The sequence below is a fragment of the Empedobacter sp. UBA7611 genome (assembly GCF_002484365.1).
GTDB classification, from domain to species: Bacteria; Bacteroidota; Bacteroidia; order Flavobacteriales; family Weeksellaceae; genus Empedobacter; species Empedobacter falsenii_B.
On the sequence record NZ_DLJR01000059.1, the window covers coordinates 1 to 40,887 of the forward strand.

The 40,887-nt window shown below is 32.5% G+C and carries 33 protein-coding genes, 1 other RNA gene and 2 riboswitches; of the genes, 20 read left to right on the plus strand and 14 right to left on the minus strand.

Annotated features, from left to right (window positions below; translation table 11 throughout):
- Nucleotides 1-360 precede the first annotated feature (360 nt).
- The 6 genes from B3R94_RS10025 to B3R94_RS10050 all read left to right on the plus strand — a co-directional run bounded on the left by B3R94_RS10025 (nucleotide 361) and on the right by B3R94_RS10050 (nucleotide 7,949).
- Complete coding sequence (locus B3R94_RS10025; RefSeq protein WP_286474506.1) at nucleotides 361-804, plus strand: cytochrome c oxidase assembly factor Coa1 family protein; 444 nt, start codon at nucleotides 361-363, stop codon at nucleotides 802-804.
- 74 nt (nucleotides 805-878) lie between these two features.
- A riboswitch (cobalamin riboswitch) is annotated at nucleotides 879-1,065 on the plus strand.
- A 99-nt stretch (nucleotides 1,066-1,164) separates the two neighbouring features.
- Nucleotides 1,165-3,162 (plus strand): TonB-dependent receptor, encoded by a 1,998-nt coding sequence (locus B3R94_RS10030; RefSeq protein WP_291100552.1) that lies wholly within the window; start codon nucleotides 1,165-1,167, stop codon nucleotides 3,160-3,162.
- A complete protein-coding gene (locus B3R94_RS10035) occupies nucleotides 3,159-4,295 on the plus strand; it encodes a YncE family protein (RefSeq protein WP_291100554.1) in 1,137 nt (378 codons plus the stop codon). Before B3R94_RS10030 ends, B3R94_RS10035 begins: the two co-directional genes overlap by 4 nt.
- Nucleotides 4,296-4,304: 9 nt before the next feature.
- A complete protein-coding gene (locus tag B3R94_RS10040; protein WP_291100557.1) occupies nucleotides 4,305-5,444 on the plus strand; it encodes a PKD-like domain-containing protein in 1,140 nt (379 codons plus the stop codon).
- Nucleotides 5,445-5,463: 19 nt separating this feature from the next.
- Nucleotides 5,464-6,321 (plus strand): DUF4465 domain-containing protein, encoded by an 858-nt coding sequence (locus B3R94_RS10045; protein WP_052217978.1) that lies wholly within the window; start codon nucleotides 5,464-5,466, stop codon nucleotides 6,319-6,321.
- Between the two features lie 38 nt (nucleotides 6,322-6,359).
- On the plus strand, nucleotides 6,360-7,949 hold the full coding sequence (locus B3R94_RS10050) for a DUF5074 domain-containing protein (protein WP_291100561.1): 1,590 nt from the start codon (nucleotides 6,360-6,362) through the stop codon (nucleotides 7,947-7,949).
- Nucleotides 7,950-8,004: 55 nt separating this feature from the next.
- Here the strand turns inward: B3R94_RS10050 and B3R94_RS10055 are convergent, their stop codons facing one another.
- Nucleotides 8,005-8,466 carry an Lrp/AsnC family transcriptional regulator gene (locus B3R94_RS10055; RefSeq protein ID WP_038336827.1) on the minus strand — a complete coding sequence of 154 codons (462 nt, stop codon included), beginning with the start codon at nucleotides 8,464-8,466 and terminating at the stop codon, nucleotides 8,005-8,007.
- 109 nt (nucleotides 8,467-8,575) lie between these two features.
- Nucleotides 8,576-8,711, plus strand: a riboswitch (cobalamin riboswitch).
- Nucleotides 8,712-8,797: 86 nt separating this feature from the next.
- Between B3R94_RS10055 and metE the strand changes: the two genes are divergently transcribed.
- The gene (gene metE / locus B3R94_RS10060) at nucleotides 8,798-11,119 is read left to right on the plus strand and encodes a 5-methyltetrahydropteroyltriglutamate--homocysteine S-methyltransferase (protein ID WP_291100563.1); all 2,322 of its coding nucleotides are present in this window, start codon (nucleotides 8,798-8,800) and stop codon (nucleotides 11,117-11,119) included.
- A gap of 85 nt (nucleotides 11,120-11,204) precedes the next feature.
- On the opposite strand, the gene B3R94_RS10065 is transcribed toward metE, so the two are convergent.
- Nucleotides 11,205-12,146: a hypothetical protein gene (locus B3R94_RS10065; protein WP_291100566.1), complete on the minus strand. Its 942-nt coding sequence runs from the start codon at nucleotides 12,144-12,146 to the stop codon at nucleotides 11,205-11,207.
- A gap of 6 nt (nucleotides 12,147-12,152) precedes the next feature.
- Nucleotides 12,153-12,689 carry a GNAT family N-acetyltransferase gene (locus tag B3R94_RS10070; RefSeq protein ID WP_291100569.1) on the minus strand — a complete coding sequence of 179 codons (537 nt, stop codon included), beginning with the start codon at nucleotides 12,687-12,689 and terminating at the stop codon, nucleotides 12,153-12,155.
- Between the two features lie 86 nt (nucleotides 12,690-12,775).
- Between B3R94_RS10070 and yiaA the strand changes: the two genes are divergently transcribed.
- The gene (gene yiaA / locus B3R94_RS10075; protein WP_038336823.1) at nucleotides 12,776-13,165 is read left to right on the plus strand and encodes an inner membrane protein YiaA; all 390 of its coding nucleotides are present in this window, start codon (nucleotides 12,776-12,778) and stop codon (nucleotides 13,163-13,165) included.
- Between the two features lie 168 nt (nucleotides 13,166-13,333).
- On the opposite strand, the gene leuS is transcribed toward yiaA, so the two are convergent.
- Nucleotides 13,334-16,189 carry a leucine--tRNA ligase gene (leuS, locus tag B3R94_RS10080; protein ID WP_291100572.1) on the minus strand — a complete coding sequence of 952 codons (2,856 nt, stop codon included), beginning with the start codon at nucleotides 16,187-16,189 and terminating at the stop codon, nucleotides 13,334-13,336.
- Nucleotides 16,190-16,299: 110 nt separating this feature from the next.
- Here leuS and B3R94_RS10085 point away from each other — a divergent pair, with 110 nt between their 5' ends.
- Nucleotides 16,300-16,701 carry a hypothetical protein gene (locus B3R94_RS10085; protein WP_038336819.1) on the plus strand — a complete coding sequence of 134 codons (402 nt, stop codon included), beginning with the start codon at nucleotides 16,300-16,302 and terminating at the stop codon, nucleotides 16,699-16,701.
- A 2-nt stretch (nucleotides 16,702-16,703) separates the two neighbouring features.
- On the opposite strand, the gene B3R94_RS10090 is transcribed toward B3R94_RS10085, so the two are convergent.
- Nucleotides 16,704-17,732, minus strand: a complete 1,029-nt coding sequence (locus B3R94_RS10090; RefSeq protein WP_038336818.1) for a sensor histidine kinase — start codon at nucleotides 17,730-17,732, stop codon at nucleotides 16,704-16,706.
- A gap of 9 nt (nucleotides 17,733-17,741) precedes the next feature.
- Nucleotides 17,742-18,422: a response regulator transcription factor gene (locus B3R94_RS10095; RefSeq protein ID WP_125348867.1), complete on the minus strand. Its 681-nt coding sequence runs from the start codon at nucleotides 18,420-18,422 to the stop codon at nucleotides 17,742-17,744.
- A 148-nt stretch (nucleotides 18,423-18,570) separates the two neighbouring features.
- Here B3R94_RS10095 and B3R94_RS10100 point away from each other — a divergent pair, with 148 nt between their 5' ends.
- The 4 genes from B3R94_RS10100 (at nucleotide 18,571) to B3R94_RS10115 (ending at nucleotide 24,143) form a co-directional block, all read left to right on the plus strand.
- Nucleotides 18,571-21,390, plus strand: coding sequence for a TonB-dependent receptor domain-containing protein (locus B3R94_RS10100; RefSeq protein WP_291100575.1), 2,820 nt, complete (start codon nucleotides 18,571-18,573; stop codon nucleotides 21,388-21,390).
- A 36-nt stretch (nucleotides 21,391-21,426) separates the two neighbouring features.
- Entirely contained in the window at nucleotides 21,427-22,593 is a 1,167-nt protein-coding gene (locus B3R94_RS10105; protein WP_180905500.1) for a hypothetical protein, read from the plus strand.
- Nucleotides 22,594-22,786: 193 nt separating this feature from the next.
- Nucleotides 22,787-23,113 (plus strand): iron-sulfur cluster assembly protein, encoded by a 327-nt coding sequence (locus tag B3R94_RS10110; RefSeq protein WP_135834618.1) that lies wholly within the window; start codon nucleotides 22,787-22,789, stop codon nucleotides 23,111-23,113.
- A 58-nt stretch (nucleotides 23,114-23,171) separates the two neighbouring features.
- Nucleotides 23,172-24,143 carry an SPFH domain-containing protein gene (locus B3R94_RS10115; protein ID WP_038336808.1) on the plus strand — a complete coding sequence of 324 codons (972 nt, stop codon included), beginning with the start codon at nucleotides 23,172-23,174 and terminating at the stop codon, nucleotides 24,141-24,143.
- A 91-nt stretch (nucleotides 24,144-24,234) separates the two neighbouring features.
- Here the strand turns inward: B3R94_RS10115 and metG are convergent, their stop codons facing one another.
- Nucleotides 24,235-26,271 carry a methionine--tRNA ligase gene (gene metG, locus B3R94_RS10120; protein WP_291100579.1) on the minus strand — a complete coding sequence of 679 codons (2,037 nt, stop codon included), beginning with the start codon at nucleotides 26,269-26,271 and terminating at the stop codon, nucleotides 24,235-24,237.
- A gap of 93 nt (nucleotides 26,272-26,364) precedes the next feature.
- On the opposite strand from metG, the gene B3R94_RS10125 reads away from it, so the two are divergent.
- Both B3R94_RS10125 and B3R94_RS10130 read left to right on the plus strand, forming a co-directional pair.
- Nucleotides 26,365-26,889, plus strand: a complete 525-nt coding sequence (locus B3R94_RS10125) for a GNAT family N-acetyltransferase (RefSeq protein WP_291100582.1) — start codon at nucleotides 26,365-26,367, stop codon at nucleotides 26,887-26,889.
- A 14-nt stretch (nucleotides 26,890-26,903) separates the two neighbouring features.
- Nucleotides 26,904-27,125 (plus strand): hypothetical protein, encoded by a 222-nt coding sequence (locus B3R94_RS10130; protein ID WP_038336800.1) that lies wholly within the window; start codon nucleotides 26,904-26,906, stop codon nucleotides 27,123-27,125.
- A gap of 55 nt (nucleotides 27,126-27,180) precedes the next feature.
- On the opposite strand, the gene B3R94_RS10135 is transcribed toward B3R94_RS10130, so the two are convergent.
- The 4 genes from B3R94_RS10135 to B3R94_RS10150 form a co-directional block, all read right to left on the minus strand.
- Nucleotides 27,181-29,517 carry a transglycosylase domain-containing protein gene (locus B3R94_RS10135; RefSeq protein ID WP_291100585.1) on the minus strand — a complete coding sequence of 779 codons (2,337 nt, stop codon included), beginning with the start codon at nucleotides 29,515-29,517 and terminating at the stop codon, nucleotides 27,181-27,183.
- Nucleotides 29,518-29,523: 6 nt separating this feature from the next.
- Entirely contained in the window at nucleotides 29,524-29,985 is a 462-nt protein-coding gene (locus tag B3R94_RS10140) for a gliding motility lipoprotein GldH (RefSeq protein WP_084106949.1), read from the minus strand.
- Entirely contained in the window at nucleotides 29,969-31,642 is a 1,674-nt protein-coding gene (gene ricT / locus B3R94_RS10145) for a regulatory iron-sulfur-containing complex subunit RicT (RefSeq protein ID WP_291100588.1), read from the minus strand. The genes B3R94_RS10140 and ricT overlap by 17 nt, the downstream gene beginning before the upstream one ends.
- Before the next feature lie 86 nt (nucleotides 31,643-31,728).
- Entirely contained in the window at nucleotides 31,729-32,598 is an 870-nt protein-coding gene (locus B3R94_RS10150; RefSeq protein ID WP_115002237.1) for an MBL fold metallo-hydrolase, read from the minus strand.
- A 118-nt stretch (nucleotides 32,599-32,716) separates the two neighbouring features.
- Here B3R94_RS10150 and gltX point away from each other — a divergent pair, with 118 nt between their 5' ends.
- Nucleotides 32,717-34,225, plus strand: a complete 1,509-nt coding sequence (gene gltX, locus B3R94_RS10155; RefSeq protein WP_291100591.1) for a glutamate--tRNA ligase — start codon at nucleotides 32,717-32,719, stop codon at nucleotides 34,223-34,225.
- Nucleotides 34,226-34,278: 53 nt separating this feature from the next.
- Here gltX and B3R94_RS10160 read toward each other — a convergent pair whose 3' ends face one another.
- The 3 genes from B3R94_RS10160 to B3R94_RS10170 all read right to left on the minus strand — a co-directional run bounded on the left by B3R94_RS10160 (nucleotide 34,279) and on the right by B3R94_RS10170 (nucleotide 37,279).
- Nucleotides 34,279-34,659: a DUF779 domain-containing protein gene (locus B3R94_RS10160; RefSeq protein ID WP_038336795.1), complete on the minus strand. Its 381-nt coding sequence runs from the start codon at nucleotides 34,657-34,659 to the stop codon at nucleotides 34,279-34,281.
- Between the two features lie 16 nt (nucleotides 34,660-34,675).
- A complete protein-coding gene (gene adhP, locus B3R94_RS10165; RefSeq protein ID WP_038336794.1) occupies nucleotides 34,676-35,710 on the minus strand; it encodes an alcohol dehydrogenase AdhP in 1,035 nt (344 codons plus the stop codon).
- A 63-nt stretch (nucleotides 35,711-35,773) separates the two neighbouring features.
- Nucleotides 35,774-37,279, minus strand: coding sequence for an aldehyde dehydrogenase family protein (locus tag B3R94_RS10170; protein ID WP_291100596.1), 1,506 nt, complete (start codon nucleotides 37,277-37,279; stop codon nucleotides 35,774-35,776).
- Between the two features lie 142 nt (nucleotides 37,280-37,421).
- On the opposite strand from B3R94_RS10170, the gene ssrA reads away from it, so the two are divergent.
- The 4 genes from ssrA to B3R94_RS10190 form a co-directional block, all read left to right on the plus strand.
- Nucleotides 37,422-37,819, plus strand: a transfer-messenger RNA (tmRNA) gene (ssrA, locus tag B3R94_RS10175).
- Between the two features lie 178 nt (nucleotides 37,820-37,997).
- Complete coding sequence (locus tag B3R94_RS10180) at nucleotides 37,998-39,221, plus strand: site-specific integrase (RefSeq protein ID WP_291100599.1); 1,224 nt, start codon at nucleotides 37,998-38,000, stop codon at nucleotides 39,219-39,221.
- Entirely contained in the window at nucleotides 39,202-39,969 is a 768-nt protein-coding gene (locus B3R94_RS10185) for a Fic family protein (RefSeq protein ID WP_291100602.1), read from the plus strand. The genes B3R94_RS10180 and B3R94_RS10185 overlap by 20 nt, the downstream gene beginning before the upstream one ends.
- Before the next feature lie 153 nt (nucleotides 39,970-40,122).
- Nucleotides 40,123-40,887: hypothetical protein (locus B3R94_RS10190; RefSeq protein WP_291100605.1), on the plus strand; the 765-nt coding region annotated here is incomplete at its 3' end.

Genomic DNA, 40,887 nt, shown 5'->3' on the forward strand with positions numbered 1-40,887 from the left:
GTTTTTATTAAAAGCCTCAAGTGAATAACTTGAGGCTTTTTTTGTGGTTATGGATTTCGCTTTAAGCTGAACTGTAAGCTTTACGCTAACTCAAAACTATGTTCTATAAAACGAGAAGCTTCTAGTCAGTTAATAAGAGGCTTCCTTTTTACAACTAACTTAGAACTCGAAAACACCTCTATAATCCTCTCAAGGGGATATTTTGCTTAGATTTTTATTCTCTAAGCCTTAAATCTTGCGTCTTATAACTTAAGATTCTTCATTTCGCTAAGTTCCAAGTAACAGTATTATTTTTGTTTATAATTTAAATTTAACAAGCGAACGCCCAAATTTATTATCTTTACTCAAAACCTAAACATTATGGAAGAAAATCAATTTGATAATCAATTGTTACCAAAGGAAAGTTGGTTTAAACGCAATTGGAAATGGGTAGTGCCTGTTGGCTGTTTATCGTTTGTCATTTTATTTTTTGGATTGTTAATTGGAGGCGCTTTTTGGGGTTTTAGTAAGTTAACATCTGATAGTGATGTGACGAAACATGCAATCAATATTATCAATCAAAATCCTGAAGTTCAGCAAAAATTGGGTACGGATGTTAAAACGAATGGAATATTTAGTGGAAATATTTCTGTATCGAATAATACTGGAGAAGCTAATATTTCTGTTCCAATAAAAGGGACAAAAGGTTCTGGAACTGCAATTATTGTTGGAGAGAAAGAATTTGATAAATGGAATTATGAAAAGATCGCTGTTCAGGTTGATGAAACTGGAGAAGTTATTGAAATAAATAAAGTAAAAGAGTAAGCTAACGAATGAGTTAGCTTTTTTTGTTTTACATTATTGATAAAGATTTAATTGTTTATTCAAAATAATAATTTTACTTTTGATTAACATTTGGTGCGAACTTAATCGTTCGGTAACAGGGAATCAGGTGAAAATCCTGAACAGACCCGCTGCTGTAAGCTCCATATTTTTTTTAGATACATAGATCCACTGTTCATAAAATGGGAAGGATTTCTAAAAAAGGAGTAAGTCAGAAGACCTACCAAAATGATAAATGTTGAATGCTTTCGGGGACTAAAGCGTGAAGTTCAAATTTTGGATAGGTTCGTCCTTTCAATACTTCTTCATACACTCTCGTTAGCAACAATTGATTATTGCTAAATGAGAAATCTAAAAACTATAATTATTTGTTGCAGCTTGATTTTGCTTTCATGTCGCATTGCCTCTGCGCAAATTATTCATGATAGTATTTTAGAGCTTCAGCAAGTTAATATCTTAAAGAATAATGCAAAAGCCGTTGTTCCTGTTCAGGAATTGAAGGGAGAGCAACTAGAGGCTTTAAATAGCCATTCTGTGGCTGATGCTGTTCGTTTTTTTGCAGGTGTGCAAATCAAAGATTACGGTGGAGTTGGAGGTTTAAAAACTATTGATGTTCGTGGGATGGGATCTCAACATGTTGCAGTTTTTTATGATGGAATTCAATTGGGAAATGCACAGAATGGAATTGTCGATTTAGGGAAATTTTCTTTAGACGATATGGAAGTGATTTCTTTATATAATGGTCAAAAAAGTAATATTTTTCAATCGGCGAAAGATTATGCTTCTGCTTCTGCAATTTACCTTCAAACCAAAAAACCTGTTTTCATTGGAGATAAAAAAACTAATGCCACGCTTCGTTATAAGTTAGGTTCGATACAATTAATTAATCCTTCAACAAGAATAGAACAAAAAATTACAGATAGGTTATCTGCTGTTTTGAGTGCAGAATATATTAAGTCTAATGGAGAATATAAATTTCGATATCGACGAAATAAATTAGATGGGACAAAGGCTTATGATACAGTTTTGAAACGTAGAGATGGACAAGTTGATGCGAAACGTTTGGAATTAGGATTGATCGGAAAAGGAAATCAATCGAATTGGAATGTAAAAGGATATTTGTATGATTCGGATCGAGGAATTCCTGCGGCAATTGTTCGTGGTCGATTTGATGGACGTGGACAAACTTTGGTTGATAGAAATTATTTTGTTCAAGGTAAATATGAGAAACGATTCAGAAATTTTCAATCGAAGATAAACGCAAAATTTGCTTACGATTTCACTCATTATACAGATACAGTTTCAACAGTAAAAACAGAAAATAAGTACACACAACGCGAGTTTTATGTTTCTTGGACAAATCTTTATTCGATTACAGATAATTGGGATGTGAATGTTGCAACAGATTATCAGTTTAATAATATGGGAGCAGATTTAAAGAATTTTTCTTTTCCTACTCGTCATACAAATCTTGTTGCATTTGCGTCAACTTATCGTCTTGGAGGTTTGAGTTTACAAGGAAGTTTATTGGGAACTTTTGTAAAAGAATCAGTAGAAATGAACACAAGTGCGCCTGATAAAAATATATGGACGCCAACAATTATTGCCAATTATCAACCATTCAAATCTCACGATTTTAATATCAGAGCGTTTTATAAACGTATTTTTAGAATGCCAACATTCAACGATTTATACTACACAGACATTGGTTATGCGAATCTTCGACCAGAATATTCTACACAATATAATGTTGGTTTTACTTATTCTAAATCATCTCAAAATTTCTTCAAAAATATTACGATTCAAGCCGATGCTTTTTACAATGAAGTAACTGATAAAATTGTGGCTGCGCCTTCTGGAAGTTTGTTTCGTTTCACGATGCTCAATTTGGATGAAGTCAGAATAAAAGGGTTGGATGTTAAAATTCGATCAACATTTCAATTAGGAGAAATAGAGGTTTCGCCAATGCTTAACTATGGTTTTTTGCAAGCGTTAGATTATTCGAATCCTAAAAAAAGTTACTACAAAAATCAAATTCCATATACACCAAAACATAGTGGTTCTTTTGTTTTAGCGGCTTCTTATAAAACATGGAATTTTAATTACAGTTTTATTTATGTGGGCGAACGTTACAATGTTCATCAAGATAATATTAAAATAAATCGTCTTAATCCTTGGTTTACAAATGATTTAGGAATACATAAAGAATTTAGGTTGAATCAAAATTTGTTCAAAGTTTCTTTTGAATTAAATAATATTTTGAATCAGCAATATGATGTGGTTTTAAATTATCCAATGCCAGGAAGACAATTCAAACTAATACTAAGCGCAAACTTATGAGAAATTTCAAACAATTATTCGTCTGTTTTTTAACAGCAATCACTTTTTATGCTTGTCAACAAGATACTTATTTGATTGAGAAAGAAGAAGAAGGTGTAACTGATCCCGAAAAAACAGATGTCGTTGGTTTTTATTTGCTAAACGAAGGAAATATGGGAAGCAATATGGCTACGGTAGATTATATGGACTTTACAACAGGAACTTATAATCGAAACATATATGCAACCGTAAATCCTACTATGGTAAAGGAATTGGGAGATGTTGGGAATGATATCAAAATTTATGGAAATAAGTTATATGCGGTTATCAACGTATCAAATTTTATCGAAGTAATGGATGTAAGAACAGCCAAACATCTGGGAACAATTCCTTTAGAAAATGGTCGTTACATCACGTTTGCAAATGGGAAAGCTTATGCATCTTCGTATGCTGGTCCTGTTACAATCGATCCGAAAGCGCCTTTGGGAAAAGTGGTCGAAATAGATACGATTAATTTATCGGTTACGCGACAAGTGACCGTAGGTTATCAGCCAGAAGAATTAGAAGTTGTTGGGAATAATTTGTATGTAGCAAACTCAGGAGGATATCGAGTTCCTGAATATGATAAAACGATTTCTGTGATTGATTTATCAACGTTTAAAGAAACTAATAAAATTGATGTTGAAGTAAACCTTCATCGTTTAAAAAAAGATGCAGATGGCGATTTATATGTGACTTCTCGTGGTGATTATTACAACGTTCCATCAAATTTATATGTGTTGGATAGTAAAACGCATCAAATCAAAAAGAAATTTGATATTCCTGTTTCTAACTTTACAATTGTTGATAACAAACTCTATTATTATTCAAACGAATTTAGTTACACAACTTTCGAATACACAAAAACTTATGGTGTAATTGATACCAAAACAGAACAAGTTATCAACAAAACATTGGTCAATGATCCTGTTATTAATGAAATCGAAACGCCTTACGGAATTGCTGTAAATCCTCAAACCAAAGATCTTTTTCTAACCGATGTCGGAAATTATGTTTCGATGGGTTACATCTATTGTTTTGATAAAAATGGTGCTTTTAAATGGAAAACTGCTGCTGGAAATATTCCTGCTCACTTTGCTTTTGTCTATAAATAAAATTTACATATGAAATATTCTAAAATCTTACTAACCGCACTAAGTTTTGCTTTAATACAAAGCTGTAGTGATGATGAAAACATTATCGAGACTAATCCTGATAATGCTACTTTACAAGTATCTTATGATGCAGCACGTTTAAAAATTGTTTCAATTGAACCAACTGTTTCTGGTTTCGAAAATGCAACATATACATGGAAACTTGGCAATGAAATTATTGGTAATGAGAAAACCTTAGGTTTTGTTTCTGATAAAGTTGGTGCTTACGATTTAACATTAGAAATTACTTCAGGAGTAACTTCTAAAACGATAAAAACAAAGGTTAATGTTACACAAGAATTATCTACTTACAGTAAATATATTTCTCAAGTCTTTGATTATTTGCCAGCAGTTGGACAATTCACAAATGCTTTACCATCTTATGTAACAGGAGAAACTCAAGCTGATATGACAGCCAAAGCTGCTAAGGCTTTAGTAGGAGAAAAATCTACAATGATTACACTTGGAGGTTACGGAGGATATGTGGTATTTGGTTTTGACCATACGATTATGAACCAACCAAACAAACGCGATTTTAAAGTTTTAGGAAATGGTTTTGCTGGATCTTCTGAACCTGGAATTGTGATGGTTGCATATGATAAAAATAAAAACGGAAAACCAGATGACGACGAATGGTACGAAATTGCAGGAAGTGAGTACACGAATCCAAATACAATAAAAAATTATAGTATTTCTTATCAAAAACCAACCGAAGAAGATAAAATACCTAATCCTGAATATGTAAAATGGACAGATAATCAAGGAAATTCAGGTTATAAAACTAAAAATTCTTATCATAAACAATCATATTATCCATTGTGGTTTGGTTCGGATCAGTTAAAATTCTCAGGTACACTTTTGGAAAGCAATTATACAGAGAAAAATGGTATTTGGACTGGTAAACAATTGGCTTATGGTTATGTAGATAATGCACCAAATAATAGCGAAGATTCAAACATTGATATCGATTGGGCTGTTGATAAAAATGGTAATCCAGTTAAGTTAATGGGAATCGATTTTATCAAAGTTTACACAGCAACAAATCAAGAAGCAGGTTGGTTAGGCGAAATCTCAACAGAAGTTGCAGGAGCTTATGATTTGCATTTATAATATAACAAAACTAAATAAAATGAATTTTAATTTTACAAAGAAACTATTCTTTAATTTCTTATTTGCTACATCATCAATCTTTTTATTGACTTCTTGTAATAATGATGACGACAATACTGAATTAGTAGATCAACAAAAATATGAAACCTTAGATTTATCAAAGTTTGATTTAACAAAAGGAACTACTACAGCCGGAGGAAAAATTTGGGAAGGTACTTATACAGAAGACGCTGAATTAACTTCAGGTATTTTCAAGTTTAAACATACAGCTTGGCCAGAGTATTTAACATGGATGGGATTCACGGTTTCTAATAGTAATGACAATTCTGATCAAATAGATAAAGAAGGCGGTTGGTTAGATAATCAATGGGGTACAATGGCAAAAGGTGGTGCAGATGGACAAGGAACACCATTTTTAGTCTCTTTCGCTGATCACAAACCATCTGAGAAAGTTTTGAAATATGGAGAAGAAGTTAAGATTGACAGATTTTCGAGTGTAGTAGAAATTACTGATACAGCTAATAAATACAAAGCAAAAAATGTAAAATTAGCAATAAGCCCTTGGTCTTATTATGGGATTCTGAATGGTGATGCATATGCAAGAAAGTTTGTAAAAGGAGATTATTTCGCGATTCATATTTATGGTGTTTCAGCAAATAAACAATTGACTACAGAAAAACCTGTAACTCATTATTTTGTTGATTTTAGAAATGGAATAAATAATATTTCAACAAATTGGCAAGATGTGGATCTTTCTGCTTTAGGAGAAGTTAAATATTTAATGTTCTTTTTAGAAACTACAGATGTAGGAGATTGGGGAGCAAACACAGCATTATACTTTACAATGGATAAACTAAAAGTAGAAAAAATTCAATAATCTAACATTCTAAATATTTTTATCCGAGGCTGTCATTTTTGGATGATGGTTTCGGATTTCTAAAAAAACAATACATTAAGAAATTTTTACTTTCGATTTTTACAATAGCTGCAATTCAAACAAGTTTTGCACAAACAAAAGAATACACAAACGGCGTTTTTATTGTGAATGAAGATTGGTTTGGTAAAGCAAATGGATCAATTAATTTTATGAATCTAGATTATTCTATCGATTATAATATTTACAAAACTGTGAATACCAATGAAGAATTAGGAGTTACGCCTCCTTTTGCAACAATTTATGGTGATAATTTTTACATTGTTTCGAAACAAGGAAATCGTTTAGTTGTTGCAGATTCGAAAACATTACAGAAAAAAGCAAGTTTCGAAACAATTGGTGCTGATGGTAGAAGTTTTCTTGGGATTAATAGTAAAAAAGGTTATATAGGATCTGCAAAAGGAATTTATCTTTTTGATATTGAGAATTTAAAAATTGGTTCTCTGATTGATGGAACTTCTAAAGTTGGTCAAGTAGGAAATATGATTCGTACATCTAAATTTGTTTTTGCTGTTTCAAGTACTGGAGGAATTTTAGTTATCGACCCAAAAACACATCAAATAAAACAAACGATTGCTGGAAGTTTTATTTCAGTTGTGCAATCTAAAGATGGAAATGTATGGGGAGCTTTATCTAAAAAATTAGTCAAAATAAATCCTACGACTTTAGAAACTACAGAAATTGCTATTCCTACGAAAACAGTTCCAACTCCTTCTGCTTGGAATGCTGGTACTTTTTGTTCTTCAACACAAGATAATAGTATTTATTTTCTATCAGGAATCAATGTTGTGAAATACGATGTAACAAATAATAAATTTGAAGAAACTTTTATAGAAATTCCTGGTCAAGATACGACACCAAAGGAAACATATTATGGAGCAGGTTTAAGGATTGATCCATTGACAAACGAACTAGTATTAACTACTATTGGTTCAGGTTGGGGAACTAATTCGCAAATTAATTTTGTTCATAGATTTTCTGATAACGGAAGTCTTAAAAAATCTGTGAAATTAAGTGAGTATTATTGGTTTCCTTCAATGCCTGTTTTTCCAGATAATGCAGCACCAATTATCAATGATTTAGAGACGACTTATCATATCAATACAGCAACAACAATTGATTTGAAAGATAAAGTTTCTGATTTAGATAATTTATCAGCAGCGATTGTAAAAGATTTAGAAATCATTGAAAATGATGATGTAGCTGAAATTTCGATTAATGAAAAAGATGAATTAGTAATTAATCCATTAAAAAATGGTACAGCTAAAATCAAAATTTCTTTCAATTCGAATGGAAAAGTTGTTTCACAAAACATCACGATTTCATCAGCTGTTTTAGGAACAAGTGATCTGAATAAATCATCAATTAATGTTTATCCAAATCCTGTTAACAATGTATTGTTTATCGAAACAAATGAAGCTTCAAAAGTTGAAATTTTCGCTATTACAGGAACTAAAATGACAGAGAAAACACTTCAAAAAGGGAAAAATCAATTAGATGTTTCTTCTTTACCAAAAGGTGTTTACATCATAAAAGTTAACAATTCTACTTTCAAAGTAATCAAAAAGTAGTGTGTTATTTATTTGTGGAAAAAAGGTTGAGCATTGCTCAACCTTTTGTTTTTTATTAAATATTGATTCCGTACGTATTTTTTATTTCAGCCATCACAAAAGAGCTGTGCGTACTCCCGATGCTTTCTAAAGCGCCCAATTTATTGAAAACAAAATCTTGATATTGCTTCATATCCAAAACTTGTACTTTTAAGATAAAATCATATTCGCCCGAAATATTATAACATTCCACCACTTCATCAATCAACAAAATATCTTCTACAAGTTTATTCCCAATCGTGCGATCATGTTGTTTTAGCTTGATGCTGCAAAAAACCATAAAGCCTTTGTTCAGCTTTTCTGCATCCAAAACCGCTCTATAATTTTTGATATAACCTTGTTGTTCCAACCTTTTTATACGTTCAAAAACGGGTGAAGGAGATAAATTAACTAAAGCAGCAATTGCTTTTACTGTCAATTTCGAATCTTTTTGTAGAATTCTTAATAATTCTAAATCGGTTTGATCTAATGTTTCCATCCAAATAATATTCTTTTCAACACGATATTTTATCGTTGTTTAAGTGTTTTGTTTTGTAAAATTAATCATAATAAGTGGTATAATCTTATTTTTTCGAGTTTTACAATCGTTTATTTTGTCTTGTTACATTTGTAAAGAAATAAACAACAAATTATTGGGGAATCGTGTGAGAATCACGAGCTGTCGCGCAACTGTAAGTAATGCAAATTACAAGTCAGATTACCAATAGAAACAAAAGATGATACTTTCGCGATTTGAAGTCTGTCTGTCAAAATAGGTTTACTATTTATCAACTCGCGTTTGTGTTTTTGAACATTAAAAAACAATCAAAATGCAAACACAAATTTTAGGTTATCCAAGAATTGGCGCTAACCGTGAACTAAAAAAAGCCTGCGAAAATTATTGGGCAGGTAAAATTGAACTACAAGCTTTATTGCAAACAAGCCGTATAATTACCAAACAAAATTGGGCTTTGCAACAAGCTGCTGGAATTGATTTAATTCCGTGTAATGACTTTTCTTTTTACGATCAAGTTTTAGGTTTTACGTTATCAGTTGGTGCAATTCCAGCACGTTTCAATATGGTTGCGTTAAATAAAAAGAATTCAGAATTAGACTTGTATTTTGCGATGGCAAGAGGCTATCAAAAAGATAATTTAGATATTACAGCGATGGAAATGACAAAATGGTTTGATACCAATTACCATTATATCGTTCCAGAATTTGTAAAAAATCAAGAATTTAAATATTTCTCAAACTCAATTGTAAACGAATTTATCGCTGCTAAAAAAGAAGGTTTTAATCCAAAAACTGTTTTAATTGGACCGATTACGTATTTATTATTAGGAAAAGAAAAAGAAGAAGGATTTGATCGAATTGACTTAATTCAGAATTTATTGCCAGTTTACTTTGAAATTATTCATGATTTAATCAATCATGGAGCAAATACAATTCAGTTCGACGAACCTTTTTTAGCTTTAGATTTAGAAGAAAAATCGAAAACGGCTTATCAAGAAGTTTACAAAAAAATAAGAAAAGAATTTTCTCAACTTACAATTCAGGTTGCAACTTATTTTGATGGATTGAAAGATAATACAGCTTTAGCAATCAATTTACCAATTGATATTTTGCATCTTGATTTGGTTCGAGACGAAAATCAAATCGATGAAATATTGAATCAAATTCCTTCTCAATTAAAACTTTCTTTAGGTTTAGTTGATGGTAGAAATATTTGGAAAAATGATTTTCAAAAATCACTTTCAACGATAGAAAAAGTTGTGAACAAAATTGGAGAAAAACGAGTTATTATTTCAACATCTTGTTCATTATTACATTCGCCTTGTGATTTAGATTTAGAAACAAACGAAAAAAATCTTCCGACAACAATCAAAGATTGGTTTGCATTTGCTAAGCAAAAATTGGAAGAAGTTGCTTTCTTAAAAAATTATTTCTCAAATCCGAATGATGAAAAATTGATTCAACAATATGAAGCGAATCAATTCTCTATTAATAATAGAAAAAATTCTTTATTAATTCATCAAACTCAAGTAAAAGAACGAGTAAATGCAATAAAAGATGAAGATTATAATCGTGCAAATAGTTTTGGACAGCGAAAAATTGTGCAACAAAATGTGCTGAATCTTCCACCTTTTCCTACGACAACAATCGGCTCTTTTCCACAAACACAAGAGGTGAGAAGTTGGCGTGCGAAGTATAAAAAAGGAGAATTATCTGCCGAAGAATATGATGTTTTATTGAAACAAGAAACCAAGCGTACAATAGAATGGCAAGAGGAAATTGGCATTGATGTTTTGGTGCATGGTGAATATGAACGCAATGATATGGTGGAATATTTTGGTGAAAAAATAGCAGGATTTGTCTTCTCTAAAAATGGTTGGGTTCAGAGTTATGGAACGCGTTGTGTAAAACCGCCGATTATTTTTGGTGATGTTTATCGCCCTGTTCCAATGACGGTTTATTGGTCGAAATATGCACAATCTATCACAGAACAAAAAGTAAAAGGAATGTTGACAGGACCGGTTACGATTTTGCAATGGTCTTTTGTTCGAGATGATCAACCAAGATCTACGACGTGTAAACAAATTGCATTGGCGATTCGTGATGAAGTTTCGGATTTAGAAAAAGCTGGAATTAAAATTATTCAGATTGATGAACCTGCAATTCGAGAAGGTTTACCATTGAGAAAAGATGAATGGCAAAATTATTTGAAATGGGCGGTTGATTCATTCAAATTAGCTTCAAGTAATGTTGATGATTCTACTCAAATTCATACGCATATGTGTTATTCAGAATTCAACGATATTATTCAAAATATTGCTGATTTAGATGCGGATGTTATTACAATTGAATGTTCACGTAGTCAAATGGAATTGTTAAATGCTTTTTCAGATTTTAATTATCCAAATGATATCGGACCTGGAGTTTATGATATTCACTCGCCTCGCGTTCCGTCGAAAGAAGAAATGGTTGATTTGATAGAGAAAGCGGCAAAAGTTATACCGGCAGATCAATTATGGGTGAATCCTGATTGTGGACTAAAAACGCGTCATTGGGAAGAAACCGAAAAAGCTTTAATTGAAATGGTTGCGGCGACAAAAGAATTAAGAAAAATATATACGCCAAAAGCGATTTAAGCTTAACATCCTACTTTTATGATTTAAGTAGTGTAGTGTTATTTATTTGTGAAGAAAGGTTGAGTAACGCTCAACCTTTTGTGTTTTAATAATAATTTATCGTTCGTTTTACAACATATTTCAATTCTCCATTAGTTGAAATAGAGGCTTTTATCCAATTGTTTTTCGAATCATATTCATACGAAACTTGATAAGAAGTTAAAACAGTTTGTCCATTTCGGAACGATTGTTTTTTAAAGTTGACAATTTCATTTTTCGAATCAAAATCAGCTTGATAGGCTAACGTTTTATTGGCATCAAATGATTGTAATTTAGAAATATTTCCATTCTCAAAAAACATTATTTTGCTCGAATTTCCAGCAATTTCTTCCTGAAAAATAGGCGTTTCTTTATCATAAATATAATACGATTTTCGTCCTTTTTTTCCATCAAAAGAAGTCATTTCATCCAAAACCAATAAACCATTTTTGTTATACGTCAAATTATTTTCACTAATTGTAGAACCTTCCACTTTTGTCGTGATTTTATTCAATTTATTCGAATAATTAAAAATCGTTTCATAATTAGATTTTGACGATTTCCCTTCAATCTTTTCGGTCAAGTTTATCAACCGATTTTTATTGTCATAAACAAAGGTTTTGTCTGAAGCAATTCGTTTTGGATCTTCACCATTGTTAATAACTATATTCGTCTGTTTGTCAATAAAATTTGAGTTATTGTAGTCATAATTAACATAGTTATAAACAGCTAATTTTCCTTGATAATCCAAATAATTTGTTCGCTTTATTAACAATCCTTTTTGATTAAATTCTAACGAAATTTGATTGTAAAACTCATTCTCCAAAAAAGGTAAAGTTGTGGTATTTCCTTTTGCATCTGTTGCAGTTGAAGTCACTTTTTCAACCTTTCCTTTCAGATTAAAATCAGCTAAAGTTGTTTTAACTTCATAATCATTTGTCGAAATTTTTTGTGCAAAACTACATGTCGAAACAAGAATTGTACATAAAAGTATAATAGGATGTTTCATGATTAATTATTTCTTCAATTCATACCAAAAGCAATCCAAATCCCACATGTCCAGATGAAAAGTTTCAGTGACTTCGAAACCGATTTTTTCCAACACATTTCTTGATGCTGCATTCTCTGTATGTGTTATGGCATTTAGTTTAAAATCAGTCATATTTTCACGATAAAAATCCATGCAAGCTTTCGCAGCTTCTGTCGCATAACCTTTTCCCCAAGTTTCTTTTCGGTAACGGTAGCCAAAATCTAAGAAATCAAATCGATTGTTCATTGTTTCTTTTTCGGTCATGTATTTAAAACCAGTCCAACCAATCATTTTTCCCGATTCTTTCTCTATAACAGCCACTCGTCCATGTCCAAGTTCGTTGTATTGAATCAATAAGTTTTCGATGATTTCTCTTGTTCCATCAATCGTTTTAATTGGTTGATTTTTCAGAAATGTATGCACTTCTGGTTGAGAATCCATCTCATAAAAATCCTGCAAATCATCTATCGTAATTGGACGAATTATTAAACGCTCCGTTTCTAAAGTTGGTAAATATTTCATATTTATTGAGTTAAGAATAATCTTTATTGTAAATCAGATTAAATTATTTTTATATTTACAGCTAATCTATTACTAAAATACATAAAATGAAACAACAAAAAGTATCTAATGCTTTTATAGCAGCTTCTTGGATTGCTTTAGGCTCGGGAATGATTGGATATATTATTGGATTGACGCGCGCCGAAATGGAATTAAACGAGAAAGGTTATTACTTTACCGTTCTTTTATTTGGACTTTTCGCTGTAGTATCTTTACAAAAAGCGGTTCGAGACCGATTGGAACAAATCCCTGTAACCGATATTTATTACGGAATTTGTTGGTTCGGAACCATAGCTTCAATCACACTTTTAATTATAGGTCTTTGGAATGCAACAATCTTACCTTCGGAGAAAGGTTTCTATGCATTTGCTTTTTTATTGGCAATTTTTGGAGCTATTGCTGTACAAAAAAATACAAGGGACAATATGGCTAATTAATATTTTTTGGGCGTTCCCTACGGGCGGGCTTTTCGTTACAATCTTTGCTATTCAGCAAAGGATTTTCACTACAATCCCTAACGCAAAATAAAAGTAAAAGCCTCGCAATCTAATTGCGAGGCTTTTATCTATATTCTCAATACTAAAATCTAGTATCTAAAATCTTTTTTATCCAACGATATTAATGATTTTTCCAGGAACAATAATGATGTTCTTTGGCGTACGATCACCCAATTGTTTGATGGTACGTTCGTCATTCATTACAATTTCTTGAATTTCATCTTTTGACAACGATAAAGGTAATTCTAACAAGAATTTCATTTTACCATTGAATGAAACTGGATATTCTTTTGCATCTGCAACTAACCATTTTTCTTCGAAAATAGGGAAATCTGCATGCGCAATTGACGTTTCATGTCCTAATTTTGACCATAATTCTTCTGCAATATGCGGTGCATAAGGCGAAATAATAATTGCCAAAGGCTCTAAAATTGCACGTTTAGTTGTTTTTAATTTTCCTAATTCGTTTGCCGCAATCATAAAAGTAGAAACCGATGTATTAAAAGAGAAATTGTTTACATCTTCGTCCACTTTTTTGATGGTTTGATGCAACACTTTCATTTCTTCTTTTGTTGGTTCATCTTCTGAAACGAAGAAAGTTTCTTCTGCTCCTGAATGATATAATCTCCAGAATTTTTTCAAGAATGAATAAACGCCAGATAAACCTTGTGTATTCCATGGTTTAGATTGCTCAACTGGACCTAAAAACATCTCGTATAAACGTAATGAATCTGCTCCATATTGATTACAAATATCATCAGGATTTAAGACGTTGTAATATGATTTTGACATCTTTTCAACTTCGCGTCCTGTGATATATTTACCATCTTCTAAGATAAATTCAGCATTAGCAAAATCTTCGCGCCACGCTTTGAATTTTTCTGTATCTAATTCGTCTCCTCCGTCTTTTAACAACTTAACATCAATACGGATTGGAGTTGTTTCATGCTGATTTTTCAAAGATTTGGAAACAAAAGTATTTGTTCCATTAATTCTATATGCATAAGCGGTCATTCCCAAAATCATTCCTTGGTTGATAAGTTTTTTTGCATACTCATCCGTTGGAACTAAACCTTTATCGAATAAGAATTTTTGCCAAAAACGAGAATATAATAAGTGACCAGTAGCATGCTCAGATCCACCCATGTATAAATCTACATTTTGCCAATAATCAACAGCCTCTTTAGATACAAAATCGTTGTCGTTTTTTGCATCCATATAACGTAACCAATACCAAGAAGAACCTGCCCAACCTGGCATTGTATTTAGTTCTATTGGGAAAATAGTTTCGTTATTGATTAAAGTATTATCTACAACTTGATTAGTTGTTGTATCAAAAGCCCATTTTGTTGCACGCCCTAATGGTGGCTCACCTTCAGATGTTGGTAAATATTCGTCCACTTCAGGTAAAATAATTGGTAAAGCTTCTGTAGGAATTGTGTAAGGCATCCCGTCCTTGAAGTAAACAGGAACCGGTTCTCCCCAATATCTTTGACGAGAGAAAACAGCTTCGCGTAAACGGAAGTTTGTTTTTCCTTGTCCAAAACTTTTTTCTTCTAAAGCTTCAATCGCTTTTGCAACCGCTTGTTTATAATCTAATCCGTTTAAGAAATCAGAATCTTGTAATTCGAATCTACCTTTTTCTGTAAAAGCAGCTTCAGAAATATCTTGATTTTTGAAAATATTAATAATTGGTAAATTGAAATGATTTGCAAAAGCAAAATCACGTTCATCACCAGCAGGAACAGCCATTACAGCTCCAGTTCCATAAGAAGCCAATACGTAATCACCAATCCAAATCGGAATTTGTTTTCCTGTAAATGGATGAATGGCGTAAGCCCCGGTAAATTCTCCTGTAATATTTTTAGCATCCGCTAAACGATCACGTTCAGAACGTTTTGAAGTATAATCGACATAAGCATCAACTTTTGCTTTGTTTTCTGCTGTTGTAATTTGAGAAACTAAAGGATGCTCTGGCGCTAATGTTACATAAGAAACACCAAAAACAGTATCAGGACGAGTAGTAAAAACTTCAATTTTGTCATCGTTTCCTACAACATCAAAAAAGATTGATGCACCTTGCGATTTACCAATCCAATTTTTTTGAGATTCTTTGATCGGATCTGGCCAATCTAATTTATCTAAACCAGTTAATAAACGATCAGCGTAAGCCGTGATACGCATCATCCATTGTGTCATTTTTTTGCGCACAACAGGGAATCCTCCACGTTCAGATAATCCGTTAATTACTTCGTCATTCGCTAAAACAGTTCCTAAATCTGGACACCAGTTTACTTCTGCTTCTGCTAAGAAAGTTAAACGATATTTTAATAAAATTGCTTGTTGTTCTTTTTCAGAATAGGCATTCCATTGCTCTGCCGTAAAGATTTCAATATCATCATCTGCCACAGCATTTACATTTGCATTACCTTCAGTTTTGAATGTTTCAACTAATTTTGAAATGGATTCAGCTTTATCGGTTGAATTATCATAATATGAATCAAATAATTGATTGAAAATCCATTGTGTCCATTTATAATATTCAGGTTCCGAAGTCCTAATTTCACGGTCCCAATCGTATCCCAAACCAATTTTTTTCATTTGGTTCTCGTAACCAGCAATTACATTTCCTTGTTTATCAACACCACCTTCGATATTCGTTGTTGTTGTAATCGCAGGATGTTGACCAGTTTGAATCGCATATTGTTCCGCAGGCAAACCAAAAGAATCGTAACCCATTGGGTGTAAAACGTTGAAACCCTTTAATTTTTTGTATCGAGAATAAATATCAGACGCAATGTATCCAAGTGGATGACCTACGTGTAATCCTGCTCCAGAAGGGTAAGGAAACATGTCTAATACGTAAAATTTAGGTTTTTCTGATTGATTTTCAGCTTTGAACGTCTTGTCTTCAATCCAAAATTTTTGCCATTTTGGTTCGATTTCATTCGGATTATATTGCATTATTGGAAGTTATATTAAAATTAAATTTATGCAAATTTACATTTTTTATGTATCTTTTAGGATAGAATGGCGATATTTGTACATTAACAATCAACAACTAAACCAAATCCATGAAAAAAGAATTGATATTATATTATATCGGTATCCTTATTTTTTTTACTGTCCTTATTTTTTCTGTTCGTCATATTGTAAATACAACACGTATTTTTGTGGGGTACGAAGATGGTTTTAATCCTATTAATATCAAATGGAATTTTGATAAAAAGGATTCAACACTTCGTGTCAAAGATCCTATTTATGTCAGAAGTGATTATTATTTGATTGATTATAAAGACAAAGCATTCTTAAAAAAAGATACAGTTCTTTATGCTGAACTTTTTGAGGATTCATTGGCTGTAAAAGGAAATGTATTGAATTTGAAACCTCCTTATTTTTTGTGGAAAGAGGCAAAAAACGACACGTTGAAAGTTTTTAAACACAACATTACCTTGAAGTTTACGAAGCGAGAATAGTATTAAGCTTTCTGTAAATAGAACGAAAAAGTAGAGCCTTTTCCTATTTTACTTGTTACATAAATTTTCTGTTTATGAGCTTCTAAAATATGTTTTACAATTGCCAAACCTAATCCAGATCCACCATTGTTACGATTTCGAGATTTATCAATTCGATAAAAACGTTCGAAAATTCGGTCAATGTCTTCTTGTTTTATCCCAACGCCTTGATCTTTTATTGAGATTTGAATTTTATCATCATATTCTTCAAAATCGATGTCAATTTCTGTATTTGGATTAGAATAATTGATGGCGTTTACGATCAAATTGATTAAAACCTGTTGAATTTTCTGAATATCACCTACAACTTTTATTGGTTGATGAATAGGATAATTTAGAGAAATTTTGATGTTATTTTTTTCAGCTTTAATTTCTAATAAATCAATAACGTCTTGTACAAGCGCCGTCAAGTTGAAAACTGAAAATTCGATATTGATTCGTCCACGTTCAAGCTCTGCAATCATGTCCAAATCTTTGACCAAATAAATCAATCGATCAACCGATTTATTGATTCGGTTTAAGTATTTATCGCGAATAGATTCATCTTCAACTCCACCTTCAATCAAGGTTAATAAATATCCCTGAACTGAAAAAAGGGGCGTTTTTAATTCATGCGAAATATTTCCAAGAAAATCTCTTCTGTAATTTTCTCTCTCATTCAAAACATCAATTTCTTTGGATTGATCTTCTGTAATTGTAGAAATTTTTTGAGAAAGTTCTTCAAAATCCATTGTGCTGGATTGAAATTGTGGAATATTTTTCGAGATTTCAGTAAAATCTTTTCTTCGTTGATTTTTTAAAGAAAACCAATAAAATATTGATAATCCAATCAATAAAAGAAGCATTAAACTAATGAAAAATAGTTTTTCTTGGAGAATAAAATCAATATTTCCAAACCATAAAAAAGAGAACAAAACAAATCCTAAAGCCAAGAATAATGTACTGAGAAAGGCAAATAGAAAGATGTTTTGAACTTTGAAAGTTGAAGCCATTACGAGCTTTTAGTCATTTATTTTGTATCCAATTCCTTTGATTGTAGAGAAACGATCGTTCCCAAATTTTTCGCGTAATTTGCGCATATGTACGTCAATTGTACGTCCGCCAACTACAACTTCATTTCCCCAAACTTTCTCCAAAATTTCTTCACGTTTGAAAACACGTTCTGGATTTGAAGCTAATAAAGCAATCAATTCAAATTCTTTTCGAGGTAACAAAAAGTCTTGTCCTTGGTAATTTACTTTATAGGTTTCGCGGTTAATCTCGAAATTATTCAATTTGATGAATTCGTCTTTTGCCGCTTCGTTAGGTTGTTTTAATTTCAATAAAGCATTTAGTTTACTAATTAAAACTTTTGGTTTGATAGGCTTTAAAATATAATCATTTGCACCAGCATCATAGCCAGCTAATTGAGAAAAATCTTCGGCACGAGCAGAAAGAAAAACGACCAAAGTATCTTGAAAAGAATCTAATTTTCTCAACTCTGCACACATTTCCATTCCGTCCATTTGTGGCATCATTACATCTAATAGAATCAAATCTGGGCGAAAAATTTTGGCGTGTTTCAAACCTTCTAATCCGTTTTGAGCTGTTTCTACTTCAAAACCTTCTTTTTTTAAGTTGTAACCAATGAATTCTAAGATATCTGGTTCGTCGTCAACTAATAAAATTTTAATGTTCTTCATAATTGTTTGTAATAACTAAATAAAATTAGTCGATGTAAAATTAAGCTTAAATTTTAGGAGAAATTAGGTAAAAACATTTCTTAACATTCATTTAAAGTTACGATAATTTCATAACAATTACCTAACAAAACCTTTACAATTTCTAAAAATGTTTTTCATTGGATTGCAGCAACTTTGCCATCAAACAAACACGAATTATACAATCGCAATGAAACGCAATTTAACTTTACTTTTATTATTAGGTTCGGCAGCACTTTTTGCACAGACTAATATTAAATTAGAAGGAACTTTATTTGATCAAAAAACAAACCAACCACTTTCTGAAAAAACTTTTGTGGTTGAAGGATTAAATATTCAAGCAAAAACAGACGATAAAGGTCACTACGAAATTTCTGTTCCAGATGATACGTATCAACTGGATATTAAAGTAGACGGTTATCAATCTGTTTCTCAAAATTTATCAGATTCGAATACATTAAATATGTATTTGAAACCAGAAGATTTAAAAGATACAAAGATTGATTTATCTACAGCTGTTGTAACAGGTAGAAAAGATAAATCTGGAGAAGCTTCTTTACTTAATATTCAGAAAAAATCTGTAAAAATGGTAGAGAATATTGGTGCAGCAGAATTGGATCGTAAAGGTGTAAGTGATGCGGCTTCGGCAGTTGCGAAAATGGCTGGTGTTACAAAACAAGAAGGTACAGGAGATGTTTTTGTACGTGGATTAGGAGACCGTTATAATTATACTTCATTGAATGGTTTACCAGTTCCGTCAGAAAATCCTAGTAACAAGAATATTAAATTGGATTTATTTCCAACAGACGTTATTGATTATATTTCGTTGAGCAAAACATTCAATGTAAGAATGATGGCTGATTTTGGTGGAGCAAATATTGATATTTCATCAAAATTATATGAAGGAAATGGTTTATTAGAAATCGGAACAGGATTAAATTTGAATTCTAACGCGATTACCAATAAAAACTTCAATTTGCAAGATGGACCAAATTGGTTTGGTTTTCAAAAAACAAAAATTCCAGCAAATGCAACAACTGGATATCATTTTACAAATAGTTTCAATCCGCAATCTAAATCTGCTGTAGCTGGAGGTTTCAATATAAAAGGAGGAAAAAGTTACAAGTTTGAAAACGGAGCAAAATTCGGATTCTTTGCAACAGCTGCTTTTGATAACTCAGCGCAAAGTATTGAGAAAGGTTTAGCGGCTTCTGTAAATGCAGAAGGAGCGTATTTTAATAACTTTAAAAACTATACTAAAGATAGCTATAATACGAATACTACAGGAATGGTGAATTTGTATTATGATTTTAATCCAAATAATCGATTAAGAGCAAATAGTATTTTTATTAACAATACTTCTCAAAGTTTACAAGAGTATAGAGGTTTTGTTATTGATTTAGTAAATGATGATAATCATGAAGGATTTATACGTAGAGGAACTTACGAAAAGAATCAAGTTTTTGTGAATCAATTATTAGGAGATCATAGATTGGATGATAAATCTGAGTTTCATTGGGGGATTTCTTACAATACTGTGAAACAAGATATGCCAGATCGTTTGCAAAATACGATGCGTTTGGATAAACAAACAGGTCAATATTTTTTAGCAACTCAAGATGCTTCGTTAAGTAACCGTTATTACCAAAATCTTAATGAGAACGAAATTTCGGCAAACTTAGAATATAATCGCGTTTTTGGTGGAGACTTGAAAGATTATAAAGCTAAAATCTCTGTTGGTTACCAAGGTAGACATAAAGAAAGAGATTTTGAGGCAAATCAATTTAATATGAAGTTTACAAGAAGTGGTATTCAAGCTGATCCAAATAATTTAGACGCAGTATTCAATCAATCAAATTTTGGAGAAGATAAATTGTTTACCATTACTACGTTCGATGAGGATGGAAAAGGAAACTATCGTGCTCAAACTTATAATGGACAAAAAGATATTCAAGTTGGTTTTGCTGAGGTAGAATATAATTTTACAGATCGATTAACAGCTGTTTTGGGCGTTCGTGCAGAATATCTTAAACAAAGTATTGATTGGTACACAGCTTTATCTAAAGGAGAACGCTCATTCGATCAATTCGAATTATTACCAAGTTTGATGTTACGTTATAAATTAACAGATAATCAAAACTTACGTTTTGCTACATCTAAAACATATACACTTCCTCAATTCAAAGAAACTGCCATGTTTGTTTATGAAGATGTAACAGAAACTTTCCGAGGAAATCCAATGTTGTATCCTTCGACAAATTACAATGCAGACATTAAGTGGGAATGGTTCCCTAAAAATGGAGAAGTAATCTCTTTTGGTGGTTTCGGAAAATATATTCAAGATCCAATCAATACAACAACAATTGCTTCATCATCTAATGATATTTCTTATGCAAATACAGGTGATTGGGGATATGCAATTGGTGCAGAACTAGAGGTTAGAAAAGCAATCTTGGATAACAAAACATCGAATCCAGAGCAGTTAACAATTGGTTTTAACGGAGCTTACATGTATTCTAATCAAGAGTTAGATAATGAGAAAGTGTATAACGAAACTTTGTTTAATGGACAACGAATCAATACCAATTTTACGAATAAAGAAGATGCATTTACAGGAGCTTCTAAATTTATTACGAATGCAGATTTATCTTATTCTAAGAAATGGGCAAGTGGAGGAAGTGTAATGGCGACTGTGGCTTATAACTATTTCTCTGATCGTATTTATGCGCTTGGAACTGAAACAAGAGGAAATCAAGTCGATAAAGGATTTAGCACATTAGATTTCATTTTACGTTCAAAATTGAATAAAAATATTGGAATTAATTTCTCTGCTAAAAACTTATTAAACCCTACAATAGACCGTGTACAAGAGAATTTGAATGGAGATGTAAAAACATTAAGTTATAAAAAAGGAATGAACTTCGGTTTATCTGTTAACTATCAATTTTAAAAACAAAATAAAACAAACACAATAAAACATTTAATTATGAAAAAATCAATTTTAAAACTATTTTTAGTAGGTGCATTTTCTACATTAGCATTAACAAGCTGTAGTAATAACGACGATAATGGAGTAGAAGAAACAAATCCTTCTGGCTTTGTTGCGAATCCTGCTGATTTTAAAGGTCAGTTGAAAAGTGGAGATAAAATTACATTAGATGCATCTAAAACATATTATCTAACAGGAGCTTTACAAGTAAATGAAGGAGCAACACTTACAATTCCTGCTGGAACTAAAATTATTGCCAATGGAGGTACTTCATCATACATAGCTGTAGCACAAGGAGGACAAATATTCTCTAACGGAACTTCCTCTAAACCTGTTGTATTTACATCAGAAAAAGGAACTCCAGGATCTTGGGGAGGGATTGTTTTATGTGGTAAAGCACCAATCAACAAAGCAAAATCAGCAACAGCAGAAGTTTCTGAGTTAACATATGGTGGTGATGTAGCAACAGATAATTCTGGTACAATCACATATACACGTATCGAGTATGCAGGTGCAATTTTTAATAACAAAAAAGAATTTAATGGACTTTCTTTATTTGGTGTTGGTAACGGAACTAAAATAGAATATGTTCAATTATATGCTGGTTCTGATGACGGAATTGAGTTCTTTGGAGGAACTGTTAACACAAAATATATCGTATCAAATGAAAACGAAGATGATCAATTTGACTGGACAGAAGGTTGGGTTGGTACAAACGAATATTGGTACGGAAAAGAAGGTCGTAACAAAGGAAATAGAGGTATAGAGGCTGATAATAATGATAGTAACAATAATTTAACACCATTCTCAAATCCAATTATTAAGAATGTAACTTTAATTGGTTTAGGTAAAGATTATGTAGGAGAAGGTGAAAATCAAGCGATTAAATTACGTCAAGGAACAAAAGGACAATTAGAAAATTTTGTTTTAGCAAACTGGGCAAAAGGTATCGATATTGAGCATGATGTTACTTTAGGTTGGACTTCAAAAGATTTATTAGTTAAAAATGTTCAATTTATTAATGTTAATACAGAATCAAGTGGAAAAACTTCTGCAGGTGCTGCTGTGGATGTAACCAAATTCTATTCAAAAGCTAACAATACTGGAGCTGGAAATGGTGTAGACACACCAACTTGGGCAAAAGGATGGACAGTAGGTCTATAATTAAATCCATATAAAGAAAAAACTTTTCTTATAAAAAAGTTCTTCGTGTTTGTAAATCGCTTTTTTGGGTTCTCCAAAGAAGCGATTTTCTTCTATTATAACTATTTTATTTTAAGTCATTAAAAATAGTTATTTAGAAAAATTCCACGTAAGGCAAAGTATTTGTACATTTGTACTCTTAAGAATTGAAATAATGGCATTAACAGAAGAACAATTGGATTCGATAGGAGAAAAATTGGTTGAAAAATTCAAAACAGTTTACGATCCAGAGATTCCAGTTGATATATATGAATTGGGATTGGTTTACGATGCACAGGTGAATGCAGATGGTGAAGTAAAAGTTACCATGACCCTTACATCTCCAAACTGTCCCGTGGCTGAAAGTTTACCTGTAGAGGTAGAACAGCGCGTAGAAGAGATAGAATATGTAACGAAATGTTATGTAGAAATTACGTTCGATCCACCTTGGGATAGAGATATGATGAGCGAAGAAGCAAAATTCGAATTAGGAATGTTATAACTTAACATTCCTAATTTTTTTTGTATCTTAATCCAACAAATTCAAAACACTAAAACTTATGGGATATTTAGGCGTGATCGTTTTTCTTGGAATTATTTTCCTTTTTTTATTCGTCTTTACAGTAAAACAACAAACTGCAGTTGTAATCGAGCGTTTCGGGAAATTTAATAGTATTCGTAATCCAGGATTACAATTCAAAATTCCGATTGTAGACAGAATTGCTGGAAAAATGTCTCTTAAAATTCAACAATTAGACGTTGTTGTCGAAACGAAGACAAAAGATGATGTATTTGTTCGATTGAAAGTCTCTGTTCAATATCAAGTCATCAAAACTCAAGTTTATGATGCATTTTACAAATTAGATAATCCTTATACGCAAATAACTTCTTTCGTTTTTGACGTTGTCCGAGCTGAGGTTCCAAAACTTCGTTTAGATGATGTTTTTGAGAAGAAAGATGATATTGCGGTTGCTGTAAAAAGTGAATTGCAAGAAGCAATGAATTCATATGGTTACGAAATTGTCAAAACTTTGGTAACCGATATTGATCCAGATGAGCAAGTAAAACATGCGATGAATCGTATTAATGCTGCCGAACGTGAAAAATTAGCGGCGCAATATGAAGGTGATGCTGCACGTATTTTGATTGTAGAAAAAGCAAGAGCAGAGGCAGAATCGAAACGTTTGCAAGGACAAGGTATTGCAGATCAACGTCGTGAAATTGCAAAAGGTTTATTGGAATCTGTAGATGTATTGAATGGAGCAGGAATTACGTCACAAGAAGCTTCTGCGCTAATTGTGGTGACGCAACATTATGATACATTGCAAGCGATTGGAGAAAAATCTGGAAGTAAATTAGTTTTGTTGCCAAATTCACCAACTGCCGCTTCGGAAATGCTGAATACAATGGTTACTTCGTTTACCGCAGCACATGAACTGAATGAGCATCAAATAACAAAAGAAGATAATCCAACTCAACGAAAAAATAAGCCAAATCAAGGCGATTCGTTTACTTTTCCAGAATATCCTTAGAAATAAAATTATATTATTAAACATAAAAAGCCACTTCATCGAAGTGGCTTTTACATTTATACTTAATACATTTTACTTTTTACAATAAAAATTATCCAATTTGAACACCGTTTGGCGTTTCTTCTTCTGGATTTACAAACGTTAATTTTCCGTCTACTTTATCAGCGAATAATAACATTCCGTTCGATTCGATTCCACGAATTTTACGAGGCGCTAAATTTGCTAAAACCATCGCTTGTTTCCCAACGATTTCTTCTAACGTAAAATGTTCTGCAATACCAGAAACAATTGTACGAACGTCCATTCCTGTATCTACTTTTAGTTCGAATAATTTGTCTGCTTTTTCAACTTTTTTCGCTTCTAAAATAGTTCCGATACGGATATCCATTTTTTGGAAATCATCAAAAGAAATCAATTCTTTTTGAGGTTCTGCGTTTGGATTTGTCATATTATTTTTGACTTTACTTTCGTTTAATTTATTGATTTGTGCTTCGATGGCTTCGTCTTCAATTTTTGCAAAAATTAATTCAGATTGTCCTAATTGATGTCCAGCTTTTACAAATTCGTCTGTTGATTCTAAATCATCCCAACTCATTTTTTCTACATTCATCATAGCCAACATTTTTTCAGAAGCGAATGGAATAAATGGTTCTCCTAATTGTCCTAATGCAGCAGCAATTTGCGTCGCAGCGTACATTATTCCTTTTACAGCTTCTGGATCATCACCTTTTTTCCAAGGTTCTTGCGCTTGTAAAAATTGATTTCCAAGACGAGCCAAATTCATATATTCTGTCAACGCAGCACGGAATTCATATTTATCTAAATGATCACCAATGCGCTTTGCAAAATATTTGATTTCAGTTAATTCTTCAAATTCAATTGTTTTTGCAGGAACAATTCCTTCGTAATATTTGTGAGAAAGCACCATTACACGGTTGATAAAGTTTCCTAAAATTCCAACTAATTCAGAATTATTCTTCGTTTGGAAATCTTTCCACGTAAAGTTATTGTCTTTATTTTCAGGCATATTTGCCGTCAACACATAACGCAATGTATCTTGTTGATTTGGGAAATCTTCTAAATATTCGTGCGCCCAAACTGCCCAATTACGAGAAGTTGAGATTTTATCATCTTCTAAATTCAAGAATTCGTTTGCAGGAACATTATCTGGCATAATATAATCGCCATGCGCTTTCATCATTGTTGGGAAAATGATACAGTGGAAAACGATATTGTCTTTTCCGATGAAATGAACCAATTTCGTTTCTTCGTTTTGCCAATAATCTTTCCAATTTTTACCGTTTTTCTCTGCCCATTCTTGCGTGAAAGAAATGTAACCGATCGGCGCATCAAACCAAACATACATTACTTTTCCTTCAGCTCCATCAACAGGAACAGAAATTCCCCAGTTCAAATCGCGTGTCATTGCACGAGGTTTCAAACCATCGTCTAACCAAGATTTTACTTGACCATAAACACTCGATTTCCAATCATTTTTGTGACCTTCTAAAATCCATTTTGATAAGAAATCTTGGTATTGATCCAATGGCAAATACCAGTTTTTAGTTTCTTTTCTGATTGGCGTATTTCCAGATAAAGCAGAACGCGGATTAATCAATTCTTCTGGACTTAATGTTGAGCCACATTTTTCACATTGATCGCCGTAAGCATCAGGATTTCCACATTTGGGACATTCACCACGAATGTATCGATCCGCTAAAAATTCGTGCGCATCTTCGTCGTAAAATTGTTCTGTAACATCTTCTGTAAATTTGTTATTATCATATAACGTTTTGAAGAAGTCTTGCGCAACTTCTCTGTGTTTATCTGATGTTGTACGAGAATAAATATCGAACGTCACACCAAAATTAGCCAATGTATTTTTGATATTTTCGTGGTAACGATCAACAATATCTTGTGGCGTTACGCCTTCTTTTTTGGCACGAATTGTAATTGGAATACCATGTTCGTCAGAACCTCCAATGAATGCCACATCTTTTCCTTTTCTTCGTAAAAAACGCGCATAAATATCAGAAGGAACGTAAACACCTGCCATGTGACCAATGTGCAATGGTCCGTTAGCATAAGGTAAAGCCGCTGTTATTGTATATCTTTTTGGTTGACTCATTTGCTTAAAATCTATAAGCGACAAAGATACGATTTGTTGTTTGTTTTGTTAAAACCTTTTTCTAATTTTATAAGGTTAATCAATTGATGGAGCATGAATATTAGGAAAGAGGAGAAAAGCGATTATGAACAAATTTTTAAATTGATTGAAAAGGCATTTGAAAATGAAGAATATAGTGATCATCGTGAACAATTTTTAGTAGAACGATTACGAAATTCTGATAGTTTTGTTCCTGATTTGTCTATTGTTTTTGAAATGAATGGACTTACTGTTGGTTATATCTCATTGACAAAGATTAAAATTAATCATTCAGATTTTTCTTACGATTCTTTAGCACTTGCTCCTGTAGCGGTTTTACCTAATTATCAAGGAAATGGAATTGGTGGTAATTTAATAGAATTTGCGCATAAGAAAGCGAGAGAATTAGGTTTTGAATCGATTATTTTGTTAGGTCATCCAACTTATTATCCTAAATTTGGTTACAGAAAAGCATCTGACTTTGATATTCAGTTACCTTTTGATGTTCCAGATGAAAATTGTATGGCAATTGAGTTGGTGGAAGATGCGCTGAAAAATATAAATGGAATGGTAGAATATCCGAAAGAATTCTATCAATAATTAAAATATTTCCTATGGAAGAAAAAGCTGTTGTAACACCAGATGAGGTGGTAACGGATACAATTACGAACTTATTTACGTATGCTAATTATTTTTTGGTTGCAGCGCTTGTAGTGTTGTTAACGTATATGACGATTCGAGATTTTAAGAAAAAACAACGTGAAAAGAAATTGGCACAAGAACGTGAAGCATACAACAATCAGTTTGATAACGAAGAGGAAAAAGAAGAATTATAAATCATAAAAATAGCCACCCAATTTTGAGTGGCTATTTTGTTTATATCAATTTTAATTATTGACCTTCTTCATCAGGAACTTCATAGTTTTCGCCTACGCTTTCACTACCACTTCCTTCGATAATTGGACCTGGATCATACATTTCATCATATTGATGGAATCCGTATGTATTCGAACAATCCCAGTGTTTTTCAATGTCCTTAGGTTTATCAAATTTATCTCCAGCTGTTACGCCAAATTTTCCTCCTTCTTTGTAAACTCCTTGCATATAGTAAGCCCAAATAGGTAAAGCTGTATTGGCTCCTTGCCCTGTGGCTGTACTCGCAAAGTGAGCAAATCGGTCTTCTGCACCAACCCAAACTCCAGTAACTAAATTTGGTGTTAATCCCATAAACCAACCATCAGAGTTTTCGTTTGTTGTACCTGTTTTACCAGCAATTTCGGCAGTCATTCCGTAGCGATTTCTTAATCTCGCACCAGAACCTCTATCTATAACACCTTTCATCAAATCAATCATAGTGTACGCTACGTTTTCATTAACAACTTCTCGTGTTTGAGGAGTATAATCTTTGATAACTTTACCTTGCTTATCTTCTATTCTTAAGATTAATTGAGGTTTAATGTAAATACCACCATTTGCAAAAGCACTCATCGCACCAACCATTTCATACAATGATAAGTCTGCAGAACCTAATGCAATTGTAGGATCTTTTACGATAGGAGATTCAACTCCAAGGTCACGAGCCATTTGAATTACAGGTTCTGTACCTGTTTGCATAATCAAACGAGCAGCGACAATATTTGTTGAATAAGCTAATGCAGTTCTTAAATCTTGAGATCCACCATATTTACCATTAGCATTTCGAGGAGACCAATTTCCTGGAATTCTCTCATTAGAAACAGTATGACAAGGTGTTAATCCTAATTGATTAATCGCTGTTGCATAAACAAACGGTTTGAACGTAGAACCTACCTGACGACGTGCTTGTTTTACGTGGTCAAATTTGAAATAATTCCAATCGATTCCTCCAACCCAAGCTTTGATTGTTCCATCTTTTGGATCCATTGACATCAAACCAGCTTGTAAAATATGTTTGTGATATTCGATTGAATCCATCAATGTTTTCCCTTTTTTGTACTGAATTCCGTTCCATGTAAAGAACTGAACAGAGTCGCGAGGTGTATTGAAAACAGTTTCGATTTCAGCTTCAGATTTTCCTTCGGCTTTCATCTTTTTGTACAAATCTGTACGAGCCATTGCTTGCTTAAAGATTTGTGTTCTTTTTGCAGCAGAAATATTATAAAATGGTGCTAAACTACGTCCACGTTGCTCTCCAAAGAATTGATCTTGTAAAACTTTTAATTGTTTTTTAACCGCTTCTTCAGCTAAATTCTGCATTCTTGAGTCTAACGTTACATAAATTTTTAAACCATCTTTTTCAAGGTTATAAGATTTTCCTGTTTCTTTCTCATAATCAACCATCCATTGCTGAATTTCCTTTCTCAAAGCAGATTTGAAATATGCTGAATGTGATTCATCATGTTTCATAATATCTTGCTTATCTGTAACTAAAGGAGCGACTTTAGCAGCCTCACCCTCTGCTCTAGAAATCTTGTTGTATTTCATCATTTGTTCTAATACAAGATTTCTTTTTTCTGTAGATAATGCAGGATTTTTTATAGGGTTGAATTTCACAGGATTTTGAAACATAGAAACTAATGTTGCAGCTTCGTCCAAGTTCAATTCTTTTGTTGTTTTATTGAAATAAACTTTAGAAGCAGATTCAATTCCTTTTGCACCATAGATAAAGTCAAACTTATTGAAGTACATCGCAATGATTTCTTCTTTTGTATACAATTTTTCTAATTGAACAGAAGTTACCCATTCTTTTAGTTTTTGTAAACCACGTTTCACCTTATTAGAAGAAGGGTCTTTTGTGTACAACTGTTTTGCTAACTGCTGTGTAATTGTAGATCCACCTCCTGAATCACCACCTGAAGATATAGCACGGAAAGCAGCTTTAATATCTACACCTGAATGATCAAAGAAACGAACATCCTCTTTTGCTAACAATGCGTCAACCAAATGTGGAGGTAAATCTTTGTAATCAACTGGTGTTCTGCGTTCTGCTTCGAAACGATCTAACAAAACACCATCAGAAGAAATAATTTCTGATGAAACATAAATATCAGGATTTTCTAAATCACGTACATTGGGAATTTCACCTAACCATCCGTTAGATGTCGCCCAAAAGATTCCGAAAATTCCTAATACGGCACAAAAAAACAGTACCCAAATGGTAACGATTATTTTTTTGGCTAATGAAAAGCTATTGAACTTCTTTTTTGCTTTAGAAGTTGCGCTTGTTTTAGGATTTTTATTGTTTTCCATTCTGTATTATTCAGCTTTATCAACAATCAAACTAATGTCTTCGATTCCTTTCAAATTTTTTGTTCGCATACCTTGCCAAACTTTTAGTTGATAGCGACCAGAGTCTTTTATTGGTAAATTTTCACGATAAACCAACATCATTTCTTTTGTTGTCATTCCTTTACCAATCCAGCTTCCATCGGGATTTGCAATGTAATACTGTAAGGTATCAATCATTTCGTTTCCTTTAGGATCGATGAATTTCGTGAACAAATATAAGTTACTATATTCATACGACGTATTATTTCTTAACACAAATCCAATGTTAACAGCCGAAGGTTTTGGATCTTTTACATCAAACGTAAAGGTTTGAGGTTGATTACTCTTCCATTCGTCTTTCACATCTTTTGTGTCTTGATAATAATGTTTAGCCTCACAACTAAACAATAAAAAGACTAAAATAAAAAGCAAACTACTGTTGCGTATCATTTGGTTTTGGCCCACGATTAAATCTTTTTTTACTTCGATTCTTCGATTTATTTGGATTCGGTTGAGAATTATTTGTATGATTCTCGTCCTTAGTTTTCGGTTTTTGCTCAGCATTTTGATTATTTTGCTGAGGTTGTTTTTTTGGTTGTTGAGTTGACTGATTAGCCTGATTTGTTTGATTATTTTGTTGGCTATTATTGCTCGGTTTATTCGGTTTTCGCTTTTGTTTATTGCGATTTCGATTATTTCCTTGCGGCTTTTGCTGATCAGTATTTGGTTGAACTTGTTGCTCTTTTGCCTGAGTTGGCTGTTGCTTCTCTTTTGGCTGATTTTGTAGTTGCTGATTCTGATTAGGATTCGAATTTTTGATCGGTCTATTTTGATTATTCTTTTTAGACTGATTTGGATTCTTTCCTTGTTTATTTTCAGGACGATTTGCTTTATCTTTGGCTTCATTAGGCTGTTTTTGTTTTGCCATCTGAGGTTTTAGATTATTAGTATTCGCCGCAACTTTTTCGTTTCCAGAATTTTGATTATTCTTAATTCTTTTACGTTTTTTGTTCTTTTTTTCTTTACGTTCAAAACGTTCTAAAGAATCTTCACCAATTACATCTGCAAAATCTGGTTTCGATTCCTCTACATTTTTAGCTAAATCTTCTAAAGGTTCAGTTTTTTGACCTTTTGCAGTAATTGCTAAAAACTCTTGAATATCGTTTACCGAAAATTTGTACCAAACAATTCCTCCTTTGTCATAAGCAAACCACATTTCTTTCTTGAAAACGTCGATTTTAACACAATGTGCCCAACCTTTTTCAGTCTCGAAACGGCTTTCCATTGACGGAAAACTATTTAATGCATCTAAATATGAATCTAATTCAAAATTTAGACAACATTTTAATTTACCACATTGTCCAGCTAACTTTTGCGAGTTAATTGACAATTGTTGATAACGTGCCGCAGCAGTGCTCACAGAGCGGAAATCTGTTAACCAAGTAGAACAACATAATTCGCGTCCACAAGATCCAATTCCACCAACTTTTGCTGCTTCTTGACGATATCCGATTTGTTTCATCTCAATTCTTACGCCAAATTTACCTGCGTATTCTTTGATTAATTGACGAAAATCGACACGTCCTTCTGCTGTATAATAAAATGTAACTTTCGCTCCATCTCCTTGGTACTCAACATCACAAATTTTCATTTCCAAATTAAGGTTTTTCGCCATAATTCGAGAATCAACCATTGTTTGTTTTTCTCTATCACGAAACTCTACCCAAGTTTCTATATCTTTTTGGTTCGCTTTGCGATAAACCTTCTTGACATCTTCCGTAGTCCACGAAAGATTCTTTTTTTTCATCTGGATTCTAACAAGCTCACCCGTAAGTGTAACAACCCCAATATCATGACCGGGCGTTCCTTCAACAGCGATTACATCGCCAATATTTAGAGATATGTTGTTTTCGTTTTTATAATAAAACTTTCGATCGTTTTTGAAACGAACTTCCACAAAATTGAACTTTTCTTGTCCATTTGGAAGTTGCATATTCGATAACCAATCAAAAACTGATAATTTTCCACAACCATCAGTGCCACAAGCACCATTATTGTTACATCCTTTCGGAAGGCCATTAGAAGTTCCACAAGATCCACATCCCATGCTTCTATAATTTTTTTAAATGACAACACAAAGGTATGAAAATATTTTTCTGAATTTGTGAAATCATTTCGGTTATGAAATTGATTTTAAATTGAATCAAAAACTTCTGAAAATGAATAGGTTTTATCTAATCTAACCCCTTTTTCTGTTAATTTTAACGTAGCTAATTCGTTGACATGGTCATGTTCAAAAAACAAAATATATTCATTTTCGACTGCTTTTTGTAAAAACGTTCCTTTTTCTTCAACTGTTATTAAAGGTCGTGTATCAAACCCAATTACATAAATTAATGGAATATGCCCTACAGTTGGGATTAAATCTGCGATATAAACTATTTTTTTGCTTTTATATGTAATGATTGGTAACATTTGCTTTTCGGTATGTCCATCCACAAATAAAATATCAAAACCAAGTGGAGAATTTTCTAAAATAGATCCATTTTGAGGCAAATCAATCAAATTAAGTTGTCCACTTTCTTGTAGAGGTAAAATATTTTCTTTCAGGAAAGACGCTTTTTCACGTGGATTTGGATTTACTGCCCAATCCCAATGATTCGCATTCGACCAAAATTTTGCGTTTTTGAATGAAGCTTCTAAATAATCTTTCTCTTTGTTGTATTGAATTGCGCCACCACAATGATCAAAATGCAAATGCGTCAAGAAAATATCTGTAATATCATCGCGATGAAAACCATGTTTGGCTAAAGAGTTATCCAAAGTAGCATCGCCCCATAAATAATAAAAACCAAAGAATTTTGCATCTTGTTTAGTTCCGATTCCTGTATCAATCAATATTAATCGTTTACCATCTTCGATTAATAGACATCTCATCGCAAGGTCGATTAAATTTCTATCATCAGCAGGATTGGTTTTATTCCAAATCGATTTTGGTACAATTCCGAACATTGCGCCGCCATCTAATTTAAAATTTCCTGTTTCTATTGTATATAATTTCATTTTTATGTGGTTTTATTTTGTTGAATTTTCGTTTTACGAAGATAAAAAATAGAATATTATTTAAAATAAATATCTATTATAGAATTGAACGACTTAAATTTGCAAAAATTTTGATACAATGGCAAAAGAAGTTCGTGTAAGATTTGCGCCAAGTCCAACAGGTGCGTTACACATCGGAGGAGTCCGTACTGCGTTATACAATTATCTTTTCGCAAAACATAATAACGGAAAATTCTTATTAAGAATAGAGGATACAGACCAAACACGTTATGTGGAAGGTGCTGAACAATATATTATCGATTCGTTGAAATGGTTAGGCTTAACTCCTGATGAAGGTGTTGGTTTTGGTGGAGATTTAGGTTCTTACCGTCAATCAGAGCGTAAAGAAATCTACAAACAATATGTAGACGAATTATTAGCTTCTGGAAATGCATATTATGCGTTTGATACGGCAGAAGAATTAGACGCTGCACGTGCAAAAGCAGACGAAAATAAAGAAACATTTATTTATAATTGGTCGACAAGAGGAAAGTTGAAAAACTCATTGTCAATGACAGAAGCTGAAACAAAAGCTTTAATTGAGAATGGAACGCCTTATGTGATTCGTTTCAAAATTGATGATTCTCGTACAGTTTTATTGAATGATATGATTCGTGGAAAAATCACGATTGATGCATCAACTTTAGATGATAAAGTTTTGTTTAAATCTGATGGAATGCCAACGTATCACTTAGCTAATATTGTGGACGATCATTTGATGGGAATTTCTCACGTAATTCGTGGAGAAGAATGGTTACCATCAATGGCTTTACATGAATTATTGTATGATGCATTTGGTTGGGAAGCACCTTGTTTCGCACATTTACCATTAATCTTGAAACCAGAAGGAAAAGGAAAACTAAGTAAACGTGATGGAGACAAACACGGATTTCCAGTTTTCCCAATGGAATGGAAAACAGAAGAGGGAATTGCAAAAGGATACAAACAAGAAGGTTATTTCCCAGATGCAGTATTGAATATGTTAGCTTTATTGGGATGGAACTCTGGAACTGATCAAGAGATTTTTACAATGGAAGAATTGACTCAATCATTTTCATTAGAAAAAGTTTCGAAATCGGGCGCACGTTTTTCTCCAGAGAAAGCAACTTGGTTTAATCATCAATATTTACAACAAAAATCTGTTGAAGAATTATTGCCATCTTTCGAAGAAGTTTTAAAAGAAAACGGAATCGAAGCTAATCCAGCTTTAGACGCAAAAGTGGTTGAATTGTTAAAAGAAAGAGCAAACTTTGTAAAAGATATTTACGAACAAGGTCAATTCTTTTATATAGCTCCTTCTACTTACGATGAAAAAGCAGCTAAAAAAGCTTGGAAAGATGATTCGAAAGAGATTTTAGGAAAATTTGTTGAAGTTTTAAATTCATCAGAATTTACTTCAGAAGTTTTACACGATGCGATGGCAGAATTTGTTACAACGCAAGAAATTGGATTTGGAAAAATTGGAATGCCTTTACGTCTTAGTTTAGTTGGTGCATTACAAGGACCAGATGTTCCTGTAATTATGGCAACTTTAGGAAAAGAGGAAACGATTGCGCGTATCAACAAAGCGATTGAAGTTTTAGGATAAAATTATTTCTATCATAAATAAGAAAGCCATTTGCATTGCAAATGGCTTTTCTTTTATAAATTGATTTTGACTTCGTCTAATTGATTAAGTTCTTCTTGAGAGAATATTCGATAATTGACTTTAAATGTTTTGCCAAGCGGAACTTCTAACGAAAAACCTCCTGCGCCAATTGCATCAATTACATCTAATTCGAAATGTGCATGTTTCCAATATTCGAACAAATCTTTGTCAATCCAAAATTCTACTCCATCAATTTCTCCTATGCAAACATCTTTGTATCGAAGATAAAATTCTCCTTTTCTGAAACATTGCGGTTGCGTTCCTTCACAGCAACCTCCCGCTTGATAAAGCATTAAATCGCCATGTTTTGCTTTTAATTCAACTAGAAGTTTTTTTGCTTTATCAGATGCAGATATACGATTAATTGATTTCATACAGAAAAATTTTTTTTTAAGTTGTACTAGCTATATCTAATACTATTCGACCATCAATTTGACCTTTTTTCATTTTGTCAAAAACATCATTAATGTCTTCTAATTTAGCTGGTGTTACAGTAGCTTTTACCAAACCTTCGTTAGCAAAATCTAATGCTTCTTGTAAGTCTTTTCTTGTTCCAACAATAGAACCTCTTACGGTGATTCGTTTTAGAACAGTTTCAAAAATAGGTAGTTCGAATGATCCTGGAGGTAATCCGTTTAAAGCAATTGTTCCTTTACGTCTTAATACATCAATTCCTTGTTTAAAAGCAATTGGAGATACTGCAGTAATTAGAGCTCCATGCATTCCGCCAACTTCTTTATGCAAAAATTTTCCAGGATCTGTATTTTTAGCATTTACAGTTATATCAGCTCCAAGTTTTGTTGCTAGATCTAGTTTGTCATCAGCAACATCTATAGCAGCTACTTTCAATCCCATTGCTTTTGCGTATTGTACAGCAACATGTCCTAAGCCTCCAATTCCAGAAATAGCAACCCACTCTCCAGGTTTAGTATCCGTTTCTTTTAATCCTTTATACACTGTTACACCAGCACATAAAATTGGAGCTATTTCTAGAAAGTTTGTATTCGATTTTAAATGCCCTACATACCTAGAGTCTGCAATTACATATTCAGCAAATCCACCATCTACACTATATCCACCATTTTGTTGAGCTTCGCAAAGTGTTTCCCATCCAGTAATACAATGATCACAACATCCACAAGCGCTATATAACCAAGGAACACCAACAGCGTCACCTTCTTTCACTTGAGCTTCTGGTCCACATGCTACGACAATACCAACCCCTTCGTGTCCAGGAATTAAAGGCATTTTAGCTTTTACAGGCCAATCTCCATCAATTGCATGCAAATCTGTATGACAAACACCACATGCGATTACTTTTACGAGAACTTCATATCGCCCAGGAGTTTTTACTGGAACTTCTTGAATTTTTAAAGGTTGTCCATATCCTTGTGCAACCGCCGCTTTCATTGTTTTTGGAATCATAATATTATGGTTTTAAATTATTATTAAAATAGATATCAATGGTAGTATTTTTAAATGTTTTGACTAGAAGAATCCAAGTTTCTTTTTGCTGTAAGAAACTAACATATTTTTAGTTTGACGATAATGATCTAACATCATTTTGTGGTTCTCACGTCCGATTCCAGATTGTTTATAACCTCCAAAAGGCGCTCCAGCAGGATAACTATGATATTGATTAACCCAAACACGACCAGCCTGAATAGCACGTGGAATTTGATACAATTGATGTGCATCACGCGTCCAAACACCAGCTCCTAAACCATAAATTGTGTCATTAGCAAGCTCAATCGCTTCTGCTTCATCTTTAAAAGTTGTCACAGCTAACACAGGTCCAAAAATCTCTTCTTGGAAAATACGCATCTTGTTATTTCCTTTAAATAATGTTGGTTTGATGTAATATCCATTTTCAATATCTCCACCTAAATGATTAGCATCTCCACCAGTTAAAACTTCTGCACCTTCTTCTTTTCCTAATTTAATATAACTTAAAATTTTGTCATACTGAATTTGAGAAGCTTGCGCACCAATCATTGTTTCAGGATCAAGAGGATTTCCTGATTTAATCATATTTACACGTTCTACAACTCGTGCAATAAACTTATCATAAATAGATTCTTGAATCAATAATCGTGACGGACACGTACAAATTTCACCTTGATTAAGTGCAAATAATACTGCACCTTCAATTGCTTTGTCTAAGAAATCATCATCATGATCCATTACAGATTCGAAGAATACATTTGGTGATTTTCCACCTAATTCTAAGGTAACCGGAATAATATTTTCTGTTGCATATTGCATCACGAAACGTCCTGTAGCTGTAGATCCTGTAAATGCAGCTTTCGATACTTTAGGATTTGTCACCAATGCGCGACCTAATTCTCCACCAAAACCATTTACAATGTTAACAACTCCTGGAGGTAATAAATCTCCAATTAATTCGAATAGATATAAAATCGAGATAGGAGTAGATTCAGCAGGTTTTAAAACCACACAGTTTCCAGCAGCTAACGCAGGAGCTAATTTCCAAACCGCCATCAAAATTGGGAAGTTCCAAGGAATAATTTGCGCAACAACACCAATTGGCTCGTGGATAATAATTGAAACTGTATCTTTATCTAATTCGTTGATAGAACCTTCCTCAGCACGAATTACCGAAGCAAAATATCTGAAATGATCGATTGCCAAAGGAATATCAGCATTCAACGTTTCACGAACTGGTTTTCCATTATCGTAAGTTTCTACAGCCGCAACATTTTGTAGATTTTCTTCGATTCGATCTGCAATTTTATTCAAAATAATGCTTCGTTGCGTTGGCGAAGTTTGACTCCAACTTTTGAAAGCTTCGTGAGCAGCATCTACCGCCTTTACTAAGTCTTCTTCTGAAGAATGCGCAGCTTTTGTAAAAACTTTTCCAGTAAGTGGCGTTACAACATCAAAGTATTTTCCATTTGTAGGTGGCGTAAATTGACCATTGATGTAATTGTCATAATGATCTTTGAATGTAGGTACATTAACTAAGTTTCCCATTTTATTAAAATTTTTTGTGAATTAAATTTTTTCTAATTTATTCAAATTTGTTCAATAATTATGTTTAGAAAAAGTTAATTCTATTTGGTATAAAATTTGTACATTTGGCATCCGTCAATTATTTATTGACAATTTACTTTATGGGGCTGACTGGTTTTGACAGCAAGGCCAATGGGTAAGTAAGCATGCAGTGATAGGTTGTGTACTCACTTTAATCAGGCACTTCAACTTTTTAACTGGCAACGAAGAGTACGCTTTAGCTGCATAATTCTGAATTTTAGTAAGAATACGCCACGTCTATACTAGGTATAGAAGCTGAATGTCCCTCAAAAGCCTTGACTTACGGCGTTTGATACAGGGACACGGGAAAGTAAGAATAGAAACCTTAGTGCATCGGATAGGTTTCGAGATTTTAGATGATAAGCGGATGACAGAGTGTTTATTCTCAGGATTTCGTCGAAAATTAATAATAAACTAAGCATGGAGAAAGCTTATTTGTTGCTTGTTTGGACGCGGGTTCGAATCCCGCCAGCTCCACTTTTTTAACAGCATTTAGCAGTTAAAAGCCTTATTTCAGCAGAAATAGGGCTTTTTTTATGTCCATACTTTTTGAAATTGTATAAAAATAGGTAAAAAAACGCTATTTCATCCCCTAATTCATCCCCTCGTATATCAGCTTGAATCCCTCTCATAGAAAGGAATTTTAAAAAAATGATATATGATAAAGACAACATTTGTATTGAAAGAGCCGAAGAGTAGCTCAGAAACGATTATTTATTTGGTCATGCGTTGGGATGGTCTACAGATGAAAATCTCAACTAAACAGAAGGTTAATCCGAAGTTTTGGAATAAAGAAAGGTTGAAAGTTAAGGAAACCATTTCAGAAAAGAATCATCAAACTATAAACAAAGAATTGGTCGAAATTGAAAAAGTAGCTTATAAAATGTTTAATAGCTTTACTGAAACCTTCAAAAGAAAACCAAACTCGGAAGAATTAAAGAATTTGATTGAACAGGAATACTTTCAGAATAATCCAATGTTTAAGAAAGTTGATAAGAAAACAATTTTAGATTATTTTGATGACTACATTGAGACTATAAAATCTACAACAGCTCATACCACAGTTCAAAAGTATAAACAAGCCAAAGAAAACTTCAAAGATTTTCAGAAGGATAAGAAGCGTATTTATAATACTGAGATGATTGATTTGAAGTTTAGAAATGAATATGTAGAGTATTTAATCGAGACTAAGAAATATGCTCCTACCACTGTTTATCGTAAAATGAAATTTTTGAGAACAGTTTTATATTTTATTGAAAATTTAGGTATCAAGGTTAATCCATTTTTGCATAATAGTAGATTTTTAACAAAGGATATCGAAGTAGATAATATTGCTTTGAGTGAAAGTGAGATAGATGAAATGGAAAGATTAGACTTATCTGATAACAAAAGATTGGAACAAGTAAGAGACTTATTTTTAGTTGCATGTTATACAGGTCAACGATTTTCAGACCTCAACAAAATAAATCATTCAAACATAATTGATGATGAGTACATAGCAATACGACAGCAGAAAACAAATGAGCAATTAACTCTTCCATTGTTGAAAGCTGTAAAAACAATTCTTGTAAAGTATAGTTATAAACTTCCTAAGATATCTAATGTCAAGTTCAATGAGTATATCAAAGAAGTTGCTAAACTATGCGAAACACTCAATAAGCAGTACAACGGTGACAATAAAAAAGTGAGATGGCAGATGATAAGTAGCCATACAGCAAGAAGAACTTTTGTAACGCTTAATTATGGAAAAGGAGTTGATTTAGATACGTTGAAACTTGGTACAGGACACAAACAAACTAAAACCCTACAAACATATATTAAGATGAACGATAAGCAGAAAGCAGATTTGTTGAGGTCGAAACTTGAACCAAAAAGAAAATAAAATTATGAAAAATAGATTTGAACATTTAGATGAATTAAAACAACATCTTAACCAGCTTATGAACTTACAAAGCGATAAAGTTACGAAGGCTCTTGATATTGAATATACGTATGAAAGTAATAGGCTAGAGGGAAACACTTTGACACTACAAGAAACAGCTCTTGTACTAGAAAAAGGTTTAACGATTGGTGGAAAGTCTTTGAATGAGCATTTAGAAGCAGTTAACCATCAAAATGCAATTGAATATATCAAAGAGCTTGCAAAGCAAAATGAAACAATTACGGAAAGAAATTTATTACAAATTCATTATTTAATTCTACAAGGAATCAATAATAAACAAGCGGGGAAGTATAGAAATTTACAAGTATTGATTTCGGGAGCAAAGCACCTTCCACCTCAACCATATTTAGTTCAAAAGGAAATGGAAAGTTTGTTTTTATGGTACAATGAGAATAAAGACAAATTGCACCCAGTTGAGCTAAGTGCTGAAATGCACGAACGTTTAGTAACTATACATCCTTTTATAGACGGAAACGGACGTACTGCAAGATTATTGATGAATTTGATTTTATTACAAAATGGTTTCCCAATTGCAATTTTAAAAGGCGATAAAGATAGCAGGTTAAAATACTACTCAGCTTTAGAAACTGTACAAGTAGAACGTAATAAAGAACCTTTTATTAATCATATTATTCAAAATTTAGAAGAAATGTTACAACGAATGATTAGAATATTGGGAAACTTGTAAACTTGTAATTTTTGTAAGAAGTTACTATGGTAGATTACAGGCTCAGGAGATAAAGAAGAGGTTTTATATAGTAAAACAGTCCTGAGCCTTTCTATAATAATATTTAAACTACTATTTTTACAATAATACAAAAGTTACAAAAAATATATAATAATGAATACATACAATCTTTATATAATCGATCATAATAAATCAGAAAAAGAAGCTAATTATATTGTATATGGTGGTGATGATACTATAGAATACACCTTTAACAAAGATTTAGTAGATACAGTTTTCTCCACTCAATGGGGATACAATTCTTACAAGATTCCTGTTGTTATTGATAATCTATTAAAATTGCTTTTAGAGGAGTTTGACCTATCTGAGAATATTGAGTTTTACAGAAGCTTAGGGGTTTATTTTAATTATGAGTATTTAAAGGCAATACAGAATTCAAAGCATAAAGATTTCTTCAATCAATTTAGTAATATAAAAGATGATTTTTTAAAAATAAAAAAATATTTAATTGATATGAAGGAAACTAGGACTAAAGATGATGATAGTTTCACGATATACATATTTAATTCAATAAAATTAATTCCTCAAATTGGAGAAACTCTGGATATTGATAATCCCTTTACAAATATTTTACTAATAAATATTCTAGAAAATGGAATAAATGAATTCATAGAAGATGTTGATGTAAAAAATAAAAATTATATAAAAACATTCATAGGAATAAAAGAAGAATTATTTTATGGGTTATATGAAAGTTTAGGAGATGTAAAGAAAAAAGCCAAATTTATTGGTGTTTTTTCACACATTTTTCAAATACCTGTTATCGTAAAAGATATATCATTTACAAATTTGAGTGAAAGTTTAGACATCAAAAGTTACATTGATAAAGATGGTGAAGTGGATATCCTAACGAAAGTT

What these genes read in the sequence shown, in the direction of transcription:
- metG (WP_291100579.1), bottom strand. Translation starts at nt 26,271, where the DNA reads ATGAGTCAACCAAAAAGATATACAATAACAGCGGCTTTACCTTATGCT.
- gltX (WP_291100591.1), top strand. Translation starts at nt 32,717, where the DNA reads ATGGCAAAAGAAGTTCGTGTAAGATTTGCGCCAAGTCCAACAGGTGCG.
- B3R94_RS10090 (WP_038336818.1), bottom strand. Translation starts at nt 17,732, where the DNA reads ATGGCTTCAACTTTCAAAGTTCAAAACATCTTTCTATTTGCCTTTCTC.
- B3R94_RS10100 (WP_291100575.1), top strand. Translation starts at nt 18,571, where the DNA reads ATGTTTTTCATTGGATTGCAGCAACTTTGCCATCAAACAAACACGAAT.
- metE (WP_291100563.1), top strand. Translation starts at nt 8,798, where the DNA reads ATGCAAACACAAATTTTAGGTTATCCAAGAATTGGCGCTAACCGTGAA.
- yiaA (WP_038336823.1), top strand. Translation starts at nt 12,776, where the DNA reads ATGAAACAACAAAAAGTATCTAATGCTTTTATAGCAGCTTCTTGGATT.
- B3R94_RS10025 (WP_286474506.1), top strand. Translation starts at nt 361, where the DNA reads ATGGAAGAAAATCAATTTGATAATCAATTGTTACCAAAGGAAAGTTGG.
- B3R94_RS10110 (WP_135834618.1), top strand. Translation starts at nt 22,787, where the DNA reads ATGGCATTAACAGAAGAACAATTGGATTCGATAGGAGAAAAATTGGTT.
- adhP (WP_038336794.1), bottom strand. Translation starts at nt 35,710, where the DNA reads ATGATTCCAAAAACAATGAAAGCGGCGGTTGCACAAGGATATGGACAA.
- B3R94_RS10040 (WP_291100557.1), top strand. Translation starts at nt 4,305, where the DNA reads ATGAAATATTCTAAAATCTTACTAACCGCACTAAGTTTTGCTTTAATA.
- B3R94_RS10055 (WP_038336827.1), bottom strand. Translation starts at nt 8,466, where the DNA reads ATGGAAACATTAGATCAAACCGATTTAGAATTATTAAGAATTCTACAA.
- B3R94_RS10140 (WP_084106949.1), bottom strand. Translation starts at nt 29,985, where the DNA reads ATGATACGCAACAGTAGTTTGCTTTTTATTTTAGTCTTTTTATTGTTT.
- B3R94_RS10160 (WP_038336795.1), bottom strand. Translation starts at nt 34,659, where the DNA reads ATGAAATCAATTAATCGTATATCTGCATCTGATAAAGCAAAAAAACTT.
- B3R94_RS10180 (WP_291100599.1), top strand. Translation starts at nt 37,998, where the DNA reads ATGATAAAGACAACATTTGTATTGAAAGAGCCGAAGAGTAGCTCAGAA.
- B3R94_RS10035 (WP_291100554.1), top strand. Translation starts at nt 3,159, where the DNA reads ATGAGAAATTTCAAACAATTATTCGTCTGTTTTTTAACAGCAATCACT.
- leuS (WP_291100572.1), bottom strand. Translation starts at nt 16,189, where the DNA reads ATGCAATATAATCCGAATGAAATCGAACCAAAATGGCAAAAATTTTGG.
- B3R94_RS10105 (WP_180905500.1), top strand. Translation starts at nt 21,427, where the DNA reads ATGAAAAAATCAATTTTAAAACTATTTTTAGTAGGTGCATTTTCTACA.
- B3R94_RS10070 (WP_291100569.1), bottom strand. Translation starts at nt 12,689, where the DNA reads ATGAAATATTTACCAACTTTAGAAACGGAGCGTTTAATAATTCGTCCA.
- B3R94_RS10115 (WP_038336808.1), top strand. Translation starts at nt 23,172, where the DNA reads ATGGGATATTTAGGCGTGATCGTTTTTCTTGGAATTATTTTCCTTTTT.
- B3R94_RS10135 (WP_291100585.1), bottom strand. Translation starts at nt 29,517, where the DNA reads ATGGAAAACAATAAAAATCCTAAAACAAGCGCAACTTCTAAAGCAAAA.
- B3R94_RS10065 (WP_291100566.1), bottom strand. Translation starts at nt 12,146, where the DNA reads ATGAAACATCCTATTATACTTTTATGTACAATTCTTGTTTCGACATGT.
- ricT (WP_291100588.1), bottom strand. Translation starts at nt 31,642, where the DNA reads ATGGGATGTGGATCTTGTGGAACTTCTAATGGCCTTCCGAAAGGATGT.
- B3R94_RS10170 (WP_291100596.1), bottom strand. Translation starts at nt 37,279, where the DNA reads ATGGGAAACTTAGTTAATGTACCTACATTCAAAGATCATTATGACAAT.
- B3R94_RS10085 (WP_038336819.1), top strand. Translation starts at nt 16,300, where the DNA reads ATGAAAAAAGAATTGATATTATATTATATCGGTATCCTTATTTTTTTT.
- B3R94_RS10150 (WP_115002237.1), bottom strand. Translation starts at nt 32,598, where the DNA reads ATGAAATTATATACAATAGAAACAGGAAATTTTAAATTAGATGGCGGC.
- B3R94_RS10045 (WP_052217978.1), top strand. Translation starts at nt 5,464, where the DNA reads ATGAATTTTAATTTTACAAAGAAACTATTCTTTAATTTCTTATTTGCT.
- B3R94_RS10130 (WP_038336800.1), top strand. Translation starts at nt 26,904, where the DNA reads ATGGAAGAAAAAGCTGTTGTAACACCAGATGAGGTGGTAACGGATACA.
- B3R94_RS10095 (WP_125348867.1), bottom strand. Translation starts at nt 18,422, where the DNA reads ATGAAGAACATTAAAATTTTATTAGTTGACGACGAACCAGATATCTTA.
- B3R94_RS10030 (WP_291100552.1), top strand. Translation starts at nt 1,165, where the DNA reads ATGAGAAATCTAAAAACTATAATTATTTGTTGCAGCTTGATTTTGCTT.
- B3R94_RS10125 (WP_291100582.1), top strand. Translation starts at nt 26,365, where the DNA reads ATGAATATTAGGAAAGAGGAGAAAAGCGATTATGAACAAATTTTTAAA.